Source organism: Celeribacter halophilus, assembly GCF_900114135.1.
GTDB lineage: Bacteria > Pseudomonadota > Alphaproteobacteria > Rhodobacterales > Rhodobacteraceae > Celeribacter > Celeribacter halophilus.
Genome location: NZ_FORY01000003.1, coordinates 113910 through 170084, shown reverse-complemented (window position 1 = coordinate 170084; position 56175 = coordinate 113910). Strand labels below are relative to the sequence as shown.

Below are 56175 nucleotides of genomic sequence, written 5' to 3'. Positions count from 1 at the left end.
ACCGATCAGGCGCACGAGGATGGCCTTGGCCCCCGTCAGGGTTTGCTCCACATAGGTGTCCACCGACAAGGGATGGCGCAGCGCCACCAGATTGGCCAGCCGCAACGAAGGCAACTGTCCGTCCGCGCCCCCTTGCCGCCATGCCTGCGCGAAAGCCCCGAGGTCGCTGTCGGAAAAAGACAGCACCACGAGATCTGCGGGCGTCTGCCCCAGATCCATCGGCGTGTCGCTTTCCTCCAACCCGTGACTTTCACGAAAGATGACATGCATGGCGCGGCTCTTATCCGGCGGGCTGCGGCACAGCACCAAGGGCGGCTTCGATCACCTCCCTGTCGATGTCGTCATGTTCCGCAATCACCACCAGACGCCCCTGCCGCGCCTCATCCGCCGCCCAAGGACGGTCGAACTGATGACGCACACGCGCGCCCACAGCCTGCACCAGAAGCCGCATCGGCTTGCCCGCCACAGCGGCATAGCCTTTGACGCGCAGGATGTTATGCGCCTTGGCCAGCGTTTCGATGGCACGCACCAGTGTTTGCGGATCACTCAGTTCCGGCAGATCGACCACGATACTGTCGAAATCGTCATGCTCGTGCTCGCCGTGATCGTCGTGATGACTGGGCCGCGCGTCCATATCGTCTTCGGCAGCGGCCTCCAGCCCAAGTATGACACGCGGATCAACCGCCCCTTCGGCCACCTCAATCACCGGCACAGGGCGCGGGGCCTCGCTGGCGATCACTGCCTTGGCCTTGGCCACGCCTTCCGGCCCTGCCAGATCGGGCTTGGTCAAAAGCACGATATCGGCACAGGAAATCTGGTCCTCGAAGACTTCGGAGAGCGGCGTTTCGTGATCGATACTGTCATCGGCCTGACGCTGGGCATCGACGGCGGCGACATCGGGCGCAAACCGCCCTGCGGCCACGGCTTCGGCATCGGCCAGCGCAATCACCCCGTCCACGGTGATCTTGGAGCGGATATCCGGCCAGTCGAACGCCTTGAGCAGTGGTTTGGGCAGGGCCAGACCGCTGGTTTCGATCAAGATATGATCGGGACGCGGCTCCAGCGCCATAAGCGCCTCGATGGTCGGGATGAAATCATCGGCCACGGTGCAACAGATACAGCCGTTGGACAGTTCCATGATATTCTCCGCCGGACAGTCGGGAATGGCACAGCTTTTGAGAATTTCGCCATCTACACCCACATCCCCGAATTCATTGACCACCACCGCAAGGCGCTTGCCGCCGGGGTTCTGCATCAATTCACGGATCAGCGTGGTCTTGCCCGCGCCAAGAAATCCGGTGATTACGGTGACGGGCAGTTTTGCAAGTTCGGTCATGTCTCGGCCTCTGGGGTTACATCCGGAAAATCAAGCGGCGGCACACGCGCCACGCAGTTGCGTTTGAAATGGTCGGGGCGTTCGCGCCACGGGATCAGCCCGTCCGCAGTCGCGTGATAGCGCGCCGCCCCGTCAAGGAGCATCGGCGCATCACTCTCGGCATCCAGCCCGCCATAGACATAGGTCCAGCGGTTGCCCCCGCGCAGCGCCACAGAGCAGCCCGCGTTGCAGTTCTGAAGACATTCCACCGCCCGCAGCCGCAGCCCTTCGGGCAGCGCATGGCGCGACAGGGCGTCAAAAAGGCGCTGGCCGGGGCGTATGTCCTCTGCGCTCTCCTGCCCTTTGCGGCATTTCACACAGACCAGAAGTTCGGTGTCAGCCATGACGGCACCGCCCGCGCGACAGGTCACTCCAAAACTCACATTGGCCAAGCGGATCACAGAGCCGCCTTTGCGTCTCGGGCTTTTGCATCGTCATCGCGTCCCTCCCACGGGGTTTACAGCGTTCAGGGCCGGATACGGGAGGAAGGGGGCGCAGGTTTTGCAAGCGGCACAGGCCGGAGGCATGACCCGTCACCCGGCACACCCCGTCCGGTAACATTCGGTTCACGCTGGCAGGTCTCCCGGCTTGCGGATTTCAATCGGCTTACCCGATTGTCGGTCCTGCGCCCTTCCCGACCCCGTTGGGTCAGTGGTGCGCAAACCTCTCCGGTCACGGTCGCGGGGGCGGCTGCCTTGGCCTCATTCGGCGCGGCATTCCCTTTTCACCTGTTTACACAGGCACCAGCATGATGCCAGATGCCAGACAAATTCCCGACTTGTCAAGAAAAGGCCGCGCCCATGACCGATGCTCTCACCACCCGCCACAATGAAAAGATGCGCAAGATCAAAGCGGCCCGCGACAAGATGATGGCCACAAAGACCGAGGAAAAGGGTCTCATCATGGTGCATACCGGCGCGGGCAAGGGCAAATCCTCCTCCGGTTTCGGCATGATCATGCGCTGTATCAGCCACGGTATGCCCGCCGCTGTCGTGCAGTTTATCAAAGGCAACTGGGAGACAGGAGAGCGCACATTCCTGCGTGAACGATTCCCCGAGGAGGTGCGGTTTTTCGTCTCGGGCGAAGGGTTTACATGGGAAACCCAAGACCGCGAACGCGATGTGGCAGCGGCGCAAAACGGCTGGCGCATTGCCAAGGAACAAATCCTTGATCCCGCAATCTCGTTCGTCCTGCTCGACGAAATCAACATTGCGCTGCGCTATGACTATCTCGACATTGACGAAGTGGTGGACTTCCTGCTGACTCAAAAACCGCCCATGACCCATGTCTGCCTGACGGGGCGCAATGCCAAGCCGGAACTGATCGAAGCGGCGGATCTGGTGACCGAGATGACCCTGCTGAAACATCCGTTCAAGGAAGGTGTCAAAGCCCAGAAAGGCGTGGAGTTCTGAGCCTCTACTCCCGCCCTCCCTTCTTGTCCTGCCCCTCTTGTCCTGGCTGCACGAATGGTCCAAGGACAGGGCCGGACGCCCAGAGCACGAAAACACAGCAGAGAACCCCATGCAGGACAGGCCCCAAAACACAGGCCCCCAAGGCAACAAACACGGCATGAAACAATGGACCGGCCCGCTCGCCTTCACGCTGGCGGCGCTGTTTTTCCTGTTCGAGTTCATCTCCCGCATCGCCCCCTCGACCGCGACAAGCCTGATCTCCGACGATCTCGGCCTCACAAGCGCTGGTCTGGGCGTGTTTTCCTCGCTGTTTTTCTGGGTCTATGCACCGATGCAGATCGTGGTCGGGCTGTTGCTTGACCGCTGGGGCGCACGGCGCTTTGTCGTGCCGGCGATTGCGCTCTGCGCCGGTGGCATTGCCCTGACAGGACTTGCCCCCAATCTGGCCGTCGCCGCCATCGGCCGTGTGATGACCGGATTCGGGGCCTCCTTTGCCTTTGTCGGTGCGCTCTATGTGGTCAACCACTGGTTCGCCCCGAAACGCTTTGCCATGCTCTCCGGCCTTGTGAACGCAGTCGGGATGCTGGGCACGGCGGTCGGGGTGGTCTGGCTCACAGCGCTCACCCATCACATCGGCTGGCGCCCTGCCTTTCTCACCATAGCCACCTTCGGGGCGGTGCTGTTCCTCCTCGCGCTGCTGTTCTACCGCGATGCCCCCTCGGCGGGCGACACGGACACCCACCCGAACCCGCTCGGCCCGCTCAAACAGATCGTCAAAAGCCCGCAGGTCTGGCTCCTGTCGCTTGTCGGCGCGCTCATCTACATGCCGATCAATGTCTATGGCGGGCTGTGGGGCAACGAAGAACTGGTGGCCGATCACGGCCTCTCTGCCGTAGCCTCCGAAACCGCCGTCTCTATGGTGTTCTGGGGCATGGCGCTGGGGTCCGTGCTATGGGGCGCGGTCTCGGATGCCTTGGGGCACCGCAAATGGATCATTTTCGCAGGTTCTGTGGCGGGAATGTTCGCGTGGGGCTGGGTGATCCTCACCGGCAGCAGCGATATTCTGGCCCTCTCGGCGGCGCTGTTTCTCGGCGGCATGTTCTGCGGCGCGCAGATGCTCACCTATGCCATGGCGAAGGAAGGTCAGGACCAGAGCACCGTGGGCACGGTCACCGCCTTCGTCAACATGATCGGGATCGGCGCGGCCTTGGTGTTCCAGCCTCTCGTGGGCTGGCTGCTGGATCTGTCCGGCAATGATCACACGGTGGCGCTCTCCACTGTGCCGATCTGCCTCGGCCTCTCCGCGCTGGCGATCCTTGCACTCAAAGAGCCGGACCAGCCCCATCTGCGCAAGGCCAGACGTTGACCCGCACGCTCAGTTGAGCCGCCCCGCCGCGCAACCCGCTTTCGGCAGGATCATATCGGGGTCCGGCATGTGCAACAGCGCCTCAAGCCCGCCATTATCCGCCACCAGATCGGCCAGCGTCAGATCGTCCAGCACGCCATAGAATGCCTCCACAGCGGCATGAAGCGCCACTCTCAGGCGGCAGGTCTCTGTCAGCGGGCAGGTGTTCTCCGTCTCCGCGAAACATTCGGCAAAGGGCACATGGGCCTCGAAATGCCGGAACACCTCACCGATAGAAATGGCTTCGGGACGGTGCGCCAGAACGATCCCGCCAGCACGCCCGCGCGTGGTCACGATATAGCCCTCACTCGCCAGAAGATGCACCACCTGCGCCAGATGGTTTTCCGACGCATTGACCACCTTGGCAATGCCCGCACGGCGCACCATCCGCCCGTCGTTCACGGCACAGGCCATCAGCACGCGCATAGCGAGGTTGGTTCTCATCGTCAGACGCATGGCAGGTGGTCTCCGTCAGGGCAAACAGTGGCACAAAGTTACGCGGCAGGTTTACAAAACCTCGCGGTTCCATGACGTTGATCTGGATCAGAAAGCAAAACCCTGTCGCGATTGACCTGAGCCCCGCGAAAAATGCGATAGCCACAACATCAATCGATTACCGGTCAATCCGACACCCCGCCCTCAGGTTGGGACAGTCTCAGGATACTTCAGGGCGCAAAATTCAGGACGCGAAAAAGGCGGTCTCGAAGGGCAAGAAAAGCACCTCGCCGCCCTGCCCGATGATCCGCATCCGATCATCTTCAAAGCGAATATCCGCCACCCCCTGCCAGCCCTCCGGCTGTGCGATCACAGCGATTGCGTGGCGCAGGATATGCTCCACACCCGCACCAAGCGTCAGCGCCGTCGCCACGCCTTCACGCGCCACGGCATTGTCACCAAGGGCCGCGCGGTGTCCGGCAGCCCCCGCAGCACAACCGTCCTCGACGCCCAACACACCGACATGCCGCCCGTCCCAAGGCGCGTAGCCCCGTCCGCCGTTCGACATCCAGAACATCGTGACCGGCATCACTCGGCTGTCTTTCACAAAGATGACAATGTCACCCTCGCGCGCCCGTGACACAGCGGTCCAGCCGAGGCCCTCCGTGTCCGCTTCCACAAACGTGACGAAATCCTCGTGACCGACACTCTGCGGGTAATATGACAAATCAATAGCTTGCCCGTTCTTGCTCGGAAATCGCGTCAACTCTATGCTGCGTGCAGGACAGGCCAGAAGATGCGCCGGTTCCAGCGGTTCCTCCGGCGTCAGCGCCGCCCGCTTCGGTGAGACCGCAATGTGATCGCCACCGGAGACGCGGATCATCGGGTGATGCGCAAAGGTCAGTCCGCCCGTCCCGCCCGCAATCCGGTGACGCTGATAGAGCACCGGCTGGGCGGCGCGCAGCGTGATCTCTTTGATGATCTGCGCCCCCATCACAGGACGTTCCAGCGCCAGCACCATCTGCGCATCCGTTGCGCTCTGGTTGTGGGACTGCAAGGCCCACGGCGAATTAGCGCTCCAGCCATGAGGCGGATCATTCACCAGATCGGAGGCCCCGAAAGGCGCTGCAAGGAAATCCCCCGCCAGATGGGCGTCAATCACGCTGCCTGCGGCCTGTGCCTGATCCGTGCCGACCCAATGGGCGCGATGCAAAATCCCGCGCCCTGCAACAGAGAACTGCCGGATATTGCCCACCGCCGGATCAAACGCCAGATCAAGCGATCCGGCCTTGAGCCGCAACACGGCGCTAGCCACGGAACCCTGTCGCCACGACGAATTTCTCGGAACTGTCGGAACGAGATGAAGGCGGCTTGAAATGCTGCACCTTCTGGAATTTCTGTTTCAGCAATTTCTGCAAATCGCCCTCGGCCCCGCCCGCCAGAACCTTGGCGACAAAAGTGCCGCCCGGCGAGAGCACGTCAAAGGCCAGATAGGCGGCCGCTTCGCACAGCGCCATGATCCGCAGGTGGTCGGTCTGTTTATGGCCCGAAGAGGCCGCAGCCATGTCCGACATGACCACATCCGCCTCGCCGCCCAGCCATTCCTTGACCTGATCGTCCGCGCCGTCTTCCATGAAATCAAGCTGGTGGATTTCCGTGCCCGGGATCGGTTCGACCTCTTGCAGATCGACGCCCAGAATGGTGCCGATCTTCTTGCCGGACTTCTCGCCCAGCGAGTTGACCCGCTTCACCGCCACCTGACACCAGCCGCCGGGCGCACAGCCCAGATCAACCACCCGCGCACCGGGCACGAGAAAGCGGAACTTGTCGTCGATTTCCTGAATCTTGAACGCCGCACGGCCACGGTAGCCCTCTTCGCGCGCGCGTTTGACATAGGGGTCGTTCAACTGCCGCTCCAACCATAGCGTCGAGCTGAGTTTGCGCCCGCGCGCCGACTTCACCTTCACACGCAAATCGCGCGCACCGCGCCCAGAGGTCGCTCCTGTTTTCTTCTTGCCAGCCATGGTTTTCGCATCCTTTGATCGAACGGCCTTATACCAAGTGACAAAAGCGAAGCAAACTATTCCACGATCCTGTCAAAGATCCTGCCTGCACTCATACCAGTGCGTGTGAGGATCACACCATCACGGCGCAAACGGATAAGGCCCGAACGCGCCCAAGTTACCGCAAAGCGACGGCGAACACCATCGCCATAGCACCGTGGCAAAGGGGCTCGGGAGTGTTCCCAAGCCCCACTCTGCCATGTATTGCCGTGTCAGGTATTACCGGAGGCCGCGCCTTTCGCCGCACCGAAAAACGCGCCGCGTTCCAGATGCAGACGTTTCTTCGCCCCACCGGGAAGCCCGCCATAGCCCGCCAGCAGACGGTAGAACACGGGCGTGAGGAACAGGGTGAAGACGGTGGCAAAGCCCAGCCCGCCGACGATCACCCAGCCCACGGCAATCCGCGCCTCGGCTCCGGCACCCGACGTCAGCACCAAGGGCAGCCCGCCGAAGACTGTAGAGATCATGGTCATCATCACAGGCCGGATGCGCAGCCGCAGCGCGTTGCGGATGGCCGTGTCGATGTCTTGCCCCGCCTCGCGCAACTGGTTGGCAAATTCGACGATGAGAATGCCGTTCTTGGCCATCACACCGATCAGCATCACAAGGCCGATCTGACTGTAATAGTTGAGCGAGCCGCCACTGAGCTTGATCGTCATCAGTGCTGCCGCAATCCCGAAGGGCACGGTGAGCATAATCACCACGGCGCTTGTCAGGCTTTCGAACTGCGCAGCCAGCACCAGCAACACGACAATCCCAGCCACCGCAAAGACCATATACATGGCGTGCTGGCTGCTGCTCAGGCTCGCCGCCTCGCCGGTCAGCACGATGCCCATATCGTCGGGCAACATGTCGGTGGCCAGTTCCTGCATCCGGCTGGCGGCTTCTCCGAGACTAACCCCTTCGCCAAGGTTGGCCTGCACACTCACCGCAAGCGCACCGGCCTGACGGCTCACAGTGGACTGGCTCACCGTCATTTCCAGCTTCGCCGCCGCAGACAGCGGCACGAATTCGCCATTGTCCAGTTGCAGATAGATCGATTCAATATCCGTAGGATCATCAATCGGCGCGCCGCCGGACATCAGGTTCACATCCACCTCGGTGTCATCAATGAAGACCGACACGGGCACAATCCCTTGAACCATCGCGCTGATCAGCTCGGTGATCTCGGATTTGGTCAGCCCGAATGCCCCTGCCATCTGGTCATCAATCACCACTTCCATCTCGGCGGAGACCGCATCATCCGAAAGCTGCGGATTGAGGAACATCTCGTCGGAGGACATGGCTTCGACAAGCTCTTCGGCCGCAGCGGTCATCGCTTCGATATTGTTGCCCGTCACGGCAAAGGTCAGACCCCGCCCCGCGCCGCGAATGTTGAGACTGTTGGTCGAGCGGACCGACGCCTGAATCCCCGGCACACGCGAGACAGAGCGGCTCAACTCGGCGGCAATCTCCTGCTGGCTGCGGGCGCGGTCGTTCCAGTCGGCCAAACGCACGATCACCAGCGCATTGCCGCCTCCGATGCCGATGATGCTCTGCACCGCATCCACCTCGCCCGAAGCGCGGTAAGGATCGAGAATTTCCTCGATTTCAAGCACTTGTTCCTCGACATAATCGACGGTGGAATCGCTGGCTCCGCGGGCAAAGATCAAAAAGAAGCCGCGATCTTCCGAGGGCGTGATGCTCGACGACAGGGTGCTGGCCGAGCCCAGCGCAATGATCACCATAGCGCCAGCAATCGAAATCACGACAAGAGGTGCGCGAATGGCGCGGTCCATGACCATGTCAAAGGCCCGCATGGCCCATGAGGGGCGCTTGTCCTGCGCATCCTCGTCCAGAGCGCCTTCAGCCTTGCCCGGATCGAGAAAGGCCGCCAGAACCGGCGCGAGCGTCAGCGCCGTGATCGAGGACAGCGTCACCGCGAAGGCCAGCACAAAGCCGAATTCGCTGAACACCCCTCCCGCCTGTCCGGGCAGGAAGGAAATCGGGATAAACACCGCCGCCAGCGTGGCCGTGGTCGAGATCACCGCAAAGAACACCTCGTTCGTGCCCGCAGCCGCCGCTGCGAAAGGCCCCATGCCCTCCTTGCGTTTGCGCACGATGTTCTCGATCACCACGATGGCATCATCCACCACCATACCGGTTGCCAGAACCAAGGCCAGAAGGCTGATGGTGTTCACCGAAAAGCCGGTGAGCCAGATCGCCGCAATCGTCCCCACCAGTGCCACAGGAATGGTCAGCGCAGGGATCAGCGTGGCACGCACGGAGCGCAGAAAGGCAAAAATCACAAACACCACGATCAGCGTGGCCAGACCGATGGAGTTGACCACCTCGTTGATCGAGCTTTCGATAAACACCCCGTCATCCGAGGTGATCAAGAGCTCCACCCCTTCGGGCATATCCTCGGCCAGTTCCGCCACAGCCGCACGCACATCCTTGGAGATCGTGAGCGTGTTGCCGACAGACTGGCGCGTGATGTCGATGCCAATAGCGGTTTTGCCATTCACCCGCGCGGAGGTGTCGCGCTCTTCCGGCCCGTATTGGACAAAGGCCACATCATTGACGCGTGTATAGGCGTTGATCGGCAGGTTGCCGATGATCTCCGGTGTCACCTCCTCATTGCCCACCCGCAGCGACAGGCTTTGCGCCGAGGTGTCAAGCGAGCCCAGAGGCGTGTCGTCACGCAGCGCTTCCAGCGCGTCGGAGACGTCGAACATGGTCAGGCCACGGCTCAAGAGCGAGGGCATATTGACCAGAACGCGAAATTCGTTGGACCGGTCGCCGCGAATGGTGATTTCTGCAATCCCGTCAATCAGAGACAGCCGGTCATAGACCGTGGTCTCCGCAATCTGTGTCAGCTCTGCCAAGGGCACATCGCCCAGAACCGCCAGCCGGATGATCGCATCGCCGTTTGTGTCGGATTTGGTCACGGTCGGATCGTCAATATCGTCGGGCAGTTGCCGCACGGTTTCCGAGACGATCTCGCGCGCCTCGTTGGCGGCCACGTCGATATCGGTGCCATCGGACAGATCAATGGTGATCCGGCTGCTTTCGCTCGACGAGGTGCTCTCGATATAGGCCACTCCGTCCAAGGCGCTCAGCGCCTCTTCGAGCACCTGTGTCACTTCACGATCCACGGTCTCCGGCACAGCGCCGTCATAGCTTGTGCGCACGGAAAGCACCGGCTGGTCCACATCCGGCATCTCGCGCACATCGACGGCATTTAAGGCTGCAAGCCCTGCGATCAGCACCAGAAGGTTGATCACAATGGCGAAAATCGGGCGTGAAATGAAGAGATTGGCCAGACCGGCACGCTCCACTTGCGCAGGCTCTTGCGTGGCGTTTTCGGTTTCGGGCGCGGGCGTCGGCTCTTGCGGAGTCATCGTCACGACGGCACCTCGGCTTTGTTTTTGGTGTCAGACCGGGACAAGGCCCCTTCGACCACAGCGCCAAGAATTCTCACCGCCCCTCCTTCGCGCAGTTTTTGTGCGCCTTCGGTGATCACCATTGTGCCCGGCTCCAGATCGGTATCGACCCAGACCGTCTCGTTGCGCCGGTGCAAAATCACCACGGGAACCGCTTTGGCCTTACCGTCTTCCTCGATCCAGATGTTCGATCCAGCCCGCGACCATGTGATTGCCGTGGCAGGCAGCGCAGGCAGAGGTTCGCTCTCGTGGATCAGCCGCACGGAAAAGGTCATGCCGGACCAGAGCAGCCCGTCGGAATTGTCGATCTGCGCCCGCACGGTAATGGAGCGCGTAACACTGTCGAGACGGCTGTCGAAACTTTCGATTTCGCCTTCAAACACCTTGCCGGTGAAGCTCGGCGTGCTGGCGAGAATGGTTGTGTCCTTCTGCAACAGGCCGATGGCGCGTTCAGGCAGTTCGAACTCGATGAGCAAGGCGCTCAGATCGTCGATGGAGACGATCTCCTCGTTGCTCGACAGAATATCGCCCACCTCGACCTCGCTAAGCCCCAGCCGCCCCGAGATCGGCGCGCGCACCGTGCGATCCTCCAGCGCGACCTGTGCGATCTCGACCTCGATCTTGGCCTGTTCCAGCGCGATCTGCGCCTCCGACAGGGCCACTTCGGTCAAGGTAAGGTTGCCATTGGCGCGCAGCTGTTCGTAGCGGTCCACAGTCTGCTGCGCCTGTTTGAGATTGGCCTGCGCCAGATCCAGCGCAAGCTGCTGGGTGCGCGGGTCCAGTGCAAGCAACACATCACCGGCCTCAACCAGACGGTTGGCGCCCAGATAGGTGGCGACCACCTCGCCTGCGGATTCCGTGGTCACATTCGCCAGATGCAGCGCCCGTGCGCTGCCCACGGCGCGGATCACATCCTCATAGGGTTTCAGGGTCAAGGGCTGCGCGATCACCGTGGTCGCCCCGCCGCGCTGACGCGCTCCGGTATCGCCTGCCCCCGCAGGTCCGGTGACACGGGCGTCTTCCGATCCAAGCACACCCTGAAGCGGTACGGGCACACCGAAGGTCAGAACATGCGCGCCTCCGAGAATGATGGCTGAGGCAGTGATAGCTGTGACTGTGCGCATATTGGGGTCCGTTTTGAGAGGCCGATTTCTCGAACTGGTTAAAGCAGGATTTAATATTTATCGAATGAACACATCGTTTCCGTCGCAAAAATCAATGAATTTTTCGTGACCGACGGATTTTTCACTCCGGATCGTTTCTTTTTTAAGCCCCCCACGAGCGAATGGAGTAGCCAATGACAATCAAAAGCATTCACGGCTGTATCGGCTGCGAGGAATGTGTGAAATCCTGTCCTTGCGACGTGATCCGGATGGAGAACGGCAAGGCCAAGATCACCTACCCCGCCGATTGCCAGATATGTCACCTCTGCCGGATGTATTGCCCAGTCGACGCCATAGAGATGTCGCCGGAGAAATCCATCCCCGTCATCGTCTCTTGGGGGTAGGTCCATGTCCCGCAAAGCTTTCGCTCTCGTCCTGACCGGCCTTGTCGCCGCCATCGGTGTGCCGGTCTGTTTCTATATACTCAGCGACGCACCATTCCGCTCCGCTTTCAAGGACGCGCTGTCGCTTTTGACGCTTGTCGGGTTCTCCCTGCTCATCGCGCAATTCTATCTGACGCGAGGCAACGCGCCGGTGTCGCAGGCATTCAAACCCGCATTGGTGCAAAAACTGCATAAATACCTCGCCTACACCGCAATCGTCGTGATCCTCGCGCATCCCTATCTCATCGTCGTGCCGCGCTATTTCGAAGGCGGTGTCGAGCCGTGGACCGCTTTTGTCACCATGCTCACTCAATTCTCCAACATCGGCATCCTCAGCGGCATTCTCGCGTGGCTGGTGCTGGTGGCGGTCGGGATCACCGCGTTTTTCCGCCGCAAGGTCATGCGCAAGATGCGCAAGAAATATCGCGGCTGGCGCGGACTTCATGCTGTGCTGGTGCTCGGCTTCATCCTGCCCGCCCTGTTCCATGTGATCATGCTCGGACGACACATGAGCCTCGGACTGGCGATCTACTTCTGCGCCGCACTCGCCTTGGGCCTTGTCCTTCTGGCACGGCTCTATCCGGACCGCATCCCGTTCGCATCAGTCGGCAAATCCATCGGCGCAAAATTCCATAAGGCGGAGGCACATCCCCAATGACCGGCCCAATGACCAACCCAATAACCGGGAAAACCACCAATCCCCTCACCTCCCCGACCCGCCGCAGCTTTATGGCCATGGGCGGTGCCGTGGCGGGCCTGAGTTCCATGGGCCTTGCCGGATGGGCGCAGAACGATGTCGAGATCGATGTCACCACCCTGACCAACACCACTTACCAGACCGATGTCCTCGTGATCGGCGGCGGGATGGCGGGGCTGTTTGCCGCCGTGAAAGCCCATGACGCAGGGGCCAAGGTGATGATCGCCTCCAAGGGCCGCGTCGGGTCCTCCGGCCTGACACCCTTTGCCAAAGGCTATTTCGCCTATGACCCCGACAAGGAAACCGTGAGCATCGACGAATTTGTCGAAACGGTCTCGCGGTCGGCCTATCGCACCAACAACCCCGTCTATACCCGCCAGCTTGCCGAAAACTCTCTGGCGCGGGCCAAGGAGTTGCAGGACTGGGGCTTTTTCGACACCACACTGGCGCATCGCCCCTTTATGGTGCCGCTGGAGGCTCGCGACATCCCGATTGTCGAACGCCTGATGATCACCCGCCTCATCAAGGAAGACGGGCGCATCGCCGGTGCCGCCGGTTTCCTGCTGGATGCCGAGAAAACCGTGACCATCGCCGCCAAGTCCATCGTGCTGTGCACCGGCGCAGGCGGGTTCAAACCCAGCGGGTTCCCCGTCTGCGACCTCACCCATGACGGCAGCATCATGGCCTATGAGATCGGCGCGAAGATCACCGGCAAGGAATGGAACGACGGGCACACCGGCCGCTCCGTCAACCCCGCCGCCTGCTATGACGGCTGGGGCGATATGTTCGAACTGACGCCGAGCATGAATTCCGTCGAGGTGCATCACGATCTGGGCGTCGATGTGAACTATCAGGCCTATATGCAGGGCAACCCGATCAACATGGGACCAGGCACCCCGCCCGATGCAGAGCAGACGATGGTCGAGGGCGGACCTGTCACCCCGAGCGAATTTCAACGCTCCGGCCCTCCGGCAGGGGGCGAAGACGGCTCCGCTGGCAGTCCTGCGGGCGGCCCACCTCCCGGTGGTCCAGGTGGTGGACCAGAAGGCGGACCGGAGGGCGGACCTCTCGGCGGCGGAACGCAGCGCGGCTTTGCGATGGGCGGGGCCTCTGCGGGCATGGCCATTCACAAATCCGAAGGGCTCGTCCCCGTCGATGACCGCTGCGCCTCCAATGTCGCGGGGCTTTATGCCGCCGGTGACGCCTTGGGCAGCCATATGTCCGGCGGCATCTACACCCAGATCGGCTCCTCTCTTGCCGGTTCAGCTGTGCAGGGTGCCATCGCAGGCGAAGCCGCCGCCGAATTTGCCGCCGCACATCCGCTTATGGAGATCCCCGCAGAGACGCTGACCACCATCACCGACGAGATCCTCGCCCCACTCAAACGCGAGGCCGGCTACGGTCCGGCATGGGTCACACAAACGCTTCAGGGCGTGATGATCCCCAATTTCGTGCTCTACGTCAAAAAACAGACCATGATGCAGGCCGCTCTGGCCTATATCGAGGAGTTGCGCGACCACCATGCCCCGATGCTGCGCGCGGCCAATATGCACGAGCTGCGGCTGGCCCACGAGACCCGCAACATGATCCTGAGCGCGGAAATGAAACTGCGCGCCTCGCTCATGCGCACCGAAAGCCGGTGCAGCCATTACCGTCTGGATTATACGGAAATTGACACGGAGAACTGGGAGGCATGGATCAACATCTCCAAAGCCGAAAACGGCACGATGCAACTGGAAAAACAACCCTTCAGCGCATGGCCCGAACAGGCATAACGCAGGGCCTGAACCGGTAAAACAAGGCGTGACCCCTCCACGGGTCGCGCCTTTGCTACAGTAATTTTCTACAGCAAAGAGACGCGAAAAACCGCAGCGATTTCACCGACCACGCGGGGGGTCTATTTCCAATCCGAATTCTGTCCCTATATTGGTTGGACCCCTTTCAACCAGACCCGAAGACACAGCCTTTATGCGACCGGACATGATTGCCAAAATGCCTTTGCGGACCGAGAGATGTCCGACCTGCGCCCTGCCCGTATCGGGGCTGAGCCGGCTTGACGATGCAGGTTCGGAAGCGATCCCGTTCCGGCGCAAACAGGTGCGGCACAAAAGGCTGGTCTCTGGGCACACAGTTTTCCCTTCCACCTGATATTTCAAGGCGACACACTCTTGATGGACCTCATTGCTCAATCCACCTTCGGCGAAGTTTCCATTCTTCTTGTCATGGCGGCCGTGATCGGCTTTTTCGGTCTGCTTCTGAGACAGCCGCTCATCGTCAGTTTCATCGCGGTCGGTCTGATCGCCGGTCCTTCCGTGCTGGATGTGGTCCAGTCGAGCGAACAGATCCATCTGCTTTCCGAACTGGGGATTGCGGTGTTGTTGTTTCTGGTCGGCATCAAACTTGATGTGAAACTCATCCGCTCTTTGGGGGCGGTGTCGCTTTTGACCGGTCTCGGGCAGGTCGCGTTTACATCGGTTTTCGGCTATCTGATCTGTCTTCTGCTGGGGCTTGGCCATGTCACCAGCCTCTATATCGCGGTGGCGCTCACCTTTTCCTCGACCATCATCATCGTGAAGCTGCTCTCGGACAAGCGCGAGATCGACTCACTGCACGGGCAAATCGCCTTGGGCTTTCTGATTGTGCAGGATCTGGTCGTGGTGCTGGCGATGATTGTGCTCTCCGCCATCGGCATCGGCAGCGAGGCGAGCGGTCATGGCGGCGGGTCGGTGCTGGCGGTGCTCTCCTCCGGCATCGCTCTGGTGGCGCTGGTGGTCCTGTTTGTGCGCTATGTCGCCAACCCGCTGACCGAACAACTGGCCCGCGCGCCGGAGCTTCTGGTGATCTTCGCCATCGCACAGGCCGCCATCTTTGCCGCGATCAGCGATTTCACGGGGCTGGGCAAGGAAGTCGGCGGTCTGCTGGCGGGGATCTCGCTGGCCTCCACCCCCTACCGCGAAACCATCGCCGCGCGGCTCGCCCCGTTGCGGGATTTCCTGCTGTTGTTCTTCTTCATCGCGCTCGGCTCCACGCTGGACCTGTCGCTTCTGGGCGCGCATGTGTTGGGCGCCATCCTGCTGTCGCTCTTCGTGCTGATCGGCAACCCGCTGATCGTGCTCGCCATCATGGGCGCGATGGGCTACCGCAAACGCACAGGCTTTCTCGCCGGTCTCACCGTGGCGCAAATCAGCGAGTTCTCCCTGATCTTCGTCGCCATGGGCGTCTCCTTGGGCCATGTGCAGGAGGACGCCTTAGGACTGGTCACGCTCGTCGGCCTCGTCACCATCGCCATGTCGACCTATATGATCACCTATTCCCACAAGCTCTACGCCGCCTGCGAACCGCTGATCGGGATATTCGAGCGCAAGGGCACCCCGCGCGAACCCAGCGAGACCGGCACCCACAGCCAGCACAGCTATGCCATCATCATCTTCGGCCTCGGACGGTTCGGCACCGCCATCGGTCTGCGCCTGAAAAAACACGGGATCGCGGTGCTGGGCGTCGATTTCAACCCCTATGCCGTGCGCCGCTGGCGTGATCTCGGGATGGACGCGGAATTCGGAGACGCCACCGACCCCGAATTCATCGCAGAACTGCCGATGCAACGGGCCGGATGGGTGGTCTCCACCATCCCGATCCACCCCAGAGGGCTAAGCTACGAAGACAGCCGCCGCACCCTGTTGCAACTGGTGCGCGCCGCCGGTTTCCAAGGCCGCATCGCCACCACTTCACACGCCACGCAAGACACCCAAGACCTGCTGCAAGCCGGTGCCGATACCGTCTTTGAACCGTTTCAGGACGCCGCCGACCGCGCCGTGGACCTGCTGCGTGGCGGCGAAAAGGAATCCCGCACGGATATTCCCGTGATCGAGACCGAGGACAAATCCGCCCCCTGATATGACCCGCACGCCGCGTCTCTCCCCCAGAGGCCCGGCTGCCCAAGACAATCACCAAAGACATTGGCAAAGAATAGTGGCAAGTGATAAGTTGAACGATCACTCAAATATTATTTGATCAATCACTCAAGAACCCATATCCTCTCTTCATCACCCCGTTTGCATGAAGAGACAGACCATGAGCCGCCCGACCCAGTATCAACGTGACACCGCCCTTGAAGCCGCCATGCAGGTCTTCTGGCAAAAAGGCTATCACGCCACCTCGCTCAAAGATCTCGAAGCCGCGCTGGAAATGAAACCGGGCAGCATCTATGCGGCATTTTCCAACAAGGAAAATCTCTACCTGCTCTCGCTCGACCGCTATTTCGACCGTTCGCTGACCCGCTTTCAGGCGCTCATGGACGACGCCCCCTCCGCACTTGCGGGGCTGGCCGATCACCTGCGCGGCTTTGCGAAAATGCCGCCACAGGATCACGCCCGTCAGGTCTGCATGTTGACCAAGACGCTGGTGGACACCACCAACACCGACCCGGAGATCGCGGCACGGACCAAGGCCTATCTGGAACGCATCCGCGAGGCATTCACCGCCGCGTTCGAACGCGCCAAGGCCGAGGGCGAACTGCCCCCCGATGCCGACTGCGCACGGCTTGCGCGCCGGTTTCAGGCCTCGATCTCCGCGATCCGTTTCGAGCTGCATCTGGGCACCGATCCCGAAGACATCACCGCACTTGCCGAGGATTTCGCCCGCGAGATCGAAGCCCTGCGCCAAGACACATAAAGACAAGATAAGGACATCAGATATGGCCGAATATATTCCCCCGAAAGTCTGGACATGGGACGCCGAGAGCGGCGGTGACTGGGCCAAGATCAACCGCCCCATCGCAGGCGCCACCCATGACAAGGACCTGCCCGTGGGCACCCACCCGATCCAGCTCTATTCTCTGGGCACGCCCAACGGCCAGAAGGTCACGATCATGCTGGAGGAGCTTCTCGCCCTTGGCAAATCCAGTGCCGAATATGACGCCCACCTGATCCGCATTGGCGAGGGCGACCAGTTCTCCTCCGGTTTCGTGGACGTGAACCCGAATTCGAAAATTCCCGCCATGTTCGACCGCGACACGGGGATTCGCGTTTTCGAGAGCGGCTCGATCCTGTTGTATCTGGCGGAGAAATTCGGCGCGTTTCTGCCCGAAGACCTCGCGCATCGCACCGAAGTGATGAACTGGGCGTTCTGGCTGCAAGGGTCCGCGCCCTATCTTGGCGGCGGCTTCGGCCATTTCTACGCCTATGCGCCGGAGAAATTCGAATATCCGATCAACCGATTCACGATGGAAGTGAAACGCCAGATGGATGTGCTGGACCGCGAACTGGCCGAGCACCGCTATCTGGGCGGCAATGATTACACCATCGCGGATATGCTCACATGGCCGTGGTATGGCAATCTCGTGCTGGGCAATGCCTATAACGCGGGCGAGTTTCTCGATGTGGAAAGCTACACCCATCTGCGCCGCTGGGCCGAAGACATCCTTGCACGTCCCGCCGTCCAGCGTGGTCGCATCGTCAACCGGACCTTTGGCCCCTTGAACGAACAACTGCACGAACGCCACGACGCCTCCGACTTCGATCTGAAAACCCAAGACAAGCTTGCCCCCGAAGGCAAGACATAATCTCTCACGCACAGGACAAACCATGTTGAAATTCTATTACCACCCGACGCCGAACCCGCTGAAAATCGCGCTCTATCTGGCGGAAACCGGCCTGCCCTACGAGCTGGTGCCGGTGGACACCGCCAAAGGCGAGCAGCACACGCCGGAGTTCCGCGCGATCAACCCGAACGGCAAAGTGCCCGCGATCGAGGATGACGGGGTGCGTATTTTCGACAGCACCGCGATCCTGCTTTATCTGGCCGACAAGACCGGCCAACTCGGCGTTGCCCCCGAGCTGCGTGGCGAATTGCTCTCGTGGCTGATGTTCATTGGCACTGGCCTTGGCCCCTTCTCCGGCCAATGCGTGCATTTCCACCACATGGCCCCCGAAGACCTGCCCTATGCCAAGAACCGCTACATGCGCGAAACCGAGCGGCATTATCAGGTGCTCAACGACCATCTGAAAGGCCGCGACTTTATTGTGGGCGACAGTTATTCCATCGCGGATATTTCCGCATGGGGCTGGGCCATCCGTGCGCCGCGCGTTCTGGGCGGCGAAGGGCTGGCCCGTTTCCCCGAGGTCGCACGCTGGTTCGATGCCATCAACGCGCGCCCTGCCGTGGAGAAAGCCTACAAGATCGCGGAGGGCGAGACCTTCAAGACCCCCGGCGACGAACCGTCGATGCGCGCGCTCTATCCCAGCAACTTTGTGGACTGCTGAGCCGTTTCACGAGAGGCCCTGTCCGTCATGCGGGTCATCCGTGGCGTGGGGTTTATGATCTGAGGGCGTGCTGTCATGGCGCGCCCTGTTATGTGTTCACACGCCGCGCCGTGCGGGTGTTCAAAGGCGGGTCTTCGGACGCGAATTTCACCCTTCTTTATTCTCGGCCCTCTGACACAGAGCGCTCCCGCATCCCCCAAAATGCCCGACACTTGTCCGACGCAAGGCCGACACAAGGCAGACCCTTCGTCGCCGCCTTGCAACAAGCATCGGGAGTCCCATGAAAAAACTGTCTTCACAGATGTGAAATCGCGGGATTTTTCACATGCACACCGCGCTGAATCTGCTATTCAGATTCTATGGATATTGTTCTCATTACCGCTATTATCTCTGCGCTTTTTCTCGTCATCGGTCTTGCCGAACCCCTCGCCGTGCGTTTGCGTCTGCCCTTCAGTGTGATCCTCGCGGCCTTGGGGATTATGATCGGCATGGGGGCGATTTTCTTTCTGCGCACGGACCTCACAGACGCGCTAAACCCTGTTGCAGAAGCGATTTTAGCCCTGCCGATCCGTTCCAACGTCTTTCTCTACGTCTTCCTGCCGACCCTGCTGTTTCAGGCCACGCTGGGGATGAACCTGCGCCGGATGATCGACGACTGGGTGCCCATTTTGATGCTTGCCATCGTCGCGGTGGTCGTGGCCACCTTGAGCGTCGGCTATGCGCTGTCGATGGTCAGTTCACTGCCACTGGCGGCCTGCCTGCTGATCGGTGCGATTGTCTCCACCACGGACCCTTCGGCGGTGGTCTCGATTTTCCGCTCCGTCTCCGCCCCGCGCCGCCTCGCCCGCATCATCGAAGGCGAAAGCCTCCTCAACGACGCCGCCGCCATCGCCCTGTTCGGTCTTTTCATGGGCTTTGTGACACTGGGACAGCCCGACCCCAAACTCTCAGACGCCCTTGCCCAGTTCCCCGTCCTGATCGTCGGAGGCGCACTGACCGGCTGGTTTCTGGCACGGGTTGCGGTCTGGCTCATGGCGATCTTTGCCAATCACGAATTGGCGCAGCTCTCGATCTCCGTCGCCCTGCCCTATCTTGTCTATATCGGTGCGGAACAAAGCGTCGGGGCCTCCGGTGTGATTGCCGTGGTCGCGGCAGGGCTGACCCTCAACCTGACCGCCCCCGGACGCCTGCCGCCACAGTCATGGGCCAACCTGCGCGAACTCTGGAATGTTCTGGCGCATTGGGCGGGTGCGTTGATCTTTATCCTTGCCGCTCTATTGATCCCGCGTCTGCTCGAAGAAGTGCGGCTCTCGGACATCACCCTTATCGGCGTGGTGGTGCTTGCCGCCGTCGTCGCCCGTGCCCTGATCCTCTATGGTCTGCTGCCGCTGCTGTCATTCCTGAAACTCTCCCCCGTGGTCGAACGCCCCTACCGCGTGGCCATGCTCTGGGGCGGGCTGCGTGGCGCTGTGACGCTGGCGCTTGCGCTGGCCGTGACCGAAAGCCTGCGTGTCCCCGACGACATCCAACGCCTCGTCGGCATCCTTGCCACCGGCTTCACCCTCTTCACGCTGGTCGTGCAAGGGACCACCCTGCGCTGGGTCATCAAGAAACTCGGACTGGACCAGCTCTCACCGATTGACGAGGCGCTCTCCCGTCAGGTTGTCGCGGTCTCGCTTCAGACCGTGCGGGAAAAAGTGTCCGAGATCACAAGCAATTACGACCTGAGCCAAGACATTGTGCGCGCAGAAGCCAAACGGTTTGGCGGGCGTCTTGAAGAGGCCATCCAGTCCACCGAAGACGGGGCCGACATTCTGGACAAAGACCGCGTCACGCTCGGCCTGATCGCGCTGGCCGGTCACGAGCGCGACACGATTTTGCTACGCCTGCGCGAAAAAACGATCTCGGCGCGCATGGCCGAACAACTGCTCACCGATGCAGATCAACTGATCGAAAACGCCCGCATCGGAGGCCGCAACGGCTATCAACGAGCCGCCAAACGCAGCATTGCTTACGGCCCCGGATTTCGCGTCGCGGACTTTCTGCACAATCGTTTGCAGATTTCGGGCCCGCTCGCACGCATGACCGCAGATCGTTTCGAACTGCTCCTCTCCCAAAGACTGGTTCTACGCGACATGGACCGGTTTATCAGCGGACGGATCCGCAGGATTCACGGGCGGCGCATTGCCGAGTTGCTACGCGAAATGCTGGCACGGCGGGTGGAGACAATGGAAACCGCTTTTGAGGGGCTGCGCCTGCAATACCCCGGTTACGCCGAAAAACTGGAGCGCCGCTTTATCCGCCGCACCACGTTACGTCTTGAAGAGCAGGAATATACCGCCATGCGTGAAGACGGCATGATCGGGGCCGAGGTCTTTACCAAGCTGATGCAGGACCTTGCCGAGAAACGCGCAAAAGACGAGGCACGCCCCACGCTCGACATCGCCTTGCAGCGGATCGAACTGGTACGGCAATTCCCGCTCTTTTCAGAAATGGATGACGCCGAAATCAAAACCCTCGCCCGCGCCTTCCAGACCCGTTACGCCAAGGCCGGCGAAATCATCCTGCGCAAGAACAGCACGGATAAAAGCGTCTATTTCATCGCCTCCGGTGCGGTCGAACTTCAAAGAGCGGCGCAGACATGGCGGCTCGGACGCGGGGATATGTTCGGACTTATGGCCATGACACGCAACAAAGCCCGCCGCGCCGATGTCCGCACCATCGCTCCCAGCACGCTTTTGCGGCTCAACGAACAAAAATTCCGGCGCCTTCTGGAACGCAGCACGGCCTTGCAACTGGCACTCAAAGAAAGCGCCGAAAAGCGCGGGATTGATATAAACGAGTTGCTTCACCCCGAGGTCTGAAACCCATCAGGCCAACGACAGTCTGTGCATGTGGAAGGACTGCTATGTTCGTCGATCATTTCTCAACACTAGGAAAACCGCGAATTTGTATCAATTCCAACGCAAATAAAGCCATTTCGTGCCGAGAAGGCAAAATTCCAGATGGTGTAACATAGGAGAAGTGAAGTGGTGCACCTTAGAGGATTCGAACCTCTGGCCTCTGCCTTCGGAGGGCAGCGCTCTATCCAGCTGAGCTAAAGGTGCACTGACCGATGTCTCGGTGGCCCCGTCTATAGGCGATGCTGAAGAGGCGCGCAATCTGTTTTCCGCGCCTCTGTGACGGTTTCGCACTTACCCGAAAAACTCGCGGCAAAGCTCCAGCGCCTCGACCAGACGATCCACCTCTTCGGTGGTGTTATACATGGCGAATGACGCGCGGCAGGTGGCGGTGACACCGAGATGCTCCATCAGGGGCATGGCGCAATGGCTGCCTGCGCGAACAGCAACGCCTTTTTTGTCCAGAACGGTGGAAATGTCATGAGGATGCGCCCCTTCCATCGTAAAGGAGAAGATCGCGCCCTTGTCCGCTGTCGTGCCCTGCACGGTGAGCCAGTTAAGATTTTGCAACCGCTCTGCCGCATAGCGGGCCAGCATGGCCTCATGGGCGGCGATGTTCTCCATGCCAATATTCATGAGGTAATCCAGAGCCACGCCCATGCCGATGGTCTGGACAATCCCCGGTGTGCCCGCTTCGAATTTCAGCGGGGCTTTGGCATAGGTCACGGCATCTTTCGTCACCGTATCGATCATGTCGCCGCCGCCGAGGAAGGGGCGCATCTCCGCCTGACGTTCGGCACGGATATAGATCGCGCCAGAGCCGGAAGGGCCGTAGAGCTTGTGACCCGTGATCGGATAGAAGTCGCAACCGATGTCCTGCACATCGACCGGACCGTGGACAGAGGCCTGCGAGCCATCCACCAATGTGGCAATCCCGCGCTCCCGCGCCGCGTGACAGATGGTTTTCACATCCACCCGCGTGCCGGTCACATTGGACATATGGGTGATGGCCACGAGTTTGGTTTTCGGTCCCATAGCGTCGATCACATCCTGCGGATCAAGCGATCCGTCAGGCGCACAATCGACCCATTTGAGGACAACGCCCTGCCGTTCGCGCAGGAAGTTCCACGGCACGATATTGGCGTGATGTTCGAGGACAGAAAGCACAATCTCGTCGCCTGCCTGAAGCCTCGGCGCGGCCCATGCGTAAGAGACCATGTTTATCCCTTCAGTGGTGCCGGAATTGAAAACAATCTCGTCCTCATGCCCTGCGTTCAAAAACCGCGCCACCTTGGCACGCACGCTTTCATACTTGTCGGTCGCAAGATTAGAGAGGTAGTGCAAGCCCCTGTGAACATTTGCATATTCATCGGAATAGGCCTTGGTGATCGCATCAATCACCACCTGCGGCTTTTGCGCGGAGGCGCCGTTGTCGAGATAGGTCAGTGGCTGGCCGTTGACCTCGCGGGACAGGATCGGAAAGTCAGCGCGGATGGCGTTCACGTCAAACATGTCAAATGTCTTTCTCAGGTTTCTTTCCGGGCGATTTCGGCAAGCAGAACGCCCCAGAAGTAGATCAATGCAGCCAGCGCCAGAACGCCCACCAGCGTGGTGGCGGCACCGGGGCCGACGAATCCTGCGGTCAGCCCCCACAAGAGCCACAGCGGCGCGGCGCAGAGCAGCCCCCAGAACAACGCCATGCGGGTCTCGAACCCTGTTGCCGGACGTTTGAGCGCACGCAGGACAAAGCCGATCCCCCCCGCAAGGGTGTAAAACACCAGAGGCATGATGAAGAGCCAGCTCAACAGCGTGGCCCCCATAAGCATCTGCACCTCCTGACCGGTCTCGAACGCCAGACGCGAGAGACGCGGCCATTGCGCGACGAAGATCAGCCCGCAGGCCAGCATGAGAGTGACAAGAGCGCTGCCCTCGTTCTCCCCCGCTGCCAGCCTGTGGCGAAGCACCGCGCGCGGGGCGCGGTAGCTTTTTGCAATGTCGATAACGACGCCCATCAGCCCGTCATGTCCGGCGGCGGCGTTTTAGCCAACCTTCAAGACGGCTCAGGATGTCTTCAGCAATGGTCTCGTCCTCGATTTCCTCGATGGCTTCAGCAAGGAAGGCCAGCGTCAGAAGGTCTGTCGCATCGCCTGTCGGCACACCGCGCGAGCGCAGGTAGAACAGCGCCTCCTCGTCGATCGCCCCCACGGTGGAGCCATGCGAACAGGCCACATCGTCGGCGTAGATCTCCAACTCCGGCTTGGCAAGGAACTGGCTGTCCTCATCGAGCAGAAGCCCTTGGCTGATCTGATAGCCATCGGTTTTCTGCGCACCGGCTTTCACAAGGATTTTGCCTTGGAAAATACCTTTTGCCCCGTTGCGCAGCACCTTTTTGAAGACCTGACGGCTTTCACAGCGCTCGGCGTCATGGGTGATGAACACCGTGTCGTCATGGTGGAAATCACCGTCCCCCATCGCCGCACCAGCCACATGGGCCATCGAGTCGTCGCCCTGAATGTCGATGACCACCTCGTTGCGGGTCAGCACGCCATTGGCGGTCATGGTGAAGCTCTTGAAGAGAGACTCCCGACCGATGGTGGCGAAGACATGGGTGACAGCGCGGCGTTCATGGTCGCGGCCCTGCGCACGGATGTGGTGGAAGCCCGCCTTGTCGGCCACTTCGACTTCCATCACCTTGTTGAACCGCGCCGCCGCCGGACCGTTTTCAAGCACGGTCAGATCGGCGCCTTCTTCCACGCGGATCACATGGTGCAAAATCGCATCCGAGGTTTCGCTCTTGTGCAGATAGACCAGAGACACAGGTTTCGCGACCTTGCCCGTGGCGCGGATCACCACGCCATCGGTGGCAAACGCGGTGTTGAGCGTCGCCAGCGGACGTTCGACCGGATCTTGCGCCTTTTTCTCCTGCACGCCGTAAGCATCTTTCACCCAATGGATGTCACTCGACAGCGCATCGGTGAGGCGCATGATCTCAAGCCCCTCGCCTTCAAGCGCGTCAGAGGCCTCGGCATCAAAAACACCATCCACGAAGACCAGCTTGATCCGGTCAAGACCGGAGAACACCGGTGCTTCTGTCGGCGTGAAAACTTCCGCCGGTGTCGGCACGTCGGAGATGAGCGTGTCGGGACGGGTCCAGCGCCAGTATTCGTCGCGCGCCTGCGGCAGGCCCATAGCCAGAAGACGGCTCAAGGCATCCTGACGAAGCGCATCGGCCCAAGGAGCCCCAGCGGGCAGGCTCATGCCCTCCACACGGGCGCTGGTGGCGTCCAGTTTGCGTTGTTTCAATTCGGCACGTTTCATCAGGCGCCCTCCACCTCGGCCAGAAGATCGGCATATCCGTTATGCTCGACCTCAAGCGCCAACTCGGGTCCACCCGTCTTGATGATCCGGCCATTGGACATGATATGCACCACATCCGGTTTGATGTGATCCAGAAGACGCTGGTAGTGGGTGATCACGATGAAAGAGCGTTTGCCATCGCGCAGCGCGTTCACACCGTCAGAGACAAGTTTCATCGCATCCACATCGAGACCGGAGTCGGTTTCGTCGAGGATGCAGAGCTTCGGCTCCAGCATCGCCATTTGCAAGATCTCGTTACGCTTCTTCTCACCGCCCGAGAAGCCCACGTTCACCGGACGTTTGAGCATATCGGAATCGATCTTGAGGGACTTGGCTTTGGCGCGGATTTCCTTGAGAAATTCCGTGGAAGACATTTCCTCTTCGCCGCGCGCCTTGCGTTGTGCGTTCACAGCGGTGCGCAGGAAGGTCATGTTGCCCACGCCGGGGATTTCGACCGGATATTGGAAAGCAAGGAACAGACCCGCAGCGGCGCGTTCTTCCGGCTCCATCTCCAGCAGGTTTTCCCCGTCGAGCAGAACCTCGCCCTCGGTCACTTCATAGCCGTCGCGGCCCGACATGACATAGGAGGTCGTCGATTTGCCCGAGCCGTTCGGCCCCATGATGGCATGGACTTCACCCGGCCCGACCTTGAGATCGACGCCTTTGAGGATTTGCTTGTCCTCTTCTTCAAGTTTGACGTGGAGGTTTTTGATTTCCAACATATTATTGTCCTTTCACGGAAAAGGGCCCGCACGGGGATATACCCCCGGCAGGCGCTTGTGCGTTTGTAGATTTGAAAGCGAAGGCGCTTTGATGCGCCGTATCAGATCGGATCAAAGCGGTTTCCGAAAACCCCGTTTCACAGGGGATCGCGAAAGGCTTTAGATGCCCGAAAAATTCAGAAAGACCAGAAGTCCAGCGCCCAAGGCGACGAGTTTGAGCAGGCCGGATTTGAGCCCCGCCAGCAAAAGGGATCGTGCGCGCGGCATGTCGTCTTGCGCCACGGCCCCGTGGCTGACACCGGAGATCCGCTTGCCCTTCGGCGTGTTCACATCCTGAAGCCCCGTGTAGACGGTCGCAAAGGTGTTCGCCCCTCCCGCCTCGATCCGCTTGATCCTGTCGGCAAATTGCGCGTGCTGGTGATGCATCTTGTCCCTGCCTTTCCATCCCCTTGTCGTCAAAGGCAGATTGGTCGGCAAATTGGGAAAGATCATGGCACGGCATGGGCATTCTTGCGCCCAAACCCGCTGACCTTACGTCAGGCGAACGGTGCGCCGCAGACGCGCCGTTCAGATGTGATAGCTGTGCCCGCGAAAATAGAGCGTCTTCGGTTCCGTGGTCGCGGTGACATGTTCGACCCATTGCGCCGAGAACAGACGCGAGAAGGTCTCCGGCATCGCATGGACCATATTGTGCATGGTCATGATGGCGAGCAAAATTCCGGCAAGCTGTGTGCCCATCCGCTTGACGGCGGACAGTGACACGATCTCGCGCAGGAGAAAGGCAATCGAAATGGCAAAGACCACGTCGATCACAAAGTCCATATCCCCTGTGGCCTGAAGCTCCGCGCCGGAAATCTGATAGCGCAAGACCCGTGCGATCATCGCCGCAAGCCCGCCCATAGCGAAGGCCATCACATAGGAGACGACCCGTGTGATCTTCAGATGCGGTTCCTCGTAGCGCCCACGATGCACGCCCTCTGCACGATGGCGTTCGAGGATCTCGGCGAGCCTCTGGTTGCGTGCGTGTGTGCGTGTCTGCGCAGGTCCGACCACGTCGATCCCTTTGCGCGACCTCCGTGAGGCGCGATGCATACGGCTTACAAAATCCTGGCTCTGATCCATGCCAATACCCGTTAAAACACTTTGTAAGCATTCCTTTTACCAAGGAAACATGGCAAAAATCGGGCAGGTTCTGCGTGGAGGGGGCGGTGAACATCATCATGCTTTCCCCTGAAACGCTTTGAGCAGGGTGTAGAGCTTGTCCGCAGGAAATGAGGTGATCGGTTCCAGATCGAACTGCGCCATCCGGCCGTGGAAAGCGGTCGGAGTCGCAAATTCCGTCATCAACCCGTATTTGTCCTCACGGCCCACAAAATCGTCGACCAGAACCCGCGTAGGGCGTGTGATCGACGTCATCGTGGCGACGAAACAGCCCGTGCGGAACCGCCCGTCAATCAACACCAGATCAGGGGATTTGAGGTCTTCACGCTGCCAAACGCCAAAGCAATAATCGGGATAGCGGAACCATTTGCCATTGCCCTTGGGCCATGACCACTCCCCTGTCTCGCCAATATCCGCATGGATCAGACGCAGATCAGCCTTGGGCGGATGGCTGTCGAAATGCGCCTGCATGGCCTTGTGCCACGCCTTGTCGCCTTCAACGGAATACAGCGTCTTGCCCGCCTGCCCCGCCCCGTAAGCGGTGGAGCCGCCGGAGCCATATTCCACGATCACATCCGCCGCATCATATTGCGCGCACAGAAATGCCCTGACCTCCGCGGGGAAGGTCAGTTCGGGCCCCTGAGAGCCAAAAGCGATATGTGCGTCTTGCAGGGTCATGTCAGCCGGAATAGCTTACGAGTTTGATCAGTGCGGACAGCACCAACGCCGCGACAGAGGCGAGAAAGGACGTCGCCGCGACAGAGTTCATGATCAACCCTTCCCGCTTGCCCGCCTTCACACGCATCAGAAGGCCGATGAACACGCCGATAAAGACACCAAGGCCGATACCGGCGGAACTGGCGATGAACATGGGGAAGAGATCGAAACGCATCGGCTTACTCCACCGTCACAGCGGTGCCGGAGGCTGACACCATAAGCATCTGGCCGATCACCTCGTAATCCAGATCAATCCCCACGACCGCATTCGCACCCATCGCCCGTGCCTTGTCCTGCATCTCGCTGAGCGCGGTCTCCCGTCCTTCGGCGAGTTTCGACTCATAGGCGTTGGAGCGCCCGCCGATGATGTCGGTCACCTGCGCAAAGAGATCGCGCACGATATTGGCGCCCATGATGGCCTCGCCGGTAACGATGCCATGATAGGTGGTTATTTTATGCCCTTCGACCGAAGGCGTCGTGGTGGTGATCATCGTTTGATCTCCTTTGCCTTTCCAAGGACCGGCCATCAGCCGACCGACCCTTCCAGAGAGATCGCCACAAGTTGCTGCGCTTCCATGGCAAATTCCATCGGCAGGGCTTGCAGCACCTCCTTGGCAAAGCCGTTGACGATCAGCGCCACAGCCTCTTCCTCGTCCATGCCACGCTGGCGGCAGTAGAACATTTGCTCGTCATCCACTTTCGAGGTGGTGGCCTCATGTTCCACACGCGAGGAATTGTTCTTCACCTCGATGTAAGGCACCGTATGCGCCCCGCATTTGTCGCCGATCAGCAAACTGTCACATTGCGTATAGTTGCGCGAGTTTTTCGCCTTCGGGTGCATAGAGACCTGACCCCGATAGGTGTTCTGCGCCACGCCGGCGGAGATGCCTTTGGAGACAATCCGCGAACGGGTATTCTTGCCCAGATGGATCATCTTCGTGCCGGTGTCGGCCTGCTGGTGGTTGTTGGTGATGGCGATGGAATAGAACTCGCCCTGACTGTCATCCCCGCGCAGAATGCAGGAGGGGTATTTCCACGTCACCGAGGAGCCGGTTTCCACCTGCGTCCACATCACTTTGGAGCGGTCACCGCGACAATCGGCGCGTTTGGTGACAAAGTTGTAGATGCCGCCCTTGCCCTCTTCGTCGCCGGGGAACCAGTTTTGCACCGTGGAATATTTCACCTCGGCGTCTTCCTCGATCACGATCTCGACGACTGCAGCGTGAAGCTGGGCCACGTCGCGTTGCGGCGCGGTACAGCCTTCGAGGTAGGAGACATAAGAGCCCTTGTCCGCGATGATCAGCGTGCGCTCGAACTGGCCTGTGTTCTCCGCATTGATACGGAAATAGGTGGACAATTCCATCGGGCAACGCGTGTTTGGCGGGATGTAGACGAACGATCCGTCGGAAAACACCGCCGAGTTGAGCGTCGCATAATAGTTGTCAGAGACCGGCACCACGGAAGCCAGGTATTTCTTCACAAGCTCGGGATGCTCTTTGATCGCTTCCGAGATCGAACAGAAAATGACGCCGGCTTTTTCCAGCTCTTTCTTGAAGGTCGTACCGACAGAGACGGAGTCGAACACCGCATCAACCGCCACCTTGCGCTCGGAATTGTCCCCGTCCGCAGGCACCTCGCCCGCGCCTTCGACACCGGCAAGGATCATTTGCTCTTTCAGCGAAATGCCGAGCTTTTCATAGGTAGCCAGAAGCTTCGGATCCACCTCGTCCAGAGACTTGGGCTTTTCTTCCATGCTCTTCGGACGCGCATAGTAATACTGGTCCTGAAAATCGATCTCGGGATAATCGATCATCGCCCAGTCCGGCTCTTCCATCGTGACCCAGCGGCGATAGGCCTCCAGACGCCATTCCAGCATCCATTCCGGCTCTTCGTTCTTAGCAGAGATCAAGCGCACGATATCTTCGGACAGGCCCTTGGGCGCGTAGTCCATTTCGATTTCCGTGTCCCAGCCGTATTTATACTTGCCAGCCAGTGCCTGAACGGCGGCGACGGTTTCTTCCTCGACGCCTTCCTTGACCTGATCTTTCAACTGTACGTCATCCACCATGGGATCACTCCTTACCGTAGTCTTGGAGGCTCGCGCCCCTCATGTGCGTTGCGGGGCCCGTTTGGCCCTCATCTTATGCTGCGCGTTTCTTCCACCGCGCATGTGCGGACAGCCAAGCCGTGGCGAACCGCTCCAATTCTTCTTTCGTCACCTCGGGGCCGATCGACACCCGAAGCGCACTTGCCGCCTCGTCTTCGGCATATCCCATCGCGGTCAACACTTTCGACGCCCTGACCTTGCCCGAGGAACAGGCCGAGCCCGCAGAGACCGCGACCCCCGCAAGGTCCATCTGCATCACCTGCGTCTCACCCTTCCAACCGGGCGTGATCAGGCTCATCGTATTGGGCAAACGTTTTCCACCCTTCCCCACAAAGATGGAGTCTTCGATCTCGTTGGCAATCAGGGATTCGAGATAATCGCGTTTTTGTGCAACCTCGTCCCAAAGCCCGTCCGCCAGACGTTTCGCCGCCATCTCGGCGGCCGCGCCGAACCCCGCGATGCAGATCAGGTTCTCGGTGCCGCTTCTGCGCCCCATCTCCTGACCGCCACCCTTGATACCGGCCTCGACATCCAGCCCCTGCTTGAGTACCAGAGCACCCACGCCCTTCGGCCCACCAAGCTTGTGCGCCGACACGAGCGCCATATCGCAGCCCAACCAGTTGAACGCCAGCGGGATTTTCCCGAATCCTTGCGTCGCATCACAGACCGCCAGCCCTTCGGGCAGATCTTGCAAAATTCCGGTCTCCGAATTGGCCAGCTGAAGCGCGCTGTTTTGCGGCTCCGTAACAGTCACCTGCCCAGCACGATCCACAGGCAAATCGGCATCACACCATGACGACACGGCCTCATGCTCGATCTGCGCACAGTGCAACCCGCGCCCCGGCAGCGCCAAAGCCGCCGCCTCGGTTGCGCCGGAGGTAAAGACAATATCCGCCCCCTGCGCCCCGAAAGCCTCGGCCACCTGCGCCCGTGCGCGTTCCATCAACCCTTTCGCCGCACGGCCTTCGCCATGCACCGAAGACGGGTTCCCGACAACATCCATCGCCGCAATCATCGCCTCTCGCGCAGCCTGACACAGCGGCGCGGTGGCGTTCCAATCGAGATATATGCGGGAGGTGTTCACGGGATGTCCTTTGCTGTTCAAATGCTCAACAAGAGCGGATCACTCGTCATCCACAACGGCAAAAATATTCGGCACCGCCGGACAGGGCCGTAGTTCGTTCTTCACCACATCCGACAGGCGGGTCTGATGCAGGAACACATAGACATGCGCGGAAAGGCCTTCCCACAGGCGGTTGGTCATGCTCTGCGCCCGCGAACCAGAAATCCCGCCGGATGCCCCCGCGCCCGTGTGCATGGCTGACACCGTCTCATCCACAGCCTCCATGATGTCGGAAACCCGAATCTCGGAGGCCGGTTTGGCAAGTTTGTAACCGCCCCCCGGTCCCCGCACGGACGACACCAGTTCGGCGCGACGCAATTTGACGAAAAGCTGTTCGAGATAGGGCAGCGAAATATCCTGCCGCTTGGCAATATCTGCCAAAGACAACAGGCTTCCTTCCTTTTGCAGCGCCAGATCAGCCAGCGCCACCATGGCATAACGCCCTTTAGTAGACAGTTTCATCTGCGTTCTCCTTTGCGGCATCCGGCAAACTACCGGCCAAACCACGCGCTTTTCGACACTTCGCCCCTGCCCTTACAGTGCTTTGCGTGATTCCGTCACCTGAACACAGAAAAACAAACGCAAAAACATTGACGTGCGCACGCGGGAGCCTTACCTCCATACCACACGCGTCGGCCTTGAGTTCGGTCAATTTAGAATGCTTCTAAATTAGGCGAGGGAATTCGTCAACTATAAAGGCCACCCGCGATCATATGAATGCAGGACTCTTTTCACAGGGTTTTGCCAGACAAAGACCGCCGCGACCTATAGCCCTACAGGGTCGCTGCGACATGAGGAGACAGGGACGACTATGCCCGAAGTGATTTTTCCCGGCCCCGAGGGTCGGCTCGAAGGCCGCTACCACCCGCAGCCGAAAAAAGACGCCCCCATCGCCATTATTCTTCATCCTCACCCGCAATTCGGCGGCACGATGAACAACCGCGTGGTCTATAACCTGCACTACGCCTTCCACAACATGGGCTTCACCGTGCTGCGGTTCAACTTCCGTGGCGTGGGCCGCTCTCAGGGCGAATACGACCAAGGCGTCGGCGAATTGTCGGATGCAGCCTCCGCGCTGGACTACCTCCAGTCGCTGAACCCGAATGCGAAACATTGCTGGGTTGCAGGCTTCTCCTTTGGCGCATGGATCGGCATGCAACTGCTGATGCGTCGTCCGGAGATCACCGGCTTCATCTCGGTCGCACCGCCGGCCAATATGTATGACTTTTCCTTCCTCGCCCCCTGCCCGTCTTCGGGTCTGATCATCAACGGCACCGCCGACCGCGTCGCGCCGCCGAAGGACACCCATACGCTTGTGAACAAACTGCACGAGCAAAAGGGGATCACCATCACCCATCAGGAAATCGAAGGTGCCGGACACTTCTTCGAAGACCCGCATATGGAAGAGATGATCGGCTCGGTCGACCAATATGTCCGCCGCCGCCTGACCGAAACGACACGATAAACCAGGGAGCCGCAGCCTCATGGGGATCATGGAAGACCTCGCCGACGATCTGGCGAAAGAAACCATCGCAGCGCTGGACATCGTCGGCAGCGAGGAATTGATTCAGGACGTGGCCCGCGTGATCGGGGCCTCTTCCGTCACCACGCAAGAAGCCTTCCTCACCGCCGCCCGCGTGCGCCTTTCCGAGGCGCGCGCAAGAGAATACCTGCGAAAACGCATTGCCGAAGCCAAAGCCGGACAGGCAGCCTCCGCCCCGCCCCCCGGCTCCGAAGATGACATAGAATACTGAGCCCATGCCAAAAGATACCGCCTCCCCCCGCCTTGACGCCCAATATGCCTTCCTGATGGAGGCGGACCGGCTCAAGACGGTGGAGCGCGCCAATCAGCTCATGGATCGCTCGCGGTTCGAAAACTCCGCCGAACATAGCTGGCACGCCTGTCTTCTGGCTTTTCTGATGGCCCCTATGGCCTCTGATGGCACCAATCTCGACCGCGCCATCGAAATGCTCATGCTCCATGACATCGTCGAAGTGGACGCGGGGGACCACCCGATCCATATCCTCTACGACACCGAAGACATCGCCGCACGCGAAGCCGCCGCCGCAGAGCGCATCTACGGCCTTCTGCCCGAAGACCTCGCCACACGGTTCCGCAGCACATGGGCCGAATTCGAGGCGATGGAAACAGAGACCGCACGCTTTGCCAAAGCGGTCGACTACCTCGCCCCCGCCCTGCAAAGCATCGGCGCGCCCGTGCAGCTTGAAGAAGAACGCGAGATCGTTGCAGGCAACCTGCGACGCGGCCGCGCGGTGAAGACCAAAGACATCCTGCCGGAGCTGTTCGACTTTACCAAGGCCGCTTTCGCAGGCGAAATGCCGCAAGGCGATCTGGCCAGACGATTTGCCTTCTGGTGCGAGGCGGACCGGCTCAAATCGGTCTACCGTGCCACCCCGATCGCGGATGGCTCGCGCAAGGAAAACACCGGAGAGCACAGCTGGCACATCATGCTCTACGCCCTGACACTGGCCGACCACGCTGGCGCCGATGTCGATCTGGCACTGGCGATCAAAATGCTCCTGCTGCATGACATTGTCGAAGTAGACGCAGGCGACACGCCCATTCACGGCGCCGTCACACCCGAAGCCATGAAAGCGCAGGAAGACGCCGAACAACGCGCGGCAGACCGGCTCTTCGGACTTCTACCCGATTCTCAAGCGCGAAGCTTCCGTGCGATCTGGGACGAATTCGAAGCCGCCCAAACCCCGACCGCCATCTATGCCAAATCCATCGACCGCTGCCAGCCTGTGCTGCACAACCTCGCCGATGATGGCGGCTCATGGCGCACCTATGATGTCAAGCTGCACCAACTCGACAGCCGGATCGGCGTCAAGATCGCACGCGGCTGTCCGGCCCTCTGGCCTTATATCCGCGCCAAATGCGAACCGTGGTTCACCATGCGCGGCGCTCTTTAAGTGTTTCAACAGCCAAGGAAACCCCGCGTTTCCCGCCAGTGGTCGCGGCGTCTCCTTTGCTGCCATAAATACTCAAAATCCGTAAATGCCCGCGAATTTTTCTTCGAGATAGTCGAGAAGCGGCGCTTCTGAGGGTTCAAAGCCACAGGCATGCACAATCGTGTCACGCGGCTCTCTGAGCCCGCCGAATTGTTGCAGGTTGTTCTTGAGCCAACCCGTCGCGGCCGATGTATCGCCCTTGGCCAGTTGCGCATCCAGATCGGAAACCTCGGCACGCAGCGCCTTGTGCAGGCATCCAGCATAGACGTTGCCCAAGGAATAGGTCGGGAAATAGCCGAAAAGCCCCACGGGCCAGTGCACATCCTGAAGACAACCGTTGGAGACCTTGTCCACCTTGACGCCGAAATCCGCTTCGAACCGGCTGTCCCATGCTTCGGGCAGATCGTCGATGTCCAAAGACCCGCTGATGATCTGGCGCTCCAGATCGAAGCGCAACAGCACATGCAGATTATACTGCACCTCGTCGCTCTCGGTGCGGATATAGCCCGGTGTCAGACGGTTGACCGCAGCGTAGAAATCCTCAGCACTGTTCACACCGATCTCGCCGAAGGTCTCGCGCATCTGGCCGTAGAGATATTCGGTAAAAGCCCGCGAACGGCCAAGCTGGTTCTCGTAAATCCGCGACTGGCTCTCATGCACGCCCATGGAGACGCCCTCGCCCAGAGGTGTTAACAGGTAGTCGCGGGAGATGTTCTGCTCGTAGCACGCATGCCCCGTCTCGTGGATCGTCGAGTAGATCGAATTGAGCGGGTCTTCAGGGTTGGTGCGGGTGGTGATCCGCACATCGAGACCCGAGCCGCTTGAGAACGGGTGCACCGCCTTGTCGATCCGGCCATAGGCGAAATCATAGCCGAAGGCGGCGGCGAGTCCTTCGGTCAGGGCCATTTGCTTGTCCTCGTCATAGGTGCCGGAGAGGCCCTTGGGCTGATCGGCTCCCATGATCTTGTCTCTCAGCGCCACAAGTCGCGGGCGCAGCGCACCGAACATGGCATCAAGCTGTGCACCTGTGGAGCCGGGTTCGTAATCCTGATGCAGCGCGTCCCAGAGGTCGTAATCCGTGCCCTCTTTCAAGGCCGCCGCTTCTTCGCGGCGCAGGCGGACGACCTCTTTGAAGGTCGGTGCGAAATGCGCGAAATCATCGCGGGCACGGGCCTCTGCCCAGATGCCTTGGGCCACTGAGGTCACCTTGGCCAGTTCGGCCGCGAGGCGCGCGGGCACTTTCGTGTTGCGCTCATAGGAGCGGCGGATATGGCGCAGTTGCGCGCGGGAGACCTCATCCATAGCCTTCACGTCGATCTGCTCCAGCCAGCCCCCGATCCGCACGTCGGTTTTGCGGGCGTGTAGCACTGTTTCCAACGCGGCGAATTCCTCCCCGCGCTGCTCGGCTGCACCGCGCGGCATCATGGTTTCCTGATCCCAGTTGAGACGCCCCATAATGGCACCAAGCGCCTCGGTCTCGCGGGTGAACTTCATCAGATCATCAAATGCAGACATTACAGGCCCTCCCGGACCGATTGGGATTTCGGAAACTGGCTCAGGAAGCGGGCGCGGGAAATGGCGACAAAGAGCGCAACCGCCCCAAGCTGGTGCGCAAGCCCCAACGCCAGAGGCGCACCGTGAAGCACGGTGACAATGCCCAGAACCACTTGGAAAAAGAGCAAGGCTCCCATCAGGTTAAAGGCGCCCGCCGTGGCCTTGTTGGCCGACTTGCGCCCCTTGAGCCATGTCACGACGCCGAACGCAAACAGCAGATAACCGGCAACGCGGTGGATGAATTGCACCAGGGCGGGGTTCTCAAAGAAGTTGCGCCACAGAGGCTCGATGTAGAACGGATCGGGCGGCAACACCTGCCCGCCCATCAGCGGCCAGTCGGTATAGCCGCGTCCGGCGTCAATCCCCGCCACCAAGGCGCCCAGCAGAATTTGCAGGAAGGCGAAATGCAGCATCCCCGTGGACATGCTGAACAGTTTTGCATCCTTGTTGCGCCGCGCTTGCAGCAGCTCCGCCTCCGAGCGGCCCAACAGGAAGACATACCATGCGATAAAGCCCAGAATGACAAAGGCCAGCCCCAGATGGGTCGCCAGACGATAGGAGGCCACGTCAAGCCGCTCTCCTACAAGCCCCGATGACACCATCCACCAGCCGATCGCGCCCTGAAGCCCGCCCAGCACGCCGATAAAAAGCAGGCGCTTGTGCCATCCGGTCGGCACTTTTCTGGCCAGCGCGAACCCTGCATAGCCCAAAGCCCAGACCAGACCGATCACGCGACCCAACTGGCGATGGCCCCATTCCCACCAGTAGATGGATTTGAATTCCGAAAGGCTCATGCCTTCGTTCTGCAAGACATATTCGGGGATCTGCTGGTATTTCTCGAATTCCGCGACCCAAGCGGCCTCATTCATCGGCGGCACCGCGCCCGTGACGGGTTTCCATTCGGTGATCGACAGACCGCTGTCCGTCAAACGTGTCAGCCCGCCCACGGCGATCATGGTCATGACCAGTGCAAAAATCACCACAAGCCAGGCACGGATGCCTTTGCGTGCGCCTTTTCTGCCCTTTTCGATCAGCCCGCCTTGGGGTGCGGGTTTGGACACCTCGTTTGTGCCCACCTCTTCGAAAATGCTGCGTTTTTGCGCCATCTGCCGCCCCTTCGTTGCCATCGCGCTGAAACCTATGCAGGCAAAGCGGCAAGGGCAAGCCGCATCGCCGCGCAAATCCGCTCTTGAAGCCGCTATTCACATAGATTTTTGCATCTGTTGAGACAGAAAGCGTCGCCCCTTTCGTATTATCCCTGAAGGCAGGCAGATCAGTCCTGTCCGAGCAGAAAGGACATATTATGAAATTTATCCCGAAAACCCTATTCGCAACGGCTCTGAGCGGCCTGCTCGTCTCCGCCCCCGTGGCCGGTTTCGCGCAAAACAAACACGCCATCCAACAACAGGCGCAGGTCGCCTTCTATGTCAAACCCGGCGTCACCCTGAATGCCCGCTCCGGCCCGGGTACGAAATTCGGCAAGATCGCCGCATTCAAACCGGGCACGAAACTGAGCGTGGTGAAGCGACAAGGCAAATGGGCACAGGTCAGGACCGACGCAGGCAAACTGTTGTGGGTCTTCGCCAGCTACCTGACCGACACGGCCCCTAAGGTGCAGAAAGTGTCTCCGGCGCAACATGTCAGCAAACCACATCGCCCGTAATCGGCAGACACACGGAAGGGCGCGGAGGAAAAACTGTGGTTCAGGTTGAACGCAACACAGGTTATCCGCGCTCTTTCCAGCGTTTCATCTGACGCATCACCCCGTGCAACATCTGCACATCGGCGCGCGTCAAGGGCATACGCGACCAGAGGTTGCGCAGGTTGAGCTTCATATTCTCGGCCTTGTGCTCGGGAAAGAAGAACCCCGCCTGATCCATCACCTCTTCGTAATGATCGCCAAGCTTTTCGACCTCGACATGACCGGCCCACTCGGTTTTGGCCATTTCCATCACCTCTGGCGGCGTGTCCGTGGTCTGCCGTCCCCATTCATAGGACATCAGCAACACCGCCTGCGCGAGGTTCAAAGAGGCAAAAAGCGGGTTCACAGGCACGGTGACAATGGCATTGGCCTCCACCACATCTTCGTTCTCAAGCCCTGCCCGCTCAGGCCCGAACATCACGCCGACCTTCTTGCCCTCGCCCACCAAGGCACGCGCGTGTTCCATCGCACGCTCCGGCGTCATCACCGGTTTGGTGATCCCGCGCATACGGGCGGTGGTGGCAAAGACAAAATCACAATCGGCCACCGCCTCGCGCACCGTGTCGAACAGCCCCGCTTCGTCCAGCAGCCGTCCGGCCCCCGACGCCATTGCCACCGCTTTCTGATTGGGCCAGCCGTCACGCGGGGCGATGATCCGCATCCGGTCGAGACCGAAATTCCACATCGCACGTGCCGCGCCGCCGATATTCTCGCCCATCTGCGGGCGCACCAGAATGATAGCAGGCGTAGGCCCCGTGGGGCGCGGATCGGTCGGAGCATTGGACATGGGGCGTTTCCTTTCAGCCTTTCAGCCGATTAAAGCGTTTCACGAACAACCCGAGCCACAGGATTCGGGAGATGCAGCACAACGTAGTGATGGAATTGGCCTTCCACAGTCAACTTGTGCCGCAAGTGAATTGCGAGAGGATTTAGCGGCATTTGTTCCTGCGAGCAAGGCTTTGCCCCGCCCGCCAAAGACGCTATAGGAGGCGAAAGCCGATTTGAGGGAACAAGAGATGTCCGAGCCGGAACAAGAACTGCCGCAAATTTACCTGCTGACCCCGAGTGCCTTTGATGTCGAGACCTTCCCGACCGTGCTGGCCTCGGTGCTGGATGCCCATGAGGTGGCCTGTGTGCGTCTCGCGCTGGCCTCCAAGGACGAATATGTTCTGGGCAAGGCGGCCGATGCCTGCCGCGAGGTCTGCCATGCCCGCGATGTGGCCATTGTCATCGAACACCATGTTGCGCTGGCCGAACGGCACGGGCTGGACGGGGTGCATCTCACCGACGGGGCACGCTCGATCCGCAAGGTGCGCAAGCTGCTCGGAGATGACGCCATTGTCGGAGCCTATTGCGGCGCGTCGAAACATGACGGCATGACCGCGGGCGAGGCTGGCGCGGATTATGTGGCCTTCGGTCCCGTGGGCGACACCGAGCTTGGCGACGGCACCAAAGCGCCGCGTGATCTGTTCGAGTGGTGGTCGCTGATGATCGAAGTGCCGGTGGTGGCCGAGGGCGCGCTCTCCGTGGAGATCGTGAAGGACCTGGCCCCTGTCACCGATTTCTTTGCCGTGGGTGAGGAAATCTGGTCCACCGATGATCCGGTCAAAGCCTTGGGCGATCTGATCGCCGCGATGGGATAAAAGCGCCGCCCTCAGGGCGGCCCTCAATGGCGGCATCGCCCCGCTTTTCGCATCTGCCGCTTACACATCCACATAAGCCGCCGGAATTTCCGGTAGCCCCGAACGCACAGCCGCCTCGCAGCGTGCCGCCATTTCCTTGCGATCTTTCACATCTTTCACCGCAATCGGATCGTGGAAAATCACTTCGACCCGCCCTTGCGGGCTGGCTTTCAACACCTGCGCCAAAGAGCCCGCAAAATCCATATCGCCCCACCAGCCGTAGAACCGGACATCCTGTCCCTCCGGCGCGATGTAGCGGGTGGTGACTGGCTGGATCCAGACCTCGTCGCGCAATTCCGGCGCGAAGAAAGCGGCAAAAAGCGTCGGTTTGAACGGCAGGACCCGCAGACTGTCCGAAGATGTGCCTTCGGGGAAGAACAACAGCTTGTGGCCGAGTTTCAGCCGCTCCTCGAACAGGCGTTTCTGTTCGGCGGCCTCTTTGCGGTCGCGATTGATGAACACGGTCCCTGTCGCCTTGGCCATCGCGCCAATTCCGGTCCAGCCTGCGACCTCCGCCTTGGAGACAAAGAACACGCGCTGCACCGCATTGAGGACGAATATATCAAGCCATGTCGAATGGTTCGCCACAACCGCACCGTGGTGCTGCATCGGCTTGCCTTTAACCGTCAGCCCCATCCCCATGAGGCGCAACGCATTGCGGGACACGAAGCGCGGGAAAAAGGAGGTCCACGGACGGCGCGGCCCGTAGAACAGACGCTCGACGACACGGGTGGCGAGCATCAGAATCATGCAAATCAGGATCATCAGCACAATCGGCAGGCCCCGTCGGATCATCCGCCATGTGCCCCAGCGCACCGGTGCGGGATCAGGCGGAGGAATCCGGCTGTCCCAAAGAGGACCGCTCATTTGGCATTCCTCACAAGACCCTTGCCGTAAAGCGCCCGCTGACGCTCCGAAATCATATCCGTATCGAGAATCAGCAACACATCCACGGTGTTGAAGGCCGTGTCCACAAAGGCCCCCTCGCCCACCGTGCCGCCCATCCGCAGATAAGCCTTGATCAGCGGCGGGATCGCCAGCATGGCGCGTTTGCGGTCGATCTGGTCTTCCGCGACCAGATTCATGCTCTGGAAATGCTCCGGCAGGGCACGGGCGCGCAATTCAACCGGTGCGAGATGGCGGTGATGCAAAAGCGACAATGCCTCGGCATGGCGCGACACATCCGCGCCGAAGAACGAAGCCGTGCCGAACAGCACGTCATAGCCCTCTTCGATCACATATTTCGCCAGCCCCGCCCACATGTGAAACAGTGCAGGCCCACCGCGATATTCTCGCGCCACACAGGAGCGGCCCAGTTCCAACAAACGCTTGCCTGACGTCTTGAGCGGCGTCAGGTCATATTCGCCTTCGGAGTAGAAATGCCCCAGCTCTGCGGCCTTCTCTCCGGTCAAAAGCCGGTAAACCCCGATGCACTGCTCCAGAGGATCGTCGGAGCGCGCCGGATCAATCAACATGAGATGCTGGTAATCCGGATCGAACCGGTCGGCCTCAAGCTGGGCCTCGTGATCCACCAAAACCCCGTCCGAGCCCAATTCCTCGACAAAAACCCGATAGCGCAGCCGCTGCGCTGCGCGCAGGTCCGCCGGGGTCTCGGCAAATTTCAACTGGAACTGCGGCGCCTCTGCGCTCATGGTGATCTCTTTTGTTCTCGGGTGCGCGGGTTTTAAGGTTTTGTTTACGTCAATGCAACACACTGCCCGCGATCTGACCGGCGGCAAGGTCGTTCCGGTTGATTGACGCGCGTGACCAATCCACCATGGGAGACATCGCCCCGCGTCCACCGTGCCTTTGCCGGCTCACTCAAACACAGGAAGGAGCGCAAGACGCCGACTGTCGATCACAACCTTTCCCGCATGCTGGAACATCACCGTGATCTTGCCATTGATGTTCGACTGCACCTGCCCGAGCCCCCAGTCGGCCTCACTCGGGTGGCGGACCATCTGGCCCGGTTCCAGCATTGCATTGAGATCATCCATCCTGCGTCTATTCCTCGATTTCCTGTCCATTGACTGTAACTGGAGACATGAATGACCCAAGACCTGACCCGAGACATCGCCGCCATGATCGGCTCTCGCATCTGTCATGACCTGATCAGCCCTGTGGGCGCGATCGCCAACGGCGTGGAACTCATGGCCATGCAGGGTGCGGGAACCGGCCCTGAACTTAGTCTTATCTCCGAAAGCGTGGAGAATGCCAATGCTCGGGTAAAATTCTTTCGCATCGCCTTTGGCATGGCCTCAAGCGGGCAGATGATGTCGAAGTCGGAAATCACCGGCATACTCAAGGGGCTCACCTCCGCGCGTCTGGGCTATGCCTGGGAGCCGGAAGACGACCTGCCGCGTGAGGAGGTCAAACTCGCCTGCCTGATGCTCATGTGCCTTGAAAGCGCCCTGCCCCGAGGTGGCCGGATCGAGGTGGGATTTGCCGACAATCACTGGCAGATCACCGCCAGCGCCGAACGGATCGACCCCGCCCCTGATCTCTGGGCGCGGCTGGGGGAGGTCACGGGGGCCGAGGGGATGAAACCCTCCGAAGTGCAATTCCTTCTGGCACCTTTGCAGGCCGACAGCCTCGGGCGCACAATCGCGCAAAGCACCTCTGACGGGACAATCACCCTCACGGCCTGAGCGCCACAGACGGCGCTGCGGCCCTTTGATACAAACGCGGGCAACCGCTTGCCCGCGCCTTGTCTCGGTGCGGCCTGTCAGCTGCGGGTCGCCCCGTCCGAGGTCACAAGATATTTGAAGCTCGTAAGCTGCTCCGCCCCCACAGGGCCGCGCGCGTGCATCTTGCCTGTGGCAATGCCAATCTCCGCCCCCATGCCGAACTCGCCGCCATCCGCAAATTGGGTCGATGAGTTGTGCATCAAAATCGCGCTGTCGATGTGGGAGAAGAATTTCTCCACGTTTTCAGGCGTCTCGGAGAGGATGCAATCGGTATGGCTGGAGGAATAGTGGCGGATATGCGCAATCGCCCCGTCGATCCCGTCCACCACTTTGGCGGCGATGATACTGTCTAGATACTCACGCCCCCAGTCCTCTTCGGTTGCCGGAGTGACCTGCGCGTTGAGCGCCTGCACAGCCGCATCCCCGCGCACCTCGATCCCCTTCTCCACCAGAGCAGAGACCAGATCACGGCCCAGCGTGTCCGCAATATCCTTATGGATCAACAGACATTCCGCCGCGCCACAAATCCCCGTGCGACGCGTTTTGGCGTTCAGCACAACATTCATCGCCTTCGCCGGATCGGCAGAGGCATCCACGAACACATGCACGATGCCTTCGAGATGGGCAAAGACCGGCACGCGGGCCTCGCGCTGCACCAGACCGACCAGCCCCTTGCCGCCACGGGGCACGATCACGTCGATGTAATCGGTCATGGTTAGCATTTCGGACACTGCCGCGCGGTCGCGGGTCGGCACGCGCTGGATCGCATCTTCGGGCAGACCAGCCGCTTTCAGCCCTGTCACCAGACAGGCATGGATGGCCTCCGAACTGTGAAAACTTTCTGAGCCGCCGCGCAGGATCACGGCATTTCCGGCCTTGAGACACAATGCGCCCGCATCCGCCGTGACGTTCGGACGGCTCTCGTAGATCACGCCGATCACGCCCAAAGGCGTGCGCACCCGTTTGATGTGCAGACCGTTCGGACGGTCCCATTCAGCAATCACATCGCCCACAGGATCTTTTTGCGCCGCGATGGCGGTCAACCCGTCAACCATGCCCTGAATCCGCGCCTCGTCCAGCATCAGCCGGTCCATCATCGCATCCGTCAGGCCTTTTTCGCGACCGAATTCCATATCTTTGCGGTTGGCCGCGATGATCGCTTCGCGATTTTCCCAGATCGCCTTGGCCGCCGCCTGCAAAGCTGTTGTCTTTGCCCCCGCCGTGGCGGTCGCCAGTTGCTGCGCCGCCGCTTTCGCCCGCTGGCCCAGCCCGTTCATCATGTCTTTTACGTCCGTCATGTCACCAAATCGTCTCTATGGATCAAGGCCGCTCGACCGGAATAGCCGAGAATCGCCTGTATATCTTCGGAATGTGCGCCTTTGATCGCTTCGGCCTCCTCCGAGGTGTAGCGGGACAGGCCCAGCCCGATGCGCGCGCCATCGGGGCCAAGGACCACCACTGGTTCGCCGCGGCCAAAATGGCCCACAACCTCCTCGACGCCGACGGGCAACAGGGATTTTCCTTTCGCAAGAGCACTCACAGCACCTGCATCGATCTGCACTTCACCCTTGGGCTTCATCGCGCCGATCCAGCGTTTACGGGCATGAGCGGGGTCTTCTGCGGCAAGGAACCACGTCGCGCGTGCGCCCGCTTCAAGTGCGCTCAAGGGCCGGTCTTTCGCGCCTTCGGTGATCGCCATGGTGCAGCCGCCGGAAATGGCTGTCTTGGCCGCCATCACCTTGGTCTTCATCCCGCCTTTGGACAGGCCGGAGACCGGCTCGCCCGCCATATCCTCGATCTCGTGAGTGATCTCTTCGACGAGAGCAATGTGTTTGGCATCGGGGTCAACGGATGGATTCGCCGTGTAAAGCCCGTCCACATCGGACAAAAGCACCAAACGATCCGCCCCCACCGTCACCGCGATATTCGCAGCCAATCGGTCGTTGTCGCCATAGCGGATCTCGTCGGTCGCCACCGTATCATTTTCGTTAACGATGGGCACAACGCCCAAGCCCAGCAAGGCATCCAGCGTGGCGCGCGAATTGAGATAGCGGCGGCGGTCCGCGCTGTCTTCCAGCGTCAAAAGCACCTGTGAGGTGACAATGCCATGCGGCTCCAACGCTTCCTGATAGGCGCGTGCGAGGCGGATTTGCCCCACGGAGGCGCAGGCCTGAGACTGCTCCAGCGGCAATTCGCCCGACGGCAGGCCAAGGATGCCACGCCCCAGCGCGATAGAACCGGAGGAGACCAAAATCACCTGCGCCCCGCGCTCTTTGAGCATGGCGACATCTTCGGCCAGCCCGTCAAGCCAGCGCGCACGCAGCTCGCCATGCGAGACCAAAAGCGCGGAACCGATCTTGATCACGATACGTTTGGCGCCTGTCAGGGACGCCGTCGCGGAAACTGTCAGGGTTGCCAAGGCTGATCGTCCTCGTCCTCCCCTTCTTCGGCCTTTTTCATCCGAAGACGGTCCATCGAAATTTCAGCTTTCAGCGCACGAAGCACATTGTCCACGCCCTCTTTCGAGACACCGGACATGGTGTAAACCCGCCCGCCGGACGCCTCTTGCAGCGCGGCCAGTTTCTCCTCGACTTCTTCTTCGAGAAGGCTGTCGATCTTGTTGAGCACCGTGATCCGTGGCTTGTCGCCCAGAATATGCGAGTAGTTGCTGATCTCCGTGATGATCGTCTGGTAATCCGCCACCACATCCTCGGACGTGCCATCCACCAGATGCAACAGAACCGCGCAGCGTTCGACGTGTCCGAGGAACAGATCCCCCAATCCTCGGCCCTCGGAAGCGCCTTCGATCAGGCCGGGAATATCAGCCACAACAAATTCCGCGTTATCAATACCGACAACACCGAGGTTCGGGTGCAGCGTGGTGAACGGGTAATCCGCGATCTTGGGCCGCGCGTTCGAGGTCACCGACAGGAAGGTTGACTTGCCCGCATTGGGCAGCCCCAAAAGCCCCGCATCCGCGATCAATTTGAGCCGGAGCCAGATCGTGCGCTCCACGCCCGGCTGGCCCGGATTGGCCTTGCCCGGAGCCTGGTTTGTCGAGGTCTTGAACCGTAGGTTGCCCCAACCGCCGTTGCCGCCCTTGGCCAGCACGAATCTGTTGCCCACCTCGGTCAGGTCGGCAATCACCGTTTCCTCGTCCTCGTCCAGCACCTCAGTGCCCGCAGGCACGCGCAGCACAATGTCCTGCCCGTCCTTGCCGGTGCGGTTGTTGCCCATACCGCCCTGACCATTCTGGGCGAAGAAGTGCTGCTGGTAACGGAAATCGATCAGCGTGTTGAGACCGTCCACCGCCTCGATAATCACCGAGCCGCCACGGCCACCATCGCCCCCGTTGGGACCGCCATATTCGATATATTTCTCACGCCGGAAGGACACGCAACCGTTGCCGCCTGAGCCGGAGCGGATGTAGACCTTGGCGAGATCGAGGAATTTCATCGTCTTATCCTTTGCTGCCCGCGCGCGACCGGATGTCACCTTGGGCTTTCAGGCAGATGTATCTTGCCACCGTATGAAACTCAATTGCCGTTTCACGCTTTACGATGCGCCTGAACACAGAACACCAACCCCGCTCCCTTCGGCACTGCGCGAAGAAAGACAGGATCGGTGATGTGGTCATGGCCAGACCATCTGCCTGTTTGTTCATCTCGGGGGCGGTCTTGCGCCCCCGCTTGTGCCCCGAAGGGCGGTGTTACAATTTACGCAGGTAGGTCCATGTCGGGACCTGCGCCCCGCGGGCCACGCAGTAGGTTTCTGCATCGCCAATATATTCGAACCCTGCAGCGGTCACGACACGGGCCGAGGCCTGATTGTCCTGAAAAATCTCCGCAAACATGGTTTTGGAGCCGAGCGGATTGGCCGCCACCATCGCCTTGAGCGCGGTGCGGGCCAGCCCGGTGCCCCAGAAGCTCGGTGCGACCCAAAAAGCCACCTCGCATTGATCGCGGTCCAGCGGCTTCAGGGAGATCACCCCCAGAACCTCCGACAACCCGTAATCCGAACCGTCGAGAATCCAGACTTTTTCCGGCGCATCCGCCTTGATCGCGCGGGCCACAAAGGCCTCCGTCGCGCCGGGCGGCATCGGGTGCGGCAGAGAGCGCGAATTGCGCGCCACGCGGCTGTCGCTGGCGTACATATTCAGCAAACCGGCATCGGAGAGACGCGGCGCGCGCATGACAAAGCGATCCGTTTCGATCATCTGCTGTGCTGCCGCTTCTGTGACGGGCTGTGCCGATCTGTCTTTCACAATATCCATTTTCATCTCTCTTCCTCCAAAGAGTGCTCGCCGCCCTCCTCCTCCCCGAGGAGCGCTAGACCAGTGTTGGTCACAGGCGTCTGGAACACATCTAACGTTTCCATACGACAATCCCGTTAACCTTGACTGAACAAAACCACGCTGCGAACGCTGGTTTGGCCTGAAATCTTCAAATTTCTCACGGCCTTCTGATTTCTATGTAAGTTCGAAATCAAAAAAGAAAAGGGACCGGCTTGCGCCGATCCCCAAATTGTCAAGCTTGGTGAGGTCGGCTTACTCAGCGGCCTCCGCCACCGGAAGCACGTCCACGAAAGTACGCTTTTTGAGCCCCTTGCGGAAGCTCACGGTACCGTCGGTCACAGCAAAGATCGTGTGGTCTTTACCAAGACCTACGCCTTCGCCCGGCCAGAACTTGGTGCCGCGCTGACGCACGATGATGTTGCCCGAGATAGCGGACTGACCACCGTAGAGTTTGACGCCGAGACGGCGACCAGCGGAGTCGCGACCGTTACGGGATGAGCCGCCTGCTTTTTTATGTGCCATGGTGTTCTCTCCTTATGTCGCTTACTTGGCCAGTTCTTTGGCCTGTTCAACCCAGCCTTCGCGCTCGATGCGGCCTTTGAAGGACAGCTTCTCGTCGAATTCTGTGATATCGGCCTCGGACCATGCGGCGATCTGGGCGAAAGACGTCACGCCGGCAGCGTTCAGTTTTTTCTCCAGAGCCGGACCCACGCCGGACAGTTTTTTCAGATCATCCGCACCGGCAGCAGCGGCCAGGGCCTCAGCCTTAGCAGCGGCTTTCTTCGGCGCAGCAGCTTTTTTCGGAGCCGCAGCAGAAGTGGACGCAACCGAACCGGCACCAACAGCAGCTTTGACGCCCGTTTTCTCCGCACCTTTTTCAAGGATATCGGTGATTCTCAGCAGAGTAAGTTGCTGACGGTGGCCTTTTTTACGCTGCGAAGAGTGCTTACGACGACGCTTCACATAGTGGATGAGTTTCGCACCCTTGATCTGGTCGATGACTTCGGCTTGCACGCCGGCGCCTTCCACGAGGGGAGCGCCGATGGTGGAGCCGACCATCAGAATCTCGTTGAACTGGACTTTTTCACCAGCATCAGCCGCAAGCTTTTCAACGCGAAGAACGTCGCCGCTCTGCACTTTGTATTGCTTGCCGCCAGTTTTCAAAACCGCAAACATGCAGTCTTCCTTTCGATATACCCGCGTTCTGTGGCCCCGATATCAATCGGCGTTTGGTGCCTCAAACAGCGCGCCCCTTAGGGGACGAGATTGTCATTTATGATGAGATTTCAGCCTCGCGCCGCAAAAGCATCCGGACAAAAACACATCACCCGGTCGCACCGATGGTCCGCCAGGTGGCGTGTGTATCGTGAATCATCCGCATAAAGTCAAGGCTGGAATGCTCCGAAACCGCTTTCAGAGTTGCTCACCCTCGAAGCTTTGCATCAAACGGGCCGTGCCGGCCCCCAGTCCGCGCGACAGTTGCTCATACACGGCATCGAAAGAGGCGAAAAGCGCATGATTGAGCCTTTGCCCCGCCTCCGTGCGTGAAAATGCGATATATTCCGCGAATTCCTCATCCGTCAGGCTGTCATAGGCCATGGTAGAAAATCCGTAGACCCATTCCGACACATCGGCCCGCACCTCCGGCTCGGAGGCCCAGATTTCATTCAATATCTCGCTGTCGCTCACGCCCTGATCACTTTCGAATCCCGCGCTCCAAAGCCCTTGATAATAGGCAATGTCACTGTTCATCGCGCCGACGACATTCATCTCCACCAATTCATTGGTCTGAACATAGTCTTCGATCAGCTCCGCACGTTTCGAGCCCGGCTCCAATTCCGCCCACGCCTCGCCAGCTGCCAATTGCGCAGCCTCTCCCGAGAGGGTCTTACGTGTATCGAGTTCAAGCCGCGCAATGCGCTTACCCAAATCAGAATGATAAAACGCAATCATCGGCGCCAGATCAGCACCCTCCAAAGAGTCCGCCATCGCATCGTGGAACGCGCGCGACATCACATCAGGATCATAGAGCCGACCCAACATATCTTCCCACACAGGCTTGGGCACACCATAGCCCGCTGCGACGAAATCCTCGGCCATGCCCTGCCCTTCCTCGCACAGAACATCCACAACCTCACCAAACAGCATCGCCTGCATCAATTGCTCGAATTGCTCCTCATCAGCAGCCGCGCGCGCCATCGGCGCAATCAGAGACAGCACCGCAGAAAGCAGCAAGGCCTGCCCCATGAGCCACAGCCCACCGGAGAACCGGCCTGCGCCAAAGCGGCGAGAAACCAAGCGGTATCGAAGAGCTTTGACCATGATCCATTTCCTTTTTTCCGATCGAACTATGCCTCAAGCAGCTAAACAAAGAGTTAAGACAGGGACAAGACACGATAGCGTTTTCACCGCATCCAGCGGGTTTTCGCGGAGCCACCCGCCCCTTCTGCACAAAAGAATGTCACGAAAGGGGTTGCGCAGCCCCTCCCGCAAGGATAAATCACCCGCCACCAGACCCCCGCGGAGAGGTGCCGGAGTGGTCGAACGGGGCGGTCTCGAAAACCGTTGTGGGTGTAAGCCTACCCAGGGTTCGAATCCCTGTCTCTCCGCCACTAACTCCTTGATAATATTGAATTTTAGCGTCCGAGCTCGGCTCACATCACAAAGACATTTTCTCAGGATCAAGCTGATAGGTGTCATACTATGACGCCTTTTGCCCTTGCCTGTTGCACCAACTATGCCACCTTTGTCCGACTATGCGCCCAGAAAGCATCGGTCAGCCCAATGCGCCTCGTACAAAACGCACACAGAAAAAGACCCCGCAATTAGCGAGGTCCATAACTGTTCAATATTTTGTGTGACAGGCCGACTAAAACCCGCTGCTCCCATCCGCGCGAACCCGTTCAGATTCTTCCTGCGACAAAAAACGCAAATAATAACGTTCGGTCGTCGTGAGCGATCTGTAACCGATAGATTGACCCGCCTTCCTTTAGTCGCTCAATTGCAACCTTTTATCTGATAGATTTCAAACCGTGTTCAAAACATCCTATTGCCTTGTCGTGTTGTGACAACCTTGCTCCTACATTGTGCGGCTGAGCGGTTGGGCGACGTGCGTTCATAAACCTGCAGTATTGCAATAAAAAACAGCGCCTGAATTCAGACGCTGTTTTGTTTTTCAGCCTCTCGGCAGTCTCAGAATGCGAAACTCACGGCAACCTGCAATGCGTGACTTTCATAATCTTCCCCGAACGCACCGTGATAACCGCCGTGCAGGGTGGTCTGCGATGTCGGGCTTGCGCCGAGCGTGGTGGAGAAGCCCAGCTCAAGATCTACCCATTGATCATCAAACCCGTCCACAGGGACAGATGTCGTGGGAAGGCCGACAAAACCTGTCTCGATCAGTTGATCATCCCCCGAGGCATTCGTCAGTGACAGGGCTCCGGTCAGCACCGTGTCGCGTGTGGTTTGAGGCATGGCATATGCGCCCTCAATCCCAATTGATGCAATGGTGACTTCTCCGTCCTGATCGCCAATGGAGAGGTTCCATGCTCCGGCACCGGTTTCATCGAAACCGTCAGCCTTTTGCTTGTAATACTCAAGCGAGGCGCGCGGGCCGAAGGTGAATGCTCCGTTTTGAACCATGTATTGCGCATTGAGGGCCGCGAACACCTGAGAACCGTCGGTATCGCCCTTTGCCGTCTCGCCCATCACATTGCGCGTGCTTTCAAAGGACAGGTCCTGATAGCCGAGCATGGCGCTGATACTGCCGCCATTCCCGAAGGCTTTCCGTCCGAAAACGGCGATGGACAGCGCATCCGCATCAACGGAGCCCAAATCGTCATCTGCATCCGCCGAGCCGGTGCCTGCGCCGATCATCACACCAAAGCCCAATGTCGGATCAAGCTGCCATTCCGCGCCTGCGGCAAAGGCATAGCTGTCAATGTCATAACCTGTGCCATTGACGGTGCGGTCATAGCTGGCGGTTCCGCCCTGCACGGAGACAAACCCCGTGACATCGTCGCCGATCGACCAGCCGTTGGGCAAACCTTTCGTGGAGAGGGTCGCTCCAGATGCGCCCCGCGAAATCCCGCCGTCAGGCAGGGCCGCTGTCATTGCGCGACCGAGTTCGTATGACAACGAGCCGTAGCTTCCCAAAAAGCTGAAGCCGATGCTTTCCAAGGCTGTCTGCCGCTCTGCATCATCCTCAATATCGAGAATCTCTTCAACTGCTATCTCATAGGTTCCCGCATTTCCGATATCGAGATAGGGCACTTCGGCGGCCCCATCCAGCATGCCTGCGACTTTGAACTGATACTCTGTGGCGGATTCCGCAACAATGTCTGCGAATACCGGCACGAGGCGCAGGGTGACTTGGTCGCCATCCACATCGCCAAGCTCGATCATGAAGTTCAGATTCATGTTCCGCAGGTCTTCGATGATATCGACACTCAGAAGGTCATTCCCTTCCATGCGCGCCACGATCTCGTCGGGCACGACGTCGCCTGCAACATAGCCCAAGTCCGCGAGATCTACGTCAAGCGTATCCGCAAGGTTTTGCAGTTTGTCGTCGAGTTCGGCCCCCTCGACACCCAGCGTTCCGTAGACCCAAGCGCCAGTGCCTTCATTCTCGCTGAGATTATACCACGCGATCAACGCGGGTTCATCATCCTCGCCGGCCTCTTCGTCAAAGCTCGACATATCAAAGAAGAACCCGTCAGGCACCTGACTGTCATCGAGGAAACCGCTCCCGAACAAGTCCGTGTATGTGGTATTGCCGGTCATAGCGCCAAGCTCGATCAGAGCCGCGGTCAATTGCTCTGTATTCATTACGGCCTTATCGCCACCATCAAAAAAGCCGGTGTCCCCTTCGTTCCCGCCATTGCCGAACAACCCGTCAGGCAGGTTGAAATTCCCGCCGGTAAATTCGGTATCGAACAAGGCCTGATAAGCTGGGTCGGCGGCATCAAAGGCGGTAAAATCCCCACCCGTCCCCGTGCCGAGTTCGAGGGTAAAGCCAACCATCCGCGCGCCCGTGAGGTTCGAGGTTTTGCCGTAGACGTAATACTCGGTGACATCTCCGGTGCTTTGCGTGCTCAGGCTGATGTCCATGCCGTCCGCGCCTGTGAGGCGGGTCTTGATCCGCTTGCCGGAGCCGCGCTCCGCATCACAGCCCTCAAGATCTGGATTGTTGGCCATAAGACAATTGTCAATGCCGTTCGGATTTGCCGTGTTGACGTATTCCGCTCCGGACGTCTTGGTGAATGACTGGATGCCCGGCTCAAGAATGCCTTCCGCAGGATCGGCAAAAACATAGCCGTCCCCCGTAACGTCAATCACAGGGATTTCGTCGAAAGCACCGGAAAACGCCGGTGTCGCCATCAGCGCGAAAATCGCAATCGGTGCGCAGGTTTGAAGTTTAAGAGTTCTTAAAGACATATTTTCCCTCCCCGAGAAATGCCCCCAATGTGGAGCGCAGGAAATAACGCAATCGGATTGATTACATATTCGAATATTAAGGTTCATCGACTCGGGAGAAACATGATCCAAATCATATTCTGACTATTCTGAAATATTGTTGCGCGTGCGTTACATCGACTTTTTGCACAGCTCAGGCGACAGGCTGATCGTTTTGTGTCCATTCAAACTCACGCGAAATCGCGACTGCATAGGAGGGCCTGAACGGCTCAAAACCGGTTTATCCCGTCACGTTCCCGTCCACGACGACAATCTGACGTTGGCACGCGGCTGCGATCTTTTCATCATGGGTCGAGATCAGGAACGTCGTCCCCTCCTCGCGATTGATCTCCGAGAGTAATTCCATCACCTGCGTGGCCGAGGCTCGGTCAAGGTTCCCCGTGGGTTCATCCGCCAGAACCAGTTCCGGACTGTTCATGAGTGCGCGGGCCACCGCAACGCGCTGTTTCTGCCCGCCGGACAGGTTGGCGGTGGGATAGTCGATCCGGTCAGCCAGCCCCATACGTTTCAAAAGGTCACGTCCACGCGCGCGGGCGGCAGGCGTTTCACGCCCTGCACGCACGGCGGAGGGGAAGACCACATTTTCGAGCGCGGTGAAATCCGGCAGAAGGTTGTGAAACTGAAAGACGAAGCCGATATGAGCGTTGCGAAACTCCGTGAGTTCGGCATCATTCGCCGCAATCATATCCTGCCCAAGCATCGTATAGCTGCCAGATGTCGGCTTCATCAATGTTCCGAGGATCGTGAGCAACGTGCTTTTGCCCGACCCCGACGGGCCAAGAAGTGCCGCCAACTCGCCCTCCTCAAGGTGCAAGGACAACCCGCGCAGCACCCGTGTCGCAGTGTCTCCCGCACCATATGTTTTAAAAAGATCGCGAACTTCGAGAAGTGTCGTCATTGGCCGATCGCCGTAACTGGATCAACGCGGGCCGCAGAGCGGGCGGGCAGGATGGAGGCAAGGATCGCGGCGATCACAGTCAGGGTGATGGCCAACCCATAGGAGCCTTGGGTAATGTCCAATGGCAAGGTGCCCGGACGAAATGCCTCGCGCGTGGGAAAGGGCAGAAGCGCGAGATAGCCAAGACCTGCCCCCATGATCCCGCCCAGCAGACCAATCAACGCGCCTTGCGTAACAAAGACAAAAACCACAAAGCCACGTCCGGCCCCCATTGCCCGCATGATCCCGATTTCAGGACGGCGTCGATAGGTTGAGAGCAAAAGCGCCGAGGCAACGCCGATCACAATAGTGATGAGCGCAAAGGCTTTCAGGAAATAACCGGTCTGCGCCTGCGCATCCAGCGCCTCCATCAATTGCTCGGCATCATCGGTCCAAGGGACTGCATTCAAACCTGTCAGGGACTGAATACGAAGTGCTGTCGCGTCTGCGGCGTTCAAATCATCAAGCTTGATTTCAATCTGCGTCACCCCCTGCGGCATGGAGAATAAAGTCCGCGCTGTCGACAGGCTGACAAAGGCGCGTGCGCTATCCATGCTGCCATTGCCGGTTTCGAATATGCCACCCAAAGTCAGGTTGGCCGTGATCCCCTTCGAGCTTTCCAAGTGTAAAGCCTGCCCGATGGACAAAGCCAGATCATCCGCCAGATCGCGACCCAAAACGATCACCCCCGAGCCGACACGCTCTTCTCCCTCAACCATATAGCTGGCCAGATCAAGGATCGCGGACTCACGCCCCGCTTCGACGCCCACGACGCTGACCTGTGCCACCTGTGCGCCACGGGTCAAAAAGCCCGCGCCTGTAATTTCAGGCGAGACGGCTTTGACCCCCGCGACAGTTTCGATCAAGGGGAGCCATGTGGCGGCTTCGGCCAGCGTTGCATCACGCGTGCGCCCCCGCTCCGTCACGGCCAGCACATGCCCCTCTGACGCGACCAAGAGCGCAGGGTCTTCGGTTTCTGCCTCAATGGTAATATGCGAGAGATCGCCCACGGTGCGCGCCAGAATGAATTCGGCCAGCCCGCCAATCAGGGCGGACATGAAGATGAAGATAAATACACCGACTGCAACCCCTGTCACCAGAAGCGCCGTTTGCCCCTTGTTGGCGGTCAGATAGCGTGTCGCGATTTTCAAGCCATAGAGCATCAGGGGATCTCCGCCTCGACCTCTTGCCCGTCCGTGATGCCCACCGCATCGACAATCACAATATCGCCCTCGGCAAGGCCCTCTGTTGCAATGAGACGGGCGGCGGGCCAATCCATGACGGTGACAGGTCGCAATTCCGCCAAACCGTCCACCACCACAAAAACCTCATTTCCGTTCACCAGAGCCGTGCGTGGAACCGTCAGCGCCACGTCTCGGTCTTCAACGATAATATTCGTTGTCACCGTCAGCCCGACAGGAGCCGCAACCGGAGTGTCGAAACGGAGCTTGACCGCCAGCCCGCCTGTGGCCTCATCCACGCGGTTCGACACAAAGCTGACATGACCTTCGTGGGTTTCAGTCTGTCCCGCCAGTTGCAGGACAGCCTTTTGGCCTACAATGATTTGTGTCGCGTAAGATTCATCCACATCTGCCTCGACCTCCAGATCGCTCAAATCCGCAAGGGTCAGCAAGTTGGTCGAGGGACTGATCGCTTGCCCCGTTTCGACCTCAAGTTCCAGAACCGTGCCTGCAACGGGGGCCCGAATGGTATAGTTATCGAGCGCGATCCGCGCCTGATCCAGCATGGCCGTCAAACGCGCCACTTCCTGTTCCGCCGATTGCTTGGCAAAGGCGTCGGCCTCCAATGCGGTTTGCGAGACATTGCTGCCAAGCGACAGGGAGCGATCATAGTCTTCGGTCGCCTTTTGCCGCGCCACCAACGCCGCATCCAGTGCCGCCATCGCCTGCCGGACAATTGCATTCTGTTCCGCCGCATCGACTTGGGCAAGGATCTGGTTGGCTTCGACCCGTTCTCCCTCAGCAACGGGAAGGGACACCACCGTGCCGGACACCACGGCGCTGACGTCCACGGAATGCACAGCGGCGATCCGGCCATTGACCGCCAGCACACGCGTCACCGGCGCGTTCTGAGCAATCTCGACCACAACCGGAAGCGTCCCGCCCAACCAAAGGCTCGAAGATATGCCACCCAAAAGTCCCAGCCCCAAAAGAACGAGAGCACCCCACAGCCAGATGCGCGACTTACCGGCAGGCTCAGGTGCAACTGGCCGCAACGCCGGAACGGGAGGCTTCGATGCCATCTCGCTTTGCCCCGCTGGACGTTGTACGTCTTGGGTCTCTTCTTCAGATTTGGATGGGACCAAGATTGTTCCTTCCGTGAATACTGCAACTTGATACTTTTGCGAAACCCTCCAAACTGGCGGCATAATCAGGTTCGCATGTCTCCTTTCGGAAGCATATCCGTTTATACCATATCCGCATTGACCTGTGTCACAGACGTAGGGCCGCGCGGATTGGCTGGTCAAACCAATGGAAAATCATTCATTGAATATAGATCGCATTCTTTGGACACCGTTCCGGCCTTAATGTATCTCTGAACCGACGCGCCTTTCGACTGGCGGCCAACGTCCAGCATTCAGCAGCGCTTCACGCCACTCCCCCAACGCGACCAAAATCCAACGCCCCCACACAGAGACACTCTCCTCCCCCGTGCTCTTCCTGCGCTGCGGTCTCCGTCATGCCTCACAAAAAAATTGCGCATTTTTCTGCCGGTGATTCGTTTTTGGGATTCACATGGCGAATCACCTGTGCCATAAGAGGTGCACGGAGACGTTCCGCCAATGAGAACGTCCCGTGAGGCAGTACGGTGTCCGTCAGGGCATCATTTATACAAAGGTAAGAAGCCTATCATGGCTCATCCGCGCAAACGTCCGTCGCTGACTGTGCTTTTGTACACAGGCGTTATTGTCACCCTCGGTGGCTACTTCACCTTTGCCGCCGTGCAAGGGGAATACGGGCTATTTCGCCGCTTGCAGATCGAGGCAGAATTGTCCGAACTGCAAGCGGTGAGCGGCAAACTGGACGAAGATCTGGCTGTGATGCGCAACAAGACGCTGCGCCTCTCCGACACCTATCTCGACCTTGATCTTCTCGATGAACAAGTCCGCGATGTGCTGGGCTACCTACGTGCAGATGAAATCGTAATCCGCTGACCCGAGAGGCCGTTGATGACACAGAGCCCCCGCCCCGCAGATACGTCCACCCTTCTGTCCCGCCGGCATGTGATGCTGACGGGGCTTGGCTTTCTGGCGCTGACCGCCTGCGGGGGTCACGGCAGCGCGCCCTCCAATCCCGAAGATGCCTGCGCGATCTTTCGCGAACGCCCGCACTACCGCTCCGCCCTTGAGGCGTCCGAGCGCAAATGGGGCGTGCCCGTCTCTGTGCAGATGGCGATTATCTATCAGGAATCCACCTTCCGCGCGACCGCACGCCCCCCGAAACGCTACACGCTGTTCATCATCCCCAAGGGCCGCGCCAGCTCCGCACGCGGCTACGCGCAGGCGCTCGACGGCACATGGGATGATTACCGCAACGGTCCGGGCCGCGCAGGCGCCAGCCGCAGCAACATCCGCGACGCCACCGATTTTATCGGCTGGTATGTCTCGACCAACAACAAGGCGCTGGGGATTTCAAACTCGGACGCCAGAAACAGTTATCTGGCCTATCACGAAGGTCGAGGCGGTTACCGCCGTGGCTCCTATCGCAACAAATCATGGCTCTTGAGCACCGCCGACGGCGTCGCCAAACGCGCCGCCCGCTATGAGGCGCAACTGGCCTATTGCCGGTAGAGGCGTCATCAGAGCGCATCGCGCCAACGGAGGCGACAATAGTGGCACCTACCCTTGGCAGACTTGTAATTTACACCCGTAAATTAGACGAAATGGCGGCATTCTATGCGCAGCACTTCGGGTTTTCCGTGAGGCGCTCTGCAACTGACAGGATCGTAGAGCTTACCCCGAAAACCTCTGGCGCAACGATCCTCTTGCATCCGCTCTCATCAGCGCAAAAAGAGGGGCAGGTTCTGGTCAAACTGGTGTTCGACGTTGAAGACGTCGAAGGCTTTTGCCGAACCGCGCAGAGCAACGGTCTCACCTTCGGAAAGATACACAAGACGGACAGCTACGCCTTTGCGAACGCAAA

56 protein-coding genes, 2 tRNA genes and 1 riboswitch (2 of these 59 running past the window's edge) are annotated in these 56175 nt (G+C 59.7%); of the genes, 20 read left to right on the top strand and 38 right to left on the bottom strand.

What is annotated here, in order from left to right; all coding sequences use genetic code 11:
* The 3 genes in view from cobN to BM152_RS03995 are tightly spaced (at most 10 nt apart) and all read right to left on the bottom strand, a layout consistent with a single transcriptional unit that may run on beyond the window.
* Positions 1 to 270 carry the 5' portion of a cobaltochelatase subunit CobN gene (gene cobN / locus BM152_RS04005; RefSeq protein WP_066607757.1) on the bottom strand. The gene continues 3093 nt to the left of window position 1, outside the view, so only the first 270 of its 3363 coding nucleotides appear in the window; it begins with the start codon at positions 268 to 270; its stop codon lies beyond the left edge, outside the window.
* Positions 271 to 280: 10 nt separating this feature from the next.
* The gene (gene cobW, locus BM152_RS04000) at positions 281 to 1336 is read right to left on the bottom strand and encodes a cobalamin biosynthesis protein CobW (RefSeq protein ID WP_066607754.1); all 1056 of its coding nucleotides are present in this window, start codon (positions 1334 to 1336) and stop codon (positions 281 to 283) included.
* Positions 1333 to 1719 (bottom strand): DUF1636 family protein, encoded by a 387-nt coding sequence (locus BM152_RS03995; RefSeq protein ID WP_066608150.1) that lies wholly within the window; start codon positions 1717 to 1719, stop codon positions 1333 to 1335. Before BM152_RS03995 ends, cobW begins: the two co-directional genes overlap by 4 nt.
* A 212-nt stretch (positions 1720 to 1931) precedes the next feature.
* A riboswitch (cobalamin riboswitch) is annotated at positions 1932 to 2138 on the bottom strand.
* Positions 2139 to 2175: 37 nt separating this feature from the next.
* Here BM152_RS03995 and cobO point away from each other — a divergent pair.
* Both cobO and BM152_RS03985 read left to right on the top strand, forming a co-directional pair.
* Positions 2176 to 2787 (top strand): cob(I)yrinic acid a,c-diamide adenosyltransferase, encoded by a 612-nt coding sequence (gene cobO / locus BM152_RS03990; protein WP_066607750.1) that lies wholly within the window; start codon positions 2176 to 2178, stop codon positions 2785 to 2787.
* 157 nt (positions 2788 to 2944) lie between these two features.
* Positions 2945 to 4153: an MFS transporter gene (locus BM152_RS03985; RefSeq protein WP_158527940.1), complete on the top strand. Its 1209-nt coding sequence runs from the start codon at positions 2945 to 2947 to the stop codon at positions 4151 to 4153.
* 9 nt (positions 4154 to 4162) lie between these two features.
* Here the strand turns inward: BM152_RS03985 and BM152_RS03980 are convergent, their stop codons facing one another.
* The 5 genes from BM152_RS03980 to BM152_RS03960 all read right to left on the bottom strand — a co-directional run bounded on the left by BM152_RS03980 (position 4163) and on the right by BM152_RS03960 (position 11239).
* Positions 4163 to 4648, bottom strand: coding sequence for an RrF2 family transcriptional regulator (locus tag BM152_RS03980; RefSeq protein WP_066607745.1), 486 nt, complete (start codon positions 4646 to 4648; stop codon positions 4163 to 4165).
* A 223-nt stretch (positions 4649 to 4871) separates the two neighbouring features.
* Positions 4872 to 5942 carry a hypothetical protein gene (locus BM152_RS03975; protein WP_066607743.1) on the bottom strand — a complete coding sequence of 357 codons (1071 nt, stop codon included), beginning with the start codon at positions 5940 to 5942 and terminating at the stop codon, positions 4872 to 4874.
* Positions 5935 to 6651: an RlmE family RNA methyltransferase gene (locus BM152_RS03970; protein ID WP_066607740.1), complete on the bottom strand. Its 717-nt coding sequence runs from the start codon at positions 6649 to 6651 to the stop codon at positions 5935 to 5937. The genes BM152_RS03975 and BM152_RS03970 overlap by 8 nt, the downstream gene beginning before the upstream one ends.
* 251 nt (positions 6652 to 6902) lie before the next feature.
* A complete protein-coding gene (locus BM152_RS03965) occupies positions 6903 to 10073 on the bottom strand; it encodes an efflux RND transporter permease subunit (RefSeq protein WP_066607737.1) in 3171 nt (1056 codons plus the stop codon).
* Positions 10074 to 10075: 2 nt separating this feature from the next.
* A complete protein-coding gene (locus BM152_RS03960; protein WP_074913959.1) occupies positions 10076 to 11239 on the bottom strand; it encodes an efflux RND transporter periplasmic adaptor subunit in 1164 nt (387 codons plus the stop codon).
* Between the two features lie 173 nt (positions 11240 to 11412).
* On the opposite strand from BM152_RS03960, the gene BM152_RS03955 reads away from it, so the two are divergent.
* The 8 genes from BM152_RS03955 (at position 11413) to BM152_RS03920 (ending at position 21482) form a co-directional block, all read left to right on the top strand.
* Complete coding sequence (locus BM152_RS03955; RefSeq protein ID WP_066607733.1) at positions 11413 to 11622, top strand: 4Fe-4S dicluster domain-containing protein; 210 nt, start codon at positions 11413 to 11415, stop codon at positions 11620 to 11622.
* A gap of 4 nt (positions 11623 to 11626) precedes the next feature.
* Positions 11627 to 12319 (top strand): ferric reductase-like transmembrane domain-containing protein, encoded by a 693-nt coding sequence (locus tag BM152_RS03950; protein WP_066607731.1) that lies wholly within the window; start codon positions 11627 to 11629, stop codon positions 12317 to 12319.
* Positions 12320 to 12327: 8 nt separating this feature from the next.
* Positions 12328 to 14133, top strand: a complete 1806-nt coding sequence (locus tag BM152_RS03945) for an FAD-dependent oxidoreductase (protein WP_066608147.1) — start codon at positions 12328 to 12330, stop codon at positions 14131 to 14133.
* Positions 14134 to 14529: 396 nt separating this feature from the next.
* Entirely contained in the window at positions 14530 to 16251 is a 1722-nt protein-coding gene (locus tag BM152_RS03940) for a cation:proton antiporter (RefSeq protein ID WP_197418800.1), read from the top strand.
* Positions 16252 to 16429: 178 nt separating this feature from the next.
* On the top strand, positions 16430 to 17029 hold the full coding sequence (locus tag BM152_RS03935; protein WP_066607724.1) for a TetR/AcrR family transcriptional regulator: 600 nt from the start codon (positions 16430 to 16432) through the stop codon (positions 17027 to 17029).
* Positions 17030 to 17051: 22 nt separating this feature from the next.
* Complete coding sequence (gene yghU, locus BM152_RS03930) at positions 17052 to 17918, top strand: glutathione-dependent disulfide-bond oxidoreductase (protein WP_066607722.1); 867 nt, start codon at positions 17052 to 17054, stop codon at positions 17916 to 17918.
* A gap of 22 nt (positions 17919 to 17940) precedes the next feature.
* On the top strand, positions 17941 to 18618 hold the full coding sequence (locus BM152_RS03925) for a glutathione S-transferase family protein (RefSeq protein WP_066607719.1): 678 nt from the start codon (positions 17941 to 17943) through the stop codon (positions 18616 to 18618).
* Positions 18619 to 18977: 359 nt separating this feature from the next.
* Entirely contained in the window at positions 18978 to 21482 is a 2505-nt protein-coding gene (locus BM152_RS03920; RefSeq protein ID WP_066607716.1) for a cation:proton antiporter, read from the top strand.
* A 166-nt stretch (positions 21483 to 21648) separates the two neighbouring features.
* Here the strand turns inward: BM152_RS03920 and BM152_RS03915 are convergent.
* The 13 genes from BM152_RS03915 to iscR all read right to left on the bottom strand — a co-directional run bounded on the left by BM152_RS03915 (position 21649) and on the right by iscR (position 31167).
* Positions 21649 to 21725: transfer RNA gene (locus BM152_RS03915), tRNA-Arg, on the bottom strand.
* 87 nt (positions 21726 to 21812) lie between these two features.
* Positions 21813 to 23030 (bottom strand): cysteine desulfurase, encoded by a 1218-nt coding sequence (locus BM152_RS03910; protein ID WP_066607709.1) that lies wholly within the window; start codon positions 23028 to 23030, stop codon positions 21813 to 21815.
* A 14-nt stretch (positions 23031 to 23044) separates the two neighbouring features.
* Positions 23045 to 23530, bottom strand: a complete 486-nt coding sequence (locus tag BM152_RS03905) for a hypothetical protein (protein ID WP_066607702.1) — start codon at positions 23528 to 23530, stop codon at positions 23045 to 23047.
* A 7-nt stretch (positions 23531 to 23537) separates the two neighbouring features.
* Positions 23538 to 24836 (bottom strand): Fe-S cluster assembly protein SufD, encoded by a 1299-nt coding sequence (sufD, locus tag BM152_RS03900; protein WP_066607699.1) that lies wholly within the window; start codon positions 24834 to 24836, stop codon positions 23538 to 23540.
* Positions 24836 to 25597 carry a Fe-S cluster assembly ATPase SufC gene (sufC, locus tag BM152_RS03895; protein ID WP_066607697.1) on the bottom strand — a complete coding sequence of 254 codons (762 nt, stop codon included), beginning with the start codon at positions 25595 to 25597 and terminating at the stop codon, positions 24836 to 24838. The genes sufD and sufC overlap by 1 nt, the downstream gene beginning before the upstream one ends.
* Positions 25598 to 25756: 159 nt before the next feature.
* On the bottom strand, positions 25757 to 26023 hold the full coding sequence (locus BM152_RS03890) for a hypothetical protein (protein ID WP_139222466.1): 267 nt from the start codon (positions 26021 to 26023) through the stop codon (positions 25757 to 25759).
* A gap of 141 nt (positions 26024 to 26164) precedes the next feature.
* On the bottom strand, positions 26165 to 26719 hold the full coding sequence (locus BM152_RS03885; RefSeq protein ID WP_066607693.1) for a hypothetical protein: 555 nt from the start codon (positions 26717 to 26719) through the stop codon (positions 26165 to 26167).
* A 96-nt stretch (positions 26720 to 26815) separates the two neighbouring features.
* Entirely contained in the window at positions 26816 to 27436 is a 621-nt protein-coding gene (locus BM152_RS03880) for a hypothetical protein (RefSeq protein ID WP_066607691.1), read from the bottom strand.
* A gap of 1 nt (position 27437) precedes the next feature.
* On the bottom strand, positions 27438 to 27650 hold the full coding sequence (locus BM152_RS03875; RefSeq protein ID WP_066607689.1) for a hypothetical protein: 213 nt from the start codon (positions 27648 to 27650) through the stop codon (positions 27438 to 27440).
* 4 nt (positions 27651 to 27654) lie between these two features.
* On the bottom strand, positions 27655 to 27966 hold the full coding sequence (locus BM152_RS03870; protein WP_066608144.1) for a heavy metal-binding domain-containing protein: 312 nt from the start codon (positions 27964 to 27966) through the stop codon (positions 27655 to 27657).
* Between the two features lie 35 nt (positions 27967 to 28001).
* Positions 28002 to 29543: a Fe-S cluster assembly protein SufB gene (sufB, locus tag BM152_RS03865; RefSeq protein ID WP_066607687.1), complete on the bottom strand. Its 1542-nt coding sequence runs from the start codon at positions 29541 to 29543 to the stop codon at positions 28002 to 28004.
* 73 nt (positions 29544 to 29616) lie between these two features.
* Positions 29617 to 30666 carry a cysteine desulfurase family protein gene (locus tag BM152_RS03860; RefSeq protein WP_066607685.1) on the bottom strand — a complete coding sequence of 350 codons (1050 nt, stop codon included), beginning with the start codon at positions 30664 to 30666 and terminating at the stop codon, positions 29617 to 29619.
* Between the two features lie 39 nt (positions 30667 to 30705).
* On the bottom strand, positions 30706 to 31167 hold the full coding sequence (iscR, locus tag BM152_RS03855) for a Fe-S cluster assembly transcriptional regulator IscR (RefSeq protein WP_066607682.1): 462 nt from the start codon (positions 31165 to 31167) through the stop codon (positions 30706 to 30708).
* A gap of 349 nt (positions 31168 to 31516) precedes the next feature.
* On the opposite strand from iscR, the gene BM152_RS03850 reads away from it, so the two are divergent.
* From BM152_RS03850 to BM152_RS03840, 3 genes are read left to right on the top strand one after another with little or no spacing between them, the layout of a single operon-like run.
* Entirely contained in the window at positions 31517 to 32170 is a 654-nt protein-coding gene (locus tag BM152_RS03850; RefSeq protein WP_066607679.1) for an alpha/beta hydrolase, read from the top strand.
* A gap of 19 nt (positions 32171 to 32189) precedes the next feature.
* On the top strand, positions 32190 to 32459 hold the full coding sequence (locus BM152_RS03845; RefSeq protein WP_066607676.1) for a hypothetical protein: 270 nt from the start codon (positions 32190 to 32192) through the stop codon (positions 32457 to 32459).
* A gap of 4 nt (positions 32460 to 32463) precedes the next feature.
* On the top strand, positions 32464 to 33642 hold the full coding sequence (locus BM152_RS03840; RefSeq protein ID WP_066607674.1) for an HD domain-containing protein: 1179 nt from the start codon (positions 32464 to 32466) through the stop codon (positions 33640 to 33642).
* A 72-nt stretch (positions 33643 to 33714) separates the two neighbouring features.
* Here the strand turns inward: BM152_RS03840 and BM152_RS03835 are convergent, their stop codons facing one another.
* Positions 33715 to 35196, bottom strand: coding sequence for a carboxypeptidase M32 (locus tag BM152_RS03835; RefSeq protein ID WP_066607672.1), 1482 nt, complete (start codon positions 35194 to 35196; stop codon positions 33715 to 33717).
* Positions 35196 to 36341 (bottom strand): heme A synthase, encoded by a 1146-nt coding sequence (ctaA, locus tag BM152_RS03830; RefSeq protein WP_066607670.1) that lies wholly within the window; start codon positions 36339 to 36341, stop codon positions 35196 to 35198. The genes BM152_RS03835 and ctaA overlap by 1 nt, the downstream gene beginning before the upstream one ends.
* A gap of 197 nt (positions 36342 to 36538) precedes the next feature.
* Here ctaA and BM152_RS03825 point away from each other — a divergent pair, with 197 nt between their 5' ends.
* Positions 36539 to 36898 carry an SH3 domain-containing protein gene (locus BM152_RS03825; RefSeq protein WP_066607668.1) on the top strand — a complete coding sequence of 120 codons (360 nt, stop codon included), beginning with the start codon at positions 36539 to 36541 and terminating at the stop codon, positions 36896 to 36898.
* Between the two features lie 61 nt (positions 36899 to 36959).
* Here the strand turns inward: BM152_RS03825 and BM152_RS03820 are convergent, their stop codons facing one another.
* The gene (locus BM152_RS03820) at positions 36960 to 37724 is read right to left on the bottom strand and encodes an RNA methyltransferase (protein ID WP_066607666.1); all 765 of its coding nucleotides are present in this window, start codon (positions 37722 to 37724) and stop codon (positions 36960 to 36962) included.
* A gap of 229 nt (positions 37725 to 37953) precedes the next feature.
* Between BM152_RS03820 and BM152_RS03815 the strand changes: the two genes are divergently transcribed.
* Positions 37954 to 38580 carry a thiamine phosphate synthase gene (locus BM152_RS03815; protein ID WP_066607664.1) on the top strand — a complete coding sequence of 209 codons (627 nt, stop codon included), beginning with the start codon at positions 37954 to 37956 and terminating at the stop codon, positions 38578 to 38580.
* Between the two features lie 60 nt (positions 38581 to 38640).
* Here BM152_RS03815 and olsA read toward each other — a convergent pair whose 3' ends face one another.
* From olsA to BM152_RS03800, 3 genes are all read right to left on the bottom strand, one after another.
* Positions 38641 to 39486, bottom strand: coding sequence for a lyso-ornithine lipid O-acyltransferase (olsA, locus tag BM152_RS03810; protein ID WP_066607661.1), 846 nt, complete (start codon positions 39484 to 39486; stop codon positions 38641 to 38643).
* Positions 39483 to 40271: an L-ornithine N(alpha)-acyltransferase gene (gene olsB / locus BM152_RS03805; RefSeq protein WP_066607659.1), complete on the bottom strand. Its 789-nt coding sequence runs from the start codon at positions 40269 to 40271 to the stop codon at positions 39483 to 39485. Before olsB ends, olsA begins: the two co-directional genes overlap by 4 nt.
* A 165-nt stretch (positions 40272 to 40436) precedes the next feature.
* Positions 40437 to 40616, bottom strand: coding sequence for a DUF3553 domain-containing protein (locus tag BM152_RS03800; protein WP_066607656.1), 180 nt, complete (start codon positions 40614 to 40616; stop codon positions 40437 to 40439).
* A gap of 51 nt (positions 40617 to 40667) precedes the next feature.
* Here BM152_RS03800 and BM152_RS03795 point away from each other — a divergent pair, with 51 nt between their 5' ends.
* Positions 40668 to 41267 (top strand): histidine phosphotransferase family protein, encoded by a 600-nt coding sequence (locus BM152_RS03795; RefSeq protein WP_066607649.1) that lies wholly within the window; start codon positions 40668 to 40670, stop codon positions 41265 to 41267.
* Between the two features lie 77 nt (positions 41268 to 41344).
* On the opposite strand, the gene BM152_RS03790 is transcribed toward BM152_RS03795, so the two are convergent.
* The 7 genes from BM152_RS03790 to BM152_RS03755 all read right to left on the bottom strand — a co-directional run bounded on the left by BM152_RS03790 (position 41345) and on the right by BM152_RS03755 (position 47922).
* The gene (locus BM152_RS03790; protein ID WP_066607647.1) at positions 41345 to 42604 is read right to left on the bottom strand and encodes a glutamate-5-semialdehyde dehydrogenase; all 1260 of its coding nucleotides are present in this window, start codon (positions 42602 to 42604) and stop codon (positions 41345 to 41347) included.
* Positions 42601 to 43725 (bottom strand): glutamate 5-kinase, encoded by a 1125-nt coding sequence (proB, locus tag BM152_RS03785; RefSeq protein WP_082715449.1) that lies wholly within the window; start codon positions 43723 to 43725, stop codon positions 42601 to 42603. Before proB ends, BM152_RS03790 begins: the two co-directional genes overlap by 4 nt.
* A complete protein-coding gene (obgE, locus tag BM152_RS03780; protein ID WP_066607644.1) occupies positions 43713 to 44762 on the bottom strand; it encodes a GTPase ObgE in 1050 nt (349 codons plus the stop codon). The genes proB and obgE overlap by 13 nt, the downstream gene beginning before the upstream one ends.
* Before the next feature lie 253 nt (positions 44763 to 45015).
* Entirely contained in the window at positions 45016 to 45585 is a 570-nt protein-coding gene (locus tag BM152_RS03770; protein ID WP_066607640.1) for a GNAT family N-acetyltransferase, read from the bottom strand.
* Between the two features lie 267 nt (positions 45586 to 45852).
* Complete coding sequence (gene rpmA, locus BM152_RS03765) at positions 45853 to 46122, bottom strand: 50S ribosomal protein L27 (RefSeq protein ID WP_066607637.1); 270 nt, start codon at positions 46120 to 46122, stop codon at positions 45853 to 45855.
* A gap of 21 nt (positions 46123 to 46143) precedes the next feature.
* The gene (locus BM152_RS03760) at positions 46144 to 46776 is read right to left on the bottom strand and encodes a 50S ribosomal protein L21 (protein ID WP_066607634.1); all 633 of its coding nucleotides are present in this window, start codon (positions 46774 to 46776) and stop codon (positions 46144 to 46146) included.
* A 237-nt stretch (positions 46777 to 47013) separates the two neighbouring features.
* A complete protein-coding gene (locus BM152_RS03755) occupies positions 47014 to 47922 on the bottom strand; it encodes a DUF2059 domain-containing protein (RefSeq protein ID WP_066607631.1) in 909 nt (302 codons plus the stop codon).
* Positions 47923 to 48122: 200 nt separating this feature from the next.
* Between BM152_RS03755 and BM152_RS03750 the strand changes: the two genes are divergently transcribed.
* Positions 48123 to 48212: transfer RNA gene (locus BM152_RS03750), tRNA-Ser, on the top strand.
* Between the two features lie 580 nt (positions 48213 to 48792).
* Here BM152_RS03750 and BM152_RS03745 read toward each other — a convergent pair.
* From BM152_RS03745 to BM152_RS03730, 4 genes are all read right to left on the bottom strand, one after another.
* Positions 48793 to 51036, bottom strand: a complete 2244-nt coding sequence (locus BM152_RS03745) for a choice-of-anchor F family protein (protein WP_066607627.1) — start codon at positions 51034 to 51036, stop codon at positions 48793 to 48795.
* Between the two features lie 259 nt (positions 51037 to 51295).
* The gene (locus BM152_RS03740; protein WP_066607625.1) at positions 51296 to 51973 is read right to left on the bottom strand and encodes an ABC transporter ATP-binding protein; all 678 of its coding nucleotides are present in this window, start codon (positions 51971 to 51973) and stop codon (positions 51296 to 51298) included.
* Positions 51970 to 53175: an ABC transporter permease gene (locus BM152_RS03735; protein ID WP_066607623.1), complete on the bottom strand. Its 1206-nt coding sequence runs from the start codon at positions 53173 to 53175 to the stop codon at positions 51970 to 51972. The genes BM152_RS03740 and BM152_RS03735 overlap by 4 nt, the downstream gene beginning before the upstream one ends.
* Positions 53175 to 54275 (bottom strand): efflux RND transporter periplasmic adaptor subunit, encoded by a 1101-nt coding sequence (locus BM152_RS03730; RefSeq protein ID WP_244524886.1) that lies wholly within the window; start codon positions 54273 to 54275, stop codon positions 53175 to 53177. The genes BM152_RS03735 and BM152_RS03730 overlap by 1 nt, the downstream gene beginning before the upstream one ends.
* A 609-nt stretch (positions 54276 to 54884) precedes the next feature.
* On the opposite strand from BM152_RS03730, the gene BM152_RS03725 reads away from it, so the two are divergent.
* From BM152_RS03725 to BM152_RS03715, 3 genes are all read left to right on the top strand, one after another.
* Complete coding sequence (locus BM152_RS03725; RefSeq protein ID WP_066607620.1) at positions 54885 to 55187, top strand: FtsB family cell division protein; 303 nt, start codon at positions 54885 to 54887, stop codon at positions 55185 to 55187.
* A gap of 72 nt (positions 55188 to 55259) precedes the next feature.
* Positions 55260 to 55823 carry a transglycosylase SLT domain-containing protein gene (locus tag BM152_RS03720; RefSeq protein WP_066608131.1) on the top strand — a complete coding sequence of 188 codons (564 nt, stop codon included), beginning with the start codon at positions 55260 to 55262 and terminating at the stop codon, positions 55821 to 55823.
* A gap of 41 nt (positions 55824 to 55864) precedes the next feature.
* Positions 55865 to 56175: the 5' portion of a VOC family protein gene (locus BM152_RS03715; RefSeq protein WP_111481326.1), read on the top strand. The gene runs 55 nt beyond the window's last position; the window shows 311 of its 366 coding nt (coding positions 1–311); the start codon lies at positions 55865 to 55867; the stop codon falls past the right edge of the window.

What these genes read in the sequence shown, in the direction of transcription:
- cobW (WP_066607754.1), bottom strand. Translation starts at nt 1,336, where the DNA reads ATGACCGAACTTGCAAAACTGCCCGTCACCGTAATCACCGGATTTCTT.
- BM152_RS03995 (WP_066608150.1), bottom strand. Translation starts at nt 1,719, where the DNA reads ATGGCTGACACCGAACTTCTGGTCTGTGTGAAATGCCGCAAAGGGCAG.
- cobO (WP_066607750.1), top strand. Translation starts at nt 2,176, where the DNA reads ATGACCGATGCTCTCACCACCCGCCACAATGAAAAGATGCGCAAGATC.
- BM152_RS03985 (WP_158527940.1), top strand. Translation starts at nt 2,945, where the DNA reads ATGAAACAATGGACCGGCCCGCTCGCCTTCACGCTGGCGGCGCTGTTT.
- BM152_RS03980 (WP_066607745.1), bottom strand. Translation starts at nt 4,648, where the DNA reads ATGCGTCTGACGATGAGAACCAACCTCGCTATGCGCGTGCTGATGGCC.
- BM152_RS03970 (WP_066607740.1), bottom strand. Translation starts at nt 6,651, where the DNA reads ATGGCTGGCAAGAAGAAAACAGGAGCGACCTCTGGGCGCGGTGCGCGC.
- BM152_RS03965 (WP_066607737.1), bottom strand. Translation starts at nt 10,073, where the DNA reads ATGACTCCGCAAGAGCCGACGCCCGCGCCCGAAACCGAAAACGCCACG.
- BM152_RS03960 (WP_074913959.1), bottom strand. Translation starts at nt 11,239, where the DNA reads ATGCGCACAGTCACAGCTATCACTGCCTCAGCCATCATTCTCGGAGGC.
- BM152_RS03955 (WP_066607733.1), top strand. Translation starts at nt 11,413, where the DNA reads ATGACAATCAAAAGCATTCACGGCTGTATCGGCTGCGAGGAATGTGTG.
- BM152_RS03950 (WP_066607731.1), top strand. Translation starts at nt 11,627, where the DNA reads ATGTCCCGCAAAGCTTTCGCTCTCGTCCTGACCGGCCTTGTCGCCGCC.
- BM152_RS03945 (WP_066608147.1), top strand. Translation starts at nt 12,328, where the DNA reads ATGACCAACCCAATAACCGGGAAAACCACCAATCCCCTCACCTCCCCG.
- BM152_RS03940 (WP_197418800.1), top strand. Translation starts at nt 14,530, where the DNA reads ATGGACCTCATTGCTCAATCCACCTTCGGCGAAGTTTCCATTCTTCTT.
- BM152_RS03935 (WP_066607724.1), top strand. Translation starts at nt 16,430, where the DNA reads ATGAGCCGCCCGACCCAGTATCAACGTGACACCGCCCTTGAAGCCGCC.
- yghU (WP_066607722.1), top strand. Translation starts at nt 17,052, where the DNA reads ATGGCCGAATATATTCCCCCGAAAGTCTGGACATGGGACGCCGAGAGC.
- BM152_RS03925 (WP_066607719.1), top strand. Translation starts at nt 17,941, where the DNA reads ATGTTGAAATTCTATTACCACCCGACGCCGAACCCGCTGAAAATCGCG.
- BM152_RS03920 (WP_066607716.1), top strand. Translation starts at nt 18,978, where the DNA reads ATGGATATTGTTCTCATTACCGCTATTATCTCTGCGCTTTTTCTCGTC.
- BM152_RS03910 (WP_066607709.1), bottom strand. Translation starts at nt 23,030, where the DNA reads ATGTTTGACGTGAACGCCATCCGCGCTGACTTTCCGATCCTGTCCCGC.
- BM152_RS03905 (WP_066607702.1), bottom strand. Translation starts at nt 23,530, where the DNA reads ATGGGCGTCGTTATCGACATTGCAAAAAGCTACCGCGCCCCGCGCGCG.
- sufD (WP_066607699.1), bottom strand. Translation starts at nt 24,836, where the DNA reads ATGAAACGTGCCGAATTGAAACAACGCAAACTGGACGCCACCAGCGCC.
- sufC (WP_066607697.1), bottom strand. Translation starts at nt 25,597, where the DNA reads ATGTTGGAAATCAAAAACCTCCACGTCAAACTTGAAGAAGAGGACAAG.
- BM152_RS03890 (WP_139222466.1), bottom strand. Translation starts at nt 26,023, where the DNA reads ATGCATCACCAGCACGCGCAATTTGCCGACAGGATCAAGCGGATCGAG.
- BM152_RS03885 (WP_066607693.1), bottom strand. Translation starts at nt 26,719, where the DNA reads ATGGATCAGAGCCAGGATTTTGTAAGCCGTATGCATCGCGCCTCACGG.
- BM152_RS03880 (WP_066607691.1), bottom strand. Translation starts at nt 27,436, where the DNA reads ATGACCCTGCAAGACGCACATATCGCTTTTGGCTCTCAGGGGCCCGAA.
- BM152_RS03875 (WP_066607689.1), bottom strand. Translation starts at nt 27,650, where the DNA reads ATGCGTTTCGATCTCTTCCCCATGTTCATCGCCAGTTCCGCCGGTATC.
- BM152_RS03870 (WP_066608144.1), bottom strand. Translation starts at nt 27,966, where the DNA reads ATGATCACCACCACGACGCCTTCGGTCGAAGGGCATAAAATAACCACC.
- sufB (WP_066607687.1), bottom strand. Translation starts at nt 29,543, where the DNA reads ATGGTGGATGACGTACAGTTGAAAGATCAGGTCAAGGAAGGCGTCGAG.
- iscR (WP_066607682.1), bottom strand. Translation starts at nt 31,167, where the DNA reads ATGAAACTGTCTACTAAAGGGCGTTATGCCATGGTGGCGCTGGCTGAT.
- BM152_RS03850 (WP_066607679.1), top strand. Translation starts at nt 31,517, where the DNA reads ATGCCCGAAGTGATTTTTCCCGGCCCCGAGGGTCGGCTCGAAGGCCGC.
- BM152_RS03845 (WP_066607676.1), top strand. Translation starts at nt 32,190, where the DNA reads ATGGGGATCATGGAAGACCTCGCCGACGATCTGGCGAAAGAAACCATC.
- BM152_RS03840 (WP_066607674.1), top strand. Translation starts at nt 32,464, where the DNA reads ATGCCAAAAGATACCGCCTCCCCCCGCCTTGACGCCCAATATGCCTTC.
- BM152_RS03835 (WP_066607672.1), bottom strand. Translation starts at nt 35,196, where the DNA reads ATGTCTGCATTTGATGATCTGATGAAGTTCACCCGCGAGACCGAGGCG.
- ctaA (WP_066607670.1), bottom strand. Translation starts at nt 36,341, where the DNA reads ATGGCGCAAAAACGCAGCATTTTCGAAGAGGTGGGCACAAACGAGGTG.
- BM152_RS03825 (WP_066607668.1), top strand. Translation starts at nt 36,539, where the DNA reads ATGAAATTTATCCCGAAAACCCTATTCGCAACGGCTCTGAGCGGCCTG.
- BM152_RS03820 (WP_066607666.1), bottom strand. Translation starts at nt 37,724, where the DNA reads ATGTCCAATGCTCCGACCGATCCGCGCCCCACGGGGCCTACGCCTGCT.
- BM152_RS03815 (WP_066607664.1), top strand. Translation starts at nt 37,954, where the DNA reads ATGTCCGAGCCGGAACAAGAACTGCCGCAAATTTACCTGCTGACCCCG.
- olsA (WP_066607661.1), bottom strand. Translation starts at nt 39,486, where the DNA reads ATGAGCGGTCCTCTTTGGGACAGCCGGATTCCTCCGCCTGATCCCGCA.
- olsB (WP_066607659.1), bottom strand. Translation starts at nt 40,271, where the DNA reads ATGAGCGCAGAGGCGCCGCAGTTCCAGTTGAAATTTGCCGAGACCCCG.
- BM152_RS03800 (WP_066607656.1), bottom strand. Translation starts at nt 40,616, where the DNA reads ATGGATGATCTCAATGCAATGCTGGAACCGGGCCAGATGGTCCGCCAC.
- BM152_RS03795 (WP_066607649.1), top strand. Translation starts at nt 40,668, where the DNA reads ATGACCCAAGACCTGACCCGAGACATCGCCGCCATGATCGGCTCTCGC.
- BM152_RS03790 (WP_066607647.1), bottom strand. Translation starts at nt 42,604, where the DNA reads ATGACGGACGTAAAAGACATGATGAACGGGCTGGGCCAGCGGGCGAAA.
- obgE (WP_066607644.1), bottom strand. Translation starts at nt 44,762, where the DNA reads ATGAAATTCCTCGATCTCGCCAAGGTCTACATCCGCTCCGGCTCAGGC.
- BM152_RS03770 (WP_066607640.1), bottom strand. Translation starts at nt 45,585, where the DNA reads ATGAAAATGGATATTGTGAAAGACAGATCGGCACAGCCCGTCACAGAA.
- rpmA (WP_066607637.1), bottom strand. Translation starts at nt 46,122, where the DNA reads ATGGCACATAAAAAAGCAGGCGGCTCATCCCGTAACGGTCGCGACTCC.
- BM152_RS03760 (WP_066607634.1), bottom strand. Translation starts at nt 46,776, where the DNA reads ATGTTTGCGGTTTTGAAAACTGGCGGCAAGCAATACAAAGTGCAGAGC.
- BM152_RS03755 (WP_066607631.1), bottom strand. Translation starts at nt 47,922, where the DNA reads ATGGTCAAAGCTCTTCGATACCGCTTGGTTTCTCGCCGCTTTGGCGCA.
- BM152_RS03745 (WP_066607627.1), bottom strand. Translation starts at nt 51,036, where the DNA reads ATGTCTTTAAGAACTCTTAAACTTCAAACCTGCGCACCGATTGCGATT.
- BM152_RS03740 (WP_066607625.1), bottom strand. Translation starts at nt 51,973, where the DNA reads ATGACGACACTTCTCGAAGTTCGCGATCTTTTTAAAACATATGGTGCG.
- BM152_RS03735 (WP_066607623.1), bottom strand. Translation starts at nt 53,175, where the DNA reads ATGCTCTATGGCTTGAAAATCGCGACACGCTATCTGACCGCCAACAAG.
- BM152_RS03730 (WP_244524886.1), bottom strand. Translation starts at nt 54,275, where the DNA reads ATGGCATCGAAGCCTCCCGTTCCGGCGTTGCGGCCAGTTGCACCTGAG.
- BM152_RS03725 (WP_066607620.1), top strand. Translation starts at nt 54,885, where the DNA reads ATGGCTCATCCGCGCAAACGTCCGTCGCTGACTGTGCTTTTGTACACA.
- BM152_RS03720 (WP_066608131.1), top strand. Translation starts at nt 55,260, where the DNA reads ATGCTGACGGGGCTTGGCTTTCTGGCGCTGACCGCCTGCGGGGGTCAC.